Annotated in this window: 49 protein-coding genes (2 of these 49 cut by a window edge); 16 read left to right on the top strand and 33 right to left on the bottom strand. The window is 37.2% G+C overall.

What is annotated here, in order from left to right:
* Nucleotides 1-104 carry the end of an alpha-ketoglutarate-dependent dioxygenase AlkB family protein gene (locus DRF57_RS12320; protein WP_115918787.1) on the top strand. It extends 508 nt beyond the left edge of the window, so the window shows 104 of its 612 coding nt (coding positions 509-612); its start codon lies off the left edge, out of view; it ends in the stop codon at nt 102-104.
* A gap of 92 nt (nt 105-196) precedes the next feature.
* Here the strand turns inward: DRF57_RS12320 and DRF57_RS12315 are convergent, their stop codons facing one another.
* The 7 genes from DRF57_RS12315 to DRF57_RS12285 all read right to left on the bottom strand — a co-directional run bounded on the left by DRF57_RS12315 (nt 197) and on the right by DRF57_RS12285 (nt 8,970).
* On the bottom strand, nt 197-2,056 hold the full coding sequence (locus DRF57_RS12315; protein WP_115918785.1) for a CocE/NonD family hydrolase: 1,860 nt from the start codon (nt 2,054-2,056) through the stop codon (nt 197-199).
* Between the two features lie 269 nt (nt 2,057-2,325).
* The gene (locus tag DRF57_RS12310; RefSeq protein ID WP_115918782.1) at nt 2,326-5,037 is read right to left on the bottom strand and encodes an outer membrane beta-barrel protein; all 2,712 of its coding nucleotides are present in this window, start codon (nt 5,035-5,037) and stop codon (nt 2,326-2,328) included.
* An 89-nt stretch (nt 5,038-5,126) separates the two neighbouring features.
* A complete protein-coding gene (locus DRF57_RS12305; protein ID WP_047492023.1) occupies nt 5,127-5,546 on the bottom strand; it encodes an SH3 domain-containing protein in 420 nt (139 codons plus the stop codon).
* Between the two features lie 6 nt (nt 5,547-5,552).
* Nucleotides 5,553-6,044, bottom strand: a complete 492-nt coding sequence (locus tag DRF57_RS12300) for a BON domain-containing protein (protein ID WP_047492027.1) — start codon at nt 6,042-6,044, stop codon at nt 5,553-5,555.
* A 258-nt stretch (nt 6,045-6,302) separates the two neighbouring features.
* Nucleotides 6,303-7,214: a hypothetical protein gene (locus DRF57_RS12295; RefSeq protein WP_115918780.1), complete on the bottom strand. Its 912-nt coding sequence runs from the start codon at nt 7,212-7,214 to the stop codon at nt 6,303-6,305.
* A gap of 9 nt (nt 7,215-7,223) precedes the next feature.
* The gene (locus DRF57_RS12290; RefSeq protein WP_115918778.1) at nt 7,224-8,063 is read right to left on the bottom strand and encodes a complement C1q domain-containing protein; all 840 of its coding nucleotides are present in this window, start codon (nt 8,061-8,063) and stop codon (nt 7,224-7,226) included.
* A 10-nt stretch (nt 8,064-8,073) separates the two neighbouring features.
* The gene (locus DRF57_RS12285) at nt 8,074-8,970 is read right to left on the bottom strand and encodes a hypothetical protein (RefSeq protein WP_047492038.1); all 897 of its coding nucleotides are present in this window, start codon (nt 8,968-8,970) and stop codon (nt 8,074-8,076) included.
* A 597-nt stretch (nt 8,971-9,567) separates the two neighbouring features.
* Between DRF57_RS12285 and DRF57_RS12280 the strand changes: the two genes are divergently transcribed.
* Both DRF57_RS12280 and DRF57_RS12275 read left to right on the top strand, forming a co-directional pair.
* Nucleotides 9,568-10,818, top strand: a complete 1,251-nt coding sequence (locus DRF57_RS12280; RefSeq protein ID WP_115918776.1) for a dicarboxylate/amino acid:cation symporter — start codon at nt 9,568-9,570, stop codon at nt 10,816-10,818.
* A gap of 10 nt (nt 10,819-10,828) precedes the next feature.
* Nucleotides 10,829-11,551 carry a phytanoyl-CoA dioxygenase family protein gene (locus tag DRF57_RS12275; protein WP_115918774.1) on the top strand — a complete coding sequence of 241 codons (723 nt, stop codon included), beginning with the start codon at nt 10,829-10,831 and terminating at the stop codon, nt 11,549-11,551.
* Between the two features lie 136 nt (nt 11,552-11,687).
* Here the strand turns inward: DRF57_RS12275 and DRF57_RS12270 are convergent, their stop codons facing one another.
* On the bottom strand, nt 11,688-14,489 hold the full coding sequence (locus DRF57_RS12270) for a GH92 family glycosyl hydrolase (protein ID WP_115918772.1): 2,802 nt from the start codon (nt 14,487-14,489) through the stop codon (nt 11,688-11,690).
* Nucleotides 14,490-14,584: 95 nt separating this feature from the next.
* Between DRF57_RS12270 and DRF57_RS12265 the strand changes: the two genes are divergently transcribed.
* Complete coding sequence (locus DRF57_RS12265) at nt 14,585-15,283, top strand: carboxypeptidase-like regulatory domain-containing protein (RefSeq protein WP_115918770.1); 699 nt, start codon at nt 14,585-14,587, stop codon at nt 15,281-15,283.
* Between the two features lie 69 nt (nt 15,284-15,352).
* A complete protein-coding gene (locus tag DRF57_RS12260; RefSeq protein ID WP_115918768.1) occupies nt 15,353-16,927 on the top strand; it encodes an outer membrane beta-barrel family protein in 1,575 nt (524 codons plus the stop codon).
* Nucleotides 16,928-17,060: 133 nt separating this feature from the next.
* On the opposite strand, the gene DRF57_RS12255 is transcribed toward DRF57_RS12260, so the two are convergent.
* The gene (locus DRF57_RS12255) at nt 17,061-17,516 is read right to left on the bottom strand and encodes a hypothetical protein (protein ID WP_115918766.1); all 456 of its coding nucleotides are present in this window, start codon (nt 17,514-17,516) and stop codon (nt 17,061-17,063) included.
* A gap of 149 nt (nt 17,517-17,665) precedes the next feature.
* Between DRF57_RS12255 and DRF57_RS12250 the strand changes: the two genes are divergently transcribed.
* Both DRF57_RS12250 and DRF57_RS12245 read left to right on the top strand, forming a co-directional pair.
* Nucleotides 17,666-18,772 carry an Mrp/NBP35 family ATP-binding protein gene (locus tag DRF57_RS12250; protein WP_047492057.1) on the top strand — a complete coding sequence of 369 codons (1,107 nt, stop codon included), beginning with the start codon at nt 17,666-17,668 and terminating at the stop codon, nt 18,770-18,772.
* 48 nt (nt 18,773-18,820) lie between these two features.
* Nucleotides 18,821-19,069 carry a NifU family protein gene (locus tag DRF57_RS12245; RefSeq protein ID WP_002977212.1) on the top strand — a complete coding sequence of 83 codons (249 nt, stop codon included), beginning with the start codon at nt 18,821-18,823 and terminating at the stop codon, nt 19,067-19,069.
* Between the two features lie 228 nt (nt 19,070-19,297).
* Here the strand turns inward: DRF57_RS12245 and DRF57_RS12240 are convergent, their stop codons facing one another.
* The 11 genes from DRF57_RS12240 to ppk1 form a co-directional block, all read right to left on the bottom strand.
* On the bottom strand, nt 19,298-19,726 hold the full coding sequence (locus tag DRF57_RS12240; protein ID WP_115918764.1) for a hypothetical protein: 429 nt from the start codon (nt 19,724-19,726) through the stop codon (nt 19,298-19,300).
* An 8-nt stretch (nt 19,727-19,734) separates the two neighbouring features.
* Nucleotides 19,735-20,820, bottom strand: coding sequence for an efflux RND transporter periplasmic adaptor subunit (locus DRF57_RS12235; protein ID WP_115918762.1), 1,086 nt, complete (start codon nt 20,818-20,820; stop codon nt 19,735-19,737).
* Nucleotides 20,821-20,832: 12 nt separating this feature from the next.
* Nucleotides 20,833-23,985 (bottom strand): efflux RND transporter permease subunit, encoded by a 3,153-nt coding sequence (locus DRF57_RS12230; protein ID WP_115918760.1) that lies wholly within the window; start codon nt 23,983-23,985, stop codon nt 20,833-20,835.
* A gap of 14 nt (nt 23,986-23,999) precedes the next feature.
* Entirely contained in the window at nt 24,000-25,388 is a 1,389-nt protein-coding gene (locus DRF57_RS12225; protein ID WP_115918758.1) for a TolC family protein, read from the bottom strand.
* 70 nt (nt 25,389-25,458) lie between these two features.
* Entirely contained in the window at nt 25,459-25,866 is a 408-nt protein-coding gene (locus DRF57_RS12220; protein WP_123863317.1) for an HYC_CC_PP family protein, read from the bottom strand.
* Between the two features lie 183 nt (nt 25,867-26,049).
* On the bottom strand, nt 26,050-26,439 hold the full coding sequence (locus DRF57_RS12215) for a DUF3060 domain-containing protein (RefSeq protein WP_115918756.1): 390 nt from the start codon (nt 26,437-26,439) through the stop codon (nt 26,050-26,052).
* 236 nt (nt 26,440-26,675) lie between these two features.
* Nucleotides 26,676-29,714 (bottom strand): choice-of-anchor I family protein, encoded by a 3,039-nt coding sequence (locus DRF57_RS12210; RefSeq protein ID WP_115918754.1) that lies wholly within the window; start codon nt 29,712-29,714, stop codon nt 26,676-26,678.
* A 133-nt stretch (nt 29,715-29,847) separates the two neighbouring features.
* The gene (locus tag DRF57_RS23635) at nt 29,848-30,000 is read right to left on the bottom strand and encodes a hypothetical protein (RefSeq protein WP_157969890.1); all 153 of its coding nucleotides are present in this window, start codon (nt 29,998-30,000) and stop codon (nt 29,848-29,850) included.
* Nucleotides 29,997-30,650 carry an NAD-dependent epimerase/dehydratase family protein gene (locus tag DRF57_RS12205; RefSeq protein ID WP_047492077.1) on the bottom strand — a complete coding sequence of 218 codons (654 nt, stop codon included), beginning with the start codon at nt 30,648-30,650 and terminating at the stop codon, nt 29,997-29,999. Before DRF57_RS12205 ends, DRF57_RS23635 begins: the two co-directional genes overlap by 4 nt.
* A 375-nt stretch (nt 30,651-31,025) precedes the next feature.
* Nucleotides 31,026-31,910 carry a Ppx/GppA phosphatase family protein gene (locus DRF57_RS12200; protein ID WP_047492080.1) on the bottom strand — a complete coding sequence of 295 codons (885 nt, stop codon included), beginning with the start codon at nt 31,908-31,910 and terminating at the stop codon, nt 31,026-31,028.
* A complete protein-coding gene (gene ppk1, locus DRF57_RS12195; protein WP_047492083.1) occupies nt 31,907-33,979 on the bottom strand; it encodes a polyphosphate kinase 1 in 2,073 nt (690 codons plus the stop codon). The genes DRF57_RS12200 and ppk1 overlap by 4 nt, the downstream gene beginning before the upstream one ends.
* A gap of 190 nt (nt 33,980-34,169) precedes the next feature.
* Between ppk1 and DRF57_RS12190 the strand changes: the two genes are divergently transcribed.
* Nucleotides 34,170-34,823, top strand: a complete 654-nt coding sequence (locus DRF57_RS12190; RefSeq protein ID WP_115918752.1) for a porin family protein — start codon at nt 34,170-34,172, stop codon at nt 34,821-34,823.
* Nucleotides 34,824-35,014: 191 nt separating this feature from the next.
* A complete protein-coding gene (gene dnaK / locus DRF57_RS12185) occupies nt 35,015-36,916 on the top strand; it encodes a molecular chaperone DnaK (RefSeq protein WP_047492086.1) in 1,902 nt (633 codons plus the stop codon).
* Between the two features lie 106 nt (nt 36,917-37,022).
* Here dnaK and DRF57_RS12180 read toward each other — a convergent pair whose 3' ends face one another.
* From DRF57_RS12180 to DRF57_RS12165, 4 genes are all read right to left on the bottom strand, one after another.
* Nucleotides 37,023-38,048 (bottom strand): hypothetical protein, encoded by a 1,026-nt coding sequence (locus DRF57_RS12180; protein WP_047492089.1) that lies wholly within the window; start codon nt 38,046-38,048, stop codon nt 37,023-37,025.
* Between the two features lie 389 nt (nt 38,049-38,437).
* On the bottom strand, nt 38,438-38,791 hold the full coding sequence (locus DRF57_RS12175) for a cupin domain-containing protein (RefSeq protein WP_115918750.1): 354 nt from the start codon (nt 38,789-38,791) through the stop codon (nt 38,438-38,440).
* 19 nt (nt 38,792-38,810) lie between these two features.
* Entirely contained in the window at nt 38,811-39,230 is a 420-nt protein-coding gene (locus DRF57_RS12170) for a MauE/DoxX family redox-associated membrane protein (protein WP_115918748.1), read from the bottom strand.
* Nucleotides 39,231-39,318: 88 nt separating this feature from the next.
* Complete coding sequence (locus tag DRF57_RS12165) at nt 39,319-40,107, bottom strand: AraC family transcriptional regulator (RefSeq protein ID WP_115918746.1); 789 nt, start codon at nt 40,105-40,107, stop codon at nt 39,319-39,321.
* A gap of 496 nt (nt 40,108-40,603) precedes the next feature.
* Between DRF57_RS12165 and DRF57_RS12160 the strand changes: the two genes are divergently transcribed.
* A complete protein-coding gene (locus DRF57_RS12160; RefSeq protein ID WP_115918744.1) occupies nt 40,604-41,713 on the top strand; it encodes a heparan-alpha-glucosaminide N-acetyltransferase domain-containing protein in 1,110 nt (369 codons plus the stop codon).
* 135 nt (nt 41,714-41,848) lie between these two features.
* On the top strand, nt 41,849-42,367 hold the full coding sequence (locus DRF57_RS12155; RefSeq protein WP_047492101.1) for a thioredoxin family protein: 519 nt from the start codon (nt 41,849-41,851) through the stop codon (nt 42,365-42,367).
* A gap of 113 nt (nt 42,368-42,480) precedes the next feature.
* Here the strand turns inward: DRF57_RS12155 and DRF57_RS12150 are convergent, their stop codons facing one another.
* From DRF57_RS12150 to DRF57_RS23910, 3 genes are all read right to left on the bottom strand, one after another.
* Complete coding sequence (locus DRF57_RS12150) at nt 42,481-42,876, bottom strand: DUF7674 family protein (RefSeq protein WP_047492103.1); 396 nt, start codon at nt 42,874-42,876, stop codon at nt 42,481-42,483.
* 262 nt (nt 42,877-43,138) lie between these two features.
* Nucleotides 43,139-43,495 carry a DUF7674 family protein gene (locus DRF57_RS12145; RefSeq protein WP_115918742.1) on the bottom strand — a complete coding sequence of 119 codons (357 nt, stop codon included), beginning with the start codon at nt 43,493-43,495 and terminating at the stop codon, nt 43,139-43,141.
* A 12-nt stretch (nt 43,496-43,507) separates the two neighbouring features.
* Nucleotides 43,508-43,669 (bottom strand): hypothetical protein, encoded by a 162-nt coding sequence (locus DRF57_RS23910; protein ID WP_167449368.1) that lies wholly within the window; start codon nt 43,667-43,669, stop codon nt 43,508-43,510.
* Between the two features lie 566 nt (nt 43,670-44,235).
* Between DRF57_RS23910 and DRF57_RS12140 the strand changes: the two genes are divergently transcribed.
* Both DRF57_RS12140 and DRF57_RS12135 read left to right on the top strand, forming a co-directional pair.
* Nucleotides 44,236-45,249 (top strand): nucleoid-associated protein, encoded by a 1,014-nt coding sequence (locus tag DRF57_RS12140; RefSeq protein WP_047492108.1) that lies wholly within the window; start codon nt 44,236-44,238, stop codon nt 45,247-45,249.
* A gap of 58 nt (nt 45,250-45,307) precedes the next feature.
* Nucleotides 45,308-46,267, top strand: coding sequence for a hypothetical protein (locus DRF57_RS12135; protein WP_115918740.1), 960 nt, complete (start codon nt 45,308-45,310; stop codon nt 46,265-46,267).
* Nucleotides 46,268-46,382: 115 nt separating this feature from the next.
* Here the strand turns inward: DRF57_RS12135 and DRF57_RS12130 are convergent, their stop codons facing one another.
* The 6 genes from DRF57_RS12130 to DRF57_RS12105 form a co-directional block, all read right to left on the bottom strand.
* On the bottom strand, nt 46,383-47,132 hold the full coding sequence (locus DRF57_RS12130; RefSeq protein ID WP_047492116.1) for a succinate dehydrogenase/fumarate reductase iron-sulfur subunit: 750 nt from the start codon (nt 47,130-47,132) through the stop codon (nt 46,383-46,385).
* Between the two features lie 13 nt (nt 47,133-47,145).
* Complete coding sequence (locus DRF57_RS12125) at nt 47,146-49,062, bottom strand: fumarate reductase/succinate dehydrogenase flavoprotein subunit (protein ID WP_084085863.1); 1,917 nt, start codon at nt 49,060-49,062, stop codon at nt 47,146-47,148.
* Nucleotides 49,063-49,072: 10 nt separating this feature from the next.
* A complete protein-coding gene (locus DRF57_RS12120) occupies nt 49,073-49,729 on the bottom strand; it encodes a succinate dehydrogenase cytochrome b subunit (RefSeq protein WP_047492118.1) in 657 nt (218 codons plus the stop codon).
* Between the two features lie 16 nt (nt 49,730-49,745).
* Nucleotides 49,746-51,176 carry an anion permease gene (locus DRF57_RS12115; RefSeq protein ID WP_047492120.1) on the bottom strand — a complete coding sequence of 477 codons (1,431 nt, stop codon included), beginning with the start codon at nt 51,174-51,176 and terminating at the stop codon, nt 49,746-49,748.
* Nucleotides 51,177-51,196: 20 nt separating this feature from the next.
* The gene (locus DRF57_RS12110; protein WP_115918738.1) at nt 51,197-52,360 is read right to left on the bottom strand and encodes a porin; all 1,164 of its coding nucleotides are present in this window, start codon (nt 52,358-52,360) and stop codon (nt 51,197-51,199) included.
* A 202-nt stretch (nt 52,361-52,562) separates the two neighbouring features.
* On the bottom strand, nt 52,563-53,612 hold the full coding sequence (locus DRF57_RS12105) for a linear amide C-N hydrolase (protein ID WP_115918736.1): 1,050 nt from the start codon (nt 53,610-53,612) through the stop codon (nt 52,563-52,565).
* Between the two features lie 380 nt (nt 53,613-53,992).
* On the opposite strand from DRF57_RS12105, the gene DRF57_RS12100 reads away from it, so the two are divergent.
* The 3 genes from DRF57_RS12100 to DRF57_RS12090 form a co-directional block, all read left to right on the top strand.
* Complete coding sequence (locus DRF57_RS12100) at nt 53,993-56,185, top strand: ATP-binding protein (RefSeq protein WP_115918734.1); 2,193 nt, start codon at nt 53,993-53,995, stop codon at nt 56,183-56,185.
* A gap of 26 nt (nt 56,186-56,211) precedes the next feature.
* Nucleotides 56,212-56,763, top strand: coding sequence for a biliverdin-producing heme oxygenase (locus DRF57_RS12095; protein ID WP_115918732.1), 552 nt, complete (start codon nt 56,212-56,214; stop codon nt 56,761-56,763).
* A 120-nt stretch (nt 56,764-56,883) separates the two neighbouring features.
* A protein-coding gene (locus DRF57_RS12090) for a malate dehydrogenase (RefSeq protein ID WP_047492134.1) crosses the window boundary here: on the top strand, nt 56,884-57,671 show its 5' portion. Its footprint extends 139 nt past the window's final position; 788 of the gene's 927 nt are visible here — the first part of the coding sequence; its start codon is at nt 56,884-56,886; its stop codon lies beyond the right edge, outside the window.

Genomic DNA, 57,671 nt, shown 5'->3' with positions numbered 1-57,671 from the left:
TTATGAAAGGAACAACTCAGGATCACTGGCTTCACAGGCTTCCCCCAAGTACAAAAGTAAAAACCCCCAGGGTGAATCTTACCTTCAGAACCATTGAAAATTAAATGAAATCACACCTATTGATCAGATGCGTAATATCAGTTCAATCTGCAGGTGATAAAAAATAAAAGCTGTTCATCAGAACAGCTTTTTCTCTTTATTTTAAAATCTCAGCTTCAATAGAGCTGTCATCATAAATTTTGATTAATGCCTTAGTATAATCTTCTTTAGTAGCAAAATTAGGATTATCCAGGAACTTCTGTGGATTAACAGCAAAAAGAGGAAACCAGGTACTGCTGATCTGGATCTGGATTTTATGTCCTTTTTTGAAAGTGTGAACAACATCCTGAAGTCTGAAGTTGACCGCTGTTTTCTGATTCGGAACTAAAGCTTCTCCTTTTTCTCTTGTATTTCTGAATCTTGCCGGCATAATTTCACTTCTTACCATCTGATGATAGTTTCCATAGATTACCCCGTCTTTCTTCTCTGCAGGTTTGAAATCTTCAGGATATACATCAATCAGTTTTACGGCAAAATCAGCATCTGTGGAAGTAGAGGCAATACTAAGCTTAGCCATAATTTCCCCGGCAAAAGTAATATCATCTGTCAGTACATCAGTGGTGAACGTCAATACATCAGGTCTTCCTTCTGCAAATCTCTGATCTTCCGACATATAATTTTTAGGCGTAAAGCCATTAAAATCTTTTAAGTGATCGGAACTTAAAACCGGGTTTTCAGGATCACTGTAATATTCTGAATATCCTGAGCCGGAAGTTTTCTTTAAGGTTTTGTCTGATAAATAGAAATTAACTTTCTGTGCATTTTTAGGCGGATAGGAAGCAAATTCTTTCCATTCCTTGGCTCCGGTATCATACATTAAAGCTTCAGGAAGTCCTGCATCTTGTTTTGTATTTCCTTTCAGGTAGTGATTGAAGAATTTAGTCTCAATATTTTTCTGATAATACGTTGCAATGCTGTCTCCGAAATAAGTTTCACTGTGGAAATGTTTTCCCTGTTCCTGAGACCAACCCCCATGAGAGAAAGGTCCCATTACAATAGTGTTTTTCGCTTTTGGACTTGTTTTTTCAATTGTTTTGTAAATATTCAAAGGACCGGAAAGGTCTTCTGCATCAAACCATCCTCCTACGGTCATCACGGCATGATTGATATTTTTCAGGTGAGGAAGAAGGTTTCTCTTCTGCCAGAATTCATCATAGTTGGTATGGTTCATAATTTCTGTCATGAAGAAATTATTTTTGTAATATTTTTCATAAGCATCTTTTAGGGTACCAAGGTCTCTGTAGAACTTGAGGCCATCTTCAGAAGTTTGCTTAATGAATGAATCCATATACCAGGCTTGTTTTTCAGGTTGTGTTTTCTGAACCCCAAAAACAGGGAATGTTCTGAAATAGCCTAGCATAAATCTTCCGTTATGAAGGAAATCGTCGTTCCAGAAATCCGATATTGGAGCCTGAGGAGAAGAGGCAACCAAAGCAGGATGCTGTGCTAATGTACCTACAGCAGTATAAAACCCCGGATAAGAAGTTCCAAACTGTCCCGCTTTACCATTATTATCTTTAACGTTTTTCAAAAGCCATTCTATTGTATCATACGTATCGGTACTTTCATCCACATCTTTTTTTGTTTTACGTTCTACCTGAGGAGTCATATTGGTAAAAGTACCTTCACTCATATATCTTCCGCGGACATCCTGATAGACGAAGATATATTTATCTTTCATCAGATAAGTATTAGGGCCTACCTTTGTTTTATATTCATTTTCTCCATAAGGAGCAATGCTGTAGCAGGTTCTCTGCATCAGAAAAGGATATTTGTTTTTAGCTGAAATATCTTTCGGAATGTATACTGCTGTGAAAAGCTTCACCCCGTCACGCATAGGAATATAAAATTCTTTCTTGGTGAAATTATCTTTAACGAAATTGTCTTTCTGCTCTGTTTTTTGAGCTTTTCCAAGAAGGAAAAAAAGAATACATAAAACTGAAATATGGAGTTTCATAAAAAAAATTTACGGCTAATTTAAAAATAAAAATACGTTTATTACTAAATCTTATTTAAAAGGTTTTTATCATAAACATTTACGTGAATAAGCATGAGAGGATATTTTTAAACCACCTTGTCAAATTTTCAATTGGGCACCCCTCCAGAGGAAGGGAATCTCAGGTCTTCAATTGTAATATTATTCAAGATTACAATTCTGTATGTTCATAAAAATAGCCGGAAAGAACCGGCCATGATCAAAATGATATATAAAAATATAGTCTTGCTTTATTTCCTTTTTTTACCGGCAAATTTATTAAGTTTCATACTCAGCGAAAACATAATGTACCGTTTCAGGATCAGATCTTCACGATCTTCAAAATAAGAATCTGTGATGGTTCTCCTTACACTTTGATTCTGATTTAAGACATCATAAATTTTCACTTTTGCTGTCAGCTGTTTTTTGAAAAAAGAATAGCCCAAGCTGGTATTCCAGAAATAAAAATCCTTTTTGAATCCGGGAGCGATATTGGAGTTGGTATTGTATTCAAAATCATTTCCGAAAACCAGCCTGCTCTGGAAAAGATAGTTGGTAAGTTCTAGTTTTAATGACTGATTGGTGGTATTGACTCTGTCGATATTGTAATTGGAGTATTTTGATATATTATATCCAATTCTGTATGAGGGTTTAATGCTAAACTTTTCCTTGATCTCAAAGCTGAGGTTAAGTCCAGGATTAAAACTGTATGAGTTGCTTTTGAAAGCCTGTCCGTTGATAAAACCATTATTGTAATTGTAATTCAAACTGAACCTTGGGGTGATGGTAAGTTTCTTGTCCTGCCACTTAAAAATCTTGGTTAAACCTGTACCCACCGTAAGATTTTTATTTCCACTTATATTATCATAAGTGACAATCTGTTTTCCGGCATCATCATATTTAGTATAATTAATAACATCATTATTTCTGTAGATAAAGCCTACGTTGATATAATAGTTGAAATTTTTGATAATATTAAATCTGTTAAAAGAAACATTGCTGTTTGTCATCCAGGTGTTCTTTAAATCGGGATTTCCTGTATAGGTAACCAGCGGGTCTGATTCATCCTTATAAGGAGTCAGCTGTCCTGCCCCGGGAATATTGAAGCTGGAAGAATTGGATACGGTAAGTCTGGTACGCTCAGAAAAAACATACTGAAAACTCATAGTATATCTGGGAAGGACAAAGTTTTTCTGAAGATCATACTGCTGTCCTTTGAAAACAGAACTTACCGTCATTTCCGAAATGTCAAGATTGGCAACGCTCCAGAGATTAAACTTCTTTTTGAAAAGAGAAAAAGAAAGTTCAGGTGATAGCTGGTTGATGGTTTGGTTCATACTGTTGGAAAGAACAGTATTGTATTTGGAATATTGTCCTGTAACAGGATCAAAATCATTGAAATCTCTGGAATTCCGGGATACTTTTGAACTGTATTCCAGCTGAAGGCTTACAATTGCTGAATCTGAGATAGGTTCTGTATATCCCGCACTGAAGCTATAATTATTATTTTGGGTCTTATTCTTCTGTAGCTGGTCACGGTTATCTGTGGTTGTGCCGGTTTGGTTATAAAATGTATTTTGTGACTGGTTGATATTATTATCGTTGGACTCAGAAATACTGGTGTTGATGGTAGCAGAAATTGACCTTCCTTTTTTCTTTAAGTTTTTCGAAAAATAAATATTCGGACTAAAGGTATTGCTTTCTCCATTGGTACTGCTGGAGGATGTACTTTCATTAAGCCGTTTATCATCTCTTAACGTTGAAGACTGTGATCTGTTGAAACTGAAGTTTTCCGATTTTGAAAAAGATGGAGATATATAAATATTGGTTAGAGAATCCAGTTTTATTCGGGCTGAGCTGTCAAAATTATACTGTCTGGTTTCATTGTCACCATTGCTTTCAGAGTCGGTTTTGAGTGTATAGCCGGGAAGAAGGGTAGTTCTTGAAACTTTAGACCGGGTTTCCAGGGTAGAATTGGAGTATTTTACACTGAGGTTATCAAGATCTGCGTCTCTTCCCAATTTGTCATTGTAGTTAAGACCAATAGTGGTAGATCTTTGGATTCCATTGCCTCCGGTTTGGGTTCCGGCACCTCTGATGCGTCCCATATTATCAAAAACATCATCAGCAGAAACACTTTTAGAATTGATATTGTTGGAAGAAGCCAAAATGCTGATTTTAGTGTCTCCTTTAAAATAACTTAGAAGCCCGCTACCTTCATATCGTTTATCAGAACCATAGCCCAGGGTAAGTCTTGAAAGAAATCCTTTATTCTTCTTTTCATCAATATTAAAGTTGATCGTGGTATTCTGAGATTTGGGAGGCTTTCCGCTAAGTTCTTCTTCTTTTGTTTTTGTTGTCGTAAACTGAATATTTTTAATAATATCTGCCGGAAGATTTTGTAAAGCCATTTTACCATCTTTATCAAAAAATGGTTTGCCATTGACCATAACCTGATCTACATCTTTTCCATTCACTGTAATTTTATCATCATTACCGACTTCCACTCCGGGGATCTGTTTTAAAAGCTCCAGAATTTTGCTGTCGGGGCGTACTTTGATTGCTGATGCATTAAATTCTACGGTGTCATTTTTTATTTTTACAGGAGAGACCGTAATTTTGACCTCATCAATATTGATTACGGCTTTTTTCTCAAGCTGAATATCACCCAACGATAAAGACTGGTCAATTTTTTCAAATCGCTTAGAATAAGATAGGTTTTCAGCATCAATTCTCAGAATAGATGGTTCTTTGAGCTCATCCATTTTTAGTGAAAATTTTCCCTCCTTATTGGTAGCAGTATAATTGACAATAGATGAATCTTTTGTCTTCAGCAGATATACTGTTAGATTTTCTACAGGTTTCTTTCTCAGATCCGATACTTTTCCGTCAATATGCAGTTTTTGGGCATGTACAATCACAATATTGCATACAAAGAGCAATAGCAGTAAGACTTTCTTCATTTAGTTTTTCAAAGACGTAAAAATAGAAAAACATCCCAATATAGGGATGTTTCTCAGTATATTTCTGAAATTAATTTTTGTAAAATTAATTAAGCTCTCAAATATCTTGAATAAGCATATCCTTCCTGACCGTCAGCAGTTTTCACTTTCCACCAGTCATCAGAAGTCTGCTCAATTAAAGTTACTGAAGAACCTTTTGCCGCTTTTCCTACAACAGCAGCTTCCGTAGAAGGCTCTTGTCTGATATTCAGGTTAGAATCTTCTGTTGCGATCGTTAAAGAAGCACCTGCAGCAAGACCTGCTACTTGTACATCAATATTGATATCTGAAGAAGAATATGTAGAATCAATAGCACCTAAAGCATTCCATACTGCATCTTTTGCAGCAGTGTTTGAAGCATTTCCGGAAACATAAAGAATTCCGTCCTGCTCCTGAACCTGAAGGTTTGAAATTCCTGCAGACTGAGCTGCTGAAACTACACTTGAATATTTATCTTGTAATTCGCTCATCTTAAATTATTTTACAGTTAGGTTATTGTTATATTTTCCAATTTTCAGAGCATCTACAGATTCTTTGATCTTTCTAGCCTGTAAACCTGAAACATTTCCTGTAAGGGTAAGTTGTCCGTTTACAACTTCTACTTTTACAGTTGGGAAATCTTTTACAGCATCCTGAACTTTTTTCTGAACAGCAGGATCTACAGCAGAAGTTGTTTCAACAGGTGCCGCTGCAGGCGCAGGTGCTGCTATAGTAGACATATCCATTACGTCTTTTACTCCACTGATCGCTTTTAATTGTGTGATCATTGCATCCTTAGACTGCTGATCTGCAAAAGTTCCGCTTAAGTGAGCTACGCCTTCTTTTACTTCAACAGAAGCATTGGGATTAGAAGTTACTACAGTTGTAGCCTGAGTCTGAAGATCGGCATCAGATACTTTCTTTTTACAAGAAACTGCTCCGAAAGATACAGCTACAGCTAATGCAGCCATTGCGATAGTTTTTTTCATATTGTATATTTATTAATGTTGTTATACAATCAAATGTAATAATAAAATTTGTACCAAAAGAATAAAAAATCAATAAATGTTTCTTAAATTTTTTACAATATTTTATAAACCAGGGATTTAATTTTTAAGTGTTATACATCTTTTCTAAGGTCTTTCCGATCTTTTTTGTTTAGGATTATTAAACAAAATGTTCAATAAAGAATTTCCACTTCATTGGAGAAAACATGTAAACAGCCCTCTTGTTTGTTACAGAATGTTTTACTGTTCAACTATTGTAAGTGAATTATAGGCCCCACTTCCTGAAGTATCAAACTGGCTGACTGTTCCATCAAATGCTACTGTAATCCAGATAAAAGGTCTTAATTTGTCTCCTTTATTTAAATACACACTTACTGTACAAGCTGAGCCTACAGGTACTGCATTAGGACTTCCTCCTGTATCAGAAGCATATCCATTATTTGTTTTTACTCTTTGGGTAATAGTACCCGCTGAGTTTCTAACTTCCCAAATTGCCTCTGTTTGATTATTGGCTCCAGTATTCACCTGGCTGGATTGTAATGCGAACGTAAAAGTTGCAAAGTATACACCGTCACGTGGTGCTATGAATTCACCAGTAGCCGGGTTAAAATTTGCAGTCGGAACACCCGAATCAGAGTCTAATTTCTCAGCCCAGTTAGTTAAGTATGAAGATCTTCTTTGAACCACCCCGGATTTAGTTCCTATTTCCGAAGGTACTGCACTTTCAAATACGTATGTATCCTGAGTAATCTTACTTGCCATTACGATGATACGAGGTTTTCCTTTTGGGAAAAAACTAACCCAGGAAGAACCGTCGGAAAATTCTAAATAGCCTTTTACCCCAATAGCAGGACTTGCAACATATCGTAAGGTACCTGCACCTGCTTCGGCAGCTGTTTTCGTAGTATTCCCGATAGCCACAGACCCATTGGTGCCGCCACGCAGATCCATAGCTACCTTCGGATTAGCTACCAGCACACCCATTCTTCCGGAAGGGTCAACCACAATATTACCCGCATTTGTTTTAATTTCTACAGGATTTGTCGGATTGGGTACTCCAATTCCTATTTGAGCATTTATATAGCTTACTTTAAGTGATACAATAAGTAAAGTACTAATACATCTTTTTATTTTATTTTTTGATACCATCATTAAGTGTTTTTATAATTCGCTAATGCTTAAATTATTTAATTTGCTGTCATTTAGTGTGTTTCGCGCGCTGCCAATATTATGCCTTACGCTAAACTTTATAGTATCATCTTTCTTGAGATTGAAAATAGCATTACAATTTCCACTTATATAATTGCTTACTGCACCAGCCTGAAAAGCGGGATAAGAATTTATTGTTTTAAATACCGGAATATTATTAGAGCTTTGGCTGCTTTCTATGGCCGTTTCTATAAATGTATTTTTAGGGATATTTCCATTAGATAATGTGATGCTGAAAGAAACCAAATAAAAACCATCGCGTGGAGCTTTGAAAATTCCGCTGGAAGGATCGAAATCCCCACCGGTGCCAGCACCTAAATCAACTGTTTCTGCCCAACCGGTAATGACCGTTGATGCAGCACTCGGAATGCTTTGGGCAGAGCTTTTATTAGCGTTTACAAGGGCCTTGGTAGGGGGAGTAAGTGGTAATGCTATCCATTGTTCACCATCAGAATACTCTAAAAATCCACTGGAATTGTAACGTATGGCACCTCCACCTGCTGTAGTAGGACTTTGGGTATTACTGCCCAAACCAATAATTCTTTCGTTACTTGAAGATCGAAGATCAACTTTAGTAACCGGATTTAAAAGGCCAACACCTAACTGACCGGTTGATGTAACAACGATGTCGTTAGATATTTTTGTTGCATCGGGTGTGGAACCATCATCTTTTCCTGCGTCAATGTGTAAAGGCTGTGCAGGATTCGGGATGAAAAACCCTACCTGTGCAGTAGTTTTTATGATAGAAAAAACTAAAATACAAGTGAATAATTTAATTATATTGATTTTCATACTCTATATCTTAATGTTCTATTACGGTTAAATTATTAAACCCATCATCAGGATTTGCGGGATTCAGAGGGTCGGTGGTAACCCGAAGTGGAATAGCACTTGAGGCAAGGTTCTGATATAATCTGACACTTACTCTGGTACCTGCATCCAATGTGAGTGTAACAGTACTTGAGCCTCCAGCCTGTGTGGAGCGTGTAGCATTGGCATCATCAGATGAACCCGTCATAGATTGGCCAAAAGTTTTGTAGACACTGGCCAGAACCGTGCTTGTAGCAGGATTATAGAACTGTGATTCCACTCTGGAGCCATCAGTAATAACAGTACCGTTAAAATTAAATGTTAGTAAAAAAGTATAGGTTCCATTACGGGGAGCTGTAAATTCACCCGAACTGGGGTTAAAGCTATTGCTCATGTCACGTACCTCATTCCAATTAATAATAGTTGTTGCCGAAGCTGTAGGTATTGACTGGCTTACAATTTTCCGAACTACGACCACGGCCTTTTGAGGGGCAACATAAGCTTTATGCCATACTGTACCATCAGACACTTCAATTTTGGCTCCTACCGGCGTATTATTTACATCATAGCGTACAGCACCTGCTCCTGCTGCATTGGCCAACATACTCGTAGTACCGATACCCAGAGAATTTTCATTTGCTGTTGATCTCATATCTAATTGGACCTGAGGGGTAAGAACTCCCGCTCCAATAAAGCCTGTTACTTTATCGATCACAATATCATTAGAAAGTTGTGCTGGAGTTGGCGTTCCTGAAGTTGGATTATCCTTGGCACCGTCTACGTGAAACATTCCTTGTGGATTCCCTGTTCCTATACCAATTTGTGCATTAAATATATTGATAAAAAAACATAAGGGAAGTATCAATATTTTGTATTTTTCTTTTTTCATATTCTCATGTAGAATTTCAAGCAATTAATTAAATGTAGTAAGCGTTAATCATTACCTGTTAATCAGCTTATTTTTAAAATTTCATAAACTGGTTTCAAAAATCAAAAAATGTACATTAAATCTCATGGATAGTATTTTGATTTTTAATGATGCAGTACCTTTAAATTGTTGCGTTTGAGGGAATAAGCAAAATTTAAAGTTTAAAAATTAATTGTACTGCATGCTCTTAAAAACAGATATAAGTTTCATCATAATAAATTTAATTTCTTATAAATTAATGTGTTTTTAGAATCTTATTAATGTAAACGTTAGGTTCTAATCGTTTTATAATATATTTTATGCAAAACTGATAATTTTATGCAATCAATCAAAAAATAACGAATCGATATATTTCGAGACGTTTATAGATTTTAGTATTGCAATTAAGGGCGTTTTAATTGGTTGATGATTAGTTGAATAGATTGTAAACCATCTATTGTTTTTTTTATTTTCAAAATACCCGACGGGTTATTAAAATTCTACTCTAAAATTAATCCGTTTTGAAGAAAATCTTATGCCAACTGAAAAACCATTATATTTGCGCAAATTGAACTATATATGAAAGGACAGAATAAACTTTTTATAGCAATTATCATTGCACTTATCCTGGGAGTAGGAATTGGAGGAATAGTACATGTAAAATATCCGGAAAGTGCGGAACCTTTTTCCAAGAATATAAAATTATTGGGAACTGTTTTCATCAGATTGGTACAGATGATCATTGCCCCATTGGTATTTACCACTTTGGTTGTTGGAATAGCCAAAATGAGTGATATCAAAATGATCGGAAGGGTAGGGACAAAAGCCATGCTTTGGTTTATTTCTGCTTCTCTGGTTTCCCTTTTTATAGGCTTGATGCTGGTAAACTGGCTGGAACCGGGACATGTAACAAAGCTACCAATCCAGGATGTTGCTTCTGCTGAAGACCTTCTTAAAAGCAGCAAAAGTTTTTCTTTGGAAGATTTTGTGAAGCATATGATTCCTAAAAGTTTATTTGAGGCTTTTGCAACTAATGAAGTATTACAGATTGTAGTATTCGCTATTATGTTTGGAGTGGCTTTGGCAAATTTGGGAGAAGAATATGCTCAGCCGGTCGTTAAACTTTTCGATATTATTGCCCACGCTATCCTTAAAATGGTAGGATATATTATGTGGTTTGCTCCTCTGGGAGTATTAGGAGCTATTGCAGCAGTAGTGGCTACCAATGGGTTTGAAATATTTAAAGTCTATGCCATTTATTTAAGAGACTTCTTCTTCGCATTAGGAGTTCTGTGGCTTGTTCTTTTACTGGTCGGATATCTGATCTTAGGAAACCGTCTTTTTGATTTATTGAAAAGAATTAAAGAGCCTTTATTGATCGCATTCTCCACAACAAGTTCGGAAGCTGTATTCCCAAAATTGGTGGAAGAGCTTGAGAAATTCGGATGTAACAGCAGAGTAGTATCTTTTATTCTGCCTTTAGGATATTCTTTCAACCTGGATGGAAGTATGATGTATATGACATTTGCCTCTATCTTCATTGCCCAGATCTACGGTATCGAAATGACACTGGGGCAGCAGATCACGATGCTTCTGGTATTAATGCTTACTTCGAAGGGTATTGCCGGAGTTCCAAGAGCTTCACTGGTGATTATTGTGGCTACCTGCTCGATGTTTGGTATTCCTCCGGAAGGAATTGCTTTAATTCTGCCAATTGACCACTTCTGTGATATGGGAAGAAGTATGACAAACGTATTAGGAAATACACTGGCTACTTCTGCAGTTTCTAAGTGGGAAGGACAGTTAACCGAGCCCTTAGATAAAATTTAAAGATTTATCAATGAGTTTAAAAAACTTAGAAATATATAAAAGCCATATTCTTGAATATGGCTTTACTGTTATAAACACTATTTTTTCTCCTGAAGAAATTGATAAAATAAGTCGTGTTCTTGAAAATATAGATACTTCAAAAGAAAATTTCAGGAAATCTGAAGACCTGTTTGCTATTAGACAGTTTTTAAAAGAACTTCCAGAAATAAAAGACCTCATCTTTAATGAAAATATTCAAAGAGTGGTTAAAGAAATTTTTGGAGAAAAATATTTTGTGGTAAAAAGTATTTATTTTGATAAGCCAGAAACCTCTAACTGGTATGTAGCCTATCATCAGGATCTCACTATTTCTGTAGATAAAAAATTGGATGTACCCGATTTCGGCCCCTGGACCACAAAACAAAACCAGTTTGCCGTTCAGCCTCCGCTACCTATACTGGAGAATATTTATACCATCAGAATTCATCTGGATGATACGGATGAAAATAATGGAGCCTTAAAAGTGGTTCCAAAATCCCACTCCAAAGGAATTTACAGACCTGAAACTATCGATTGGAAGGTGGAAACTGAAGAAATATGCAATGTGGAAAAAGGGGGAATCATGATTATGAAACCTCTTACCCTTCATGGTTCCAACAGGACCACCAACGGTAAAAAGAGAAGGGTGATCCATATAGAATTTTCTGACATGGAACTTCCGGGGGGCCTGCAATGGTCTGAAAGAATGTATTGAGATAAAAAACAAACCCCTCTTCAAATTCTGAAGAGGGGTTTGTTTTAGCTTTAATCAGAGTATAGTATTTCGCTGTCAGGATCTTCAATACTTTCCTGATCGTAACAGAAAAACAATAGAAATTCTTTTTCTCGTTTTATTTTGCAGAGATTTCATCAATAAAGATATAAGCATCTCCACCGGCGCCCTGATGCCATTCCGGAAGCTTCCCGAAATAATAAGCTTTTACTTTGAGATATCTGGCTTCGGTAGGAAGTATTTCCGTTGTAAAGTCTTGTATCTGAACCTTTTCGTCTTTAGGATCGATCGTATTATCTATTGTTTTCAAAAGAATAAAGTCTTTACCATTCATAGAAACATAATATTCCACTTTTTTGGGCATCAGGATCCAGGCTTTACTGTCCTGAAGATAGGTGGAAGATAGTTTTGTGATCTGCTGAGGAGATTGGAAATCAATAATTGCTTCGAAATTCTGCCCCTGATATCCATGCCATTCCCCTTTTCGCCAGTTGATATCTCCTCTGATTCCGTCAATTAATGCCAGTTTTCCATTAGCTGTATACTGAGGCGTGGCTTTTGAAAGAATATGGATATCCCAATAATTCGGTCTTCTGTTAAAATTGGCTACTGTCGCAGAGCTTTTCTCACCATTTTTTTCGGCATATGCGAGAACCTGAGTCGTTTTTGTGATAGAGAAAGGTCCTTTGTAAGGAATGAATGTTTTTCTTTTATTGGCATCACTTTCATCCATAGTCATATAATACACTTTATCACCGGGGTGTAATGGAGTAATCTCAACCTTTGTAGAAAAGTCAAAAATCCGGTCAGCTGAAATTATAGGGGAAGCTGTGATCTGATCATACTTAAAATCTTTAAATGATTTTACATTTTCAAATCCCAGTTTTTTAAGTTCTGCCTTACCTGTATTTTTGGTAATGGTTTTCGTAGTTCCGTCTTCAAGATGAATTTTAACCTCATCAAAATAAGGAGTAGTTGTTGCCCATTCAGGTAATCCCGGGGTTACAGAATAAATTCCCATCGAGCTTAGCACATACCAGGCACTCATCTGTCCGTAGTCTTCATTTCCAATAAGTCCGTCCGGTGTATTTTTATAAAAATTATCAAGGATATATTTAATTTTAGCATCTGTTTTTTCAGGTTTATCTACAAAATTGTAGAGATAAGCAATATGATGACTCGGTTCATTTCCCTGCGCATACTGCCCCATTAACCCTGTAATATCTACCTGTTCTCTGCCTGTTGTCTTATCCGGAGCAGCGAAGATGGCATCAATGAATTTTTCAAATTTCTCTTTTCCGCCATGAGCTGCAATAAGACCGGGAATATCCTGTTGTACGGAATACGAATAATGCCATGAATTTCCTTCTGTATAATTATTGTTTACCTCTCTCGGATCGAAAGGTTCATACCATTTTCCATTCTTTCTGGGTTGCATAAATCCGTTCGTAGGATTATAGAGGTTTTTCCAGTTTTGAGAACGTTTCATGAAATACTGATAATCTTCTTTCTTACCTAAAATTTTAGCCATTTGAGCAATACACCAGTCATCATAGGCATATTCTACTGTTTTGGAAACACTCTCAGACTCATCATCTATGCTGATGTAATTATTATGCTTGTAGGCATTTAACCCAAAAATATCCAGCATGGCAGAATTCTTTGACGCCTGAAAAGCTTTTTCATAATCAAATCCCTGAATTCCTTTAGCCATAGCATCGGCAATTACAGAAACAGCATGATAACCGATCATGCATTCTGTTTCATTGGAAGCCAGCTCCCATACAGGAAGTTTTCCTCCCTGCTCATATTGTTTGATAAAGGTGTTGACAAAATCGGCGGTTCTTTTTCTGTCAATTAAAGTCATCAGAGGATGTGCTCCCCTGAAGGTATCCCAAAGCGAAAACACGGTATAATAATCGAAGTCTTTGGCTGTATAAAGCTTATTATCACGGCCTCTGTATTTTCCATCAGTATCCATATTGATATTAGGCTGTGTAAAAACATGGTACAATGCCGTATAAAAAACAGAGAGTTTGTTTTTATCCTCAGATTTTACCTCTATTTTTGAAAGCTCTTTATCCCAATCTGTTTCAGCCTGTTTTCTTACTGTTTCAAAATCCTTCGTCTGTCCTTCTGCCAGCATATTTTTTTCTGCCCCTTCATAGCCTGTAGGGGAAATGGAAACTTTTATATTGATTTTTTCTCCCTTTTTAACCTCTGCAGAAAATGCCAAAGCCAGTTTTGTTCCGGTATAAAGGTTGGCCTCCTGTTTTCCGTTAACTTCCTTCTTAGAGATTTTCATAGGTTTAGAAAATTCAATTCTGGAGTAGATATACTGATTGGTTGCCCAGGCTTCACTTCTTCTGAAAACTTCAATGGTTTTATCATCAATGATTTTTACTTCACCTTCCAGCAATTTGTCTCTATGGTTGAGGTCCAGAATAATATTAGCATTTCCGGCATTATTGAAAGTATACTCGTGATAGCCAACTCTTTTGGTAGTGGTAAGGCGAACGTTGATGTTGTTTTTATCTAATTTTACAGTATAAAATCCGGCAGTAGCTTTTTCGTTTTTATGTGAAAATTTTGAAGAATAGTCTTTACTATTCAGAGTTGGATTGCCCATCGTAGGCATAAGCATAATATCTCCGTAATCAGAAACCCCGGTTCCATTCAGGTGAGTATGGGAAAACCCATAGATCACCGAATCCGAATAATGATATCCGCTGCATCCGTCCCAGCTTCCGTCTATTCTGGTATCCGGAGAAAGCTGTACCATTCCGAAAGGAACTATAGCGCCCGGAAAAGTGTGACCATGACCTCCTGTCCCTATGAACGGATTGACATATTGTGAATAGTTCTGAGCAGAAATAATCTGGGTAACAAATAAAGAAAACGTGATGAGCCCTTTTTTCATATTCTAATTTTATAATAGCGAATATATTGAAAAACAGCAAAACAGATGTAATAAAAGAATGGTATAGCTTGTCCTATAAAAAACGATCATAATTCATGAAGAGAATATTTTTGTCAGGAATACTCCTACTTCCGGCAATTGCTTTTTCACAAAGTATAACGGGAAAAATCACGCAAACCGGACATGAGGTTTCCTACGTTGAAGTAATAGCTGTAAAAGGTGAGAAGAAACAAACTGTTATTTCGGATGAAAAAGGAAATTATTCACTGAAACTTTTGGAGAAAGGAAATTACCATATACAACTTATACAGGAAGGAGTGGAAGTATTCAATAAGGATATTACGGTAAGTGGAGATCTGAAACAGGATTTTTTTATTGAAAAAAAGAAAGAACAGCAGATCGAAGGAGTTAGTCTTACCGCCAGAAAAAAACTGATTGAGAGAAAGGCAGACCGATTGGTTTTCAATGTTGCTAACTCCATTGCCTCACAGGGAATGGATGGGGCAGATGCTCTTGCAACGACACCATTGGTTAAAATAGATGATAATACAGGAGTTTCCATTGTTGGGAAAAATGGGGTAGCGGTAATGGTAAACGACAGGATACTGAACTTTTCACCCACCGAGCTTGTAACCTACCTTAAGAGTCTGCGATCTGAAAATATCGAAAAAATAGAAGTCATTACCTCACCGCCTGCCAAATACGAAGCACAGGGAAATAGCGGACTGATCAATATTGTGTTGAAGAAGAATCAGAATCTGGGATGGAGCGGAAGTTTTACGACAAGTCTTTAGCAGCAAACGTATACAGGAACATCCAATAGTGCAACCGTCAATTATCAGAACGAAAAGCTCCGTTCTTCATTGAAATTAAGACAGAATAAATATGACAAACATTCATATGAAAATTACTGGATAGAAGGTGCAGATGGTCTTAAAAGTAACGACAACAGAAAAGATTTCGGTGACGGGTTGGGCGCTAATATAAGTGTTGACTATCAGTTGAGTAATAAGTCTAATATAGGCTTTATCTATGATTATGGATTCGGCCACTCCAATATGAATATCACAAATACGTCGAACTATTTTCAGAATGACAACTATACAAATACACTACTTACGTATGCAGAACACAGAGCAACAGGGAAGCAGCATACGGCAAGTGCCTATTATGATCTGAAATTCGGAAAACAGGATCATAAGCTGAGCATTACAGGAAATTATTTTTCCAATGTTCCTGAAACGACCATTGATTTTACAACAACGGAGAACCTGGGAGACCGCTTTGTGGTAAAATCTCCTTCAACGGTAGATTATAAAATCTATTCCGGGCAGGCCGATCTTACTTTACCTTATCAATTTGCAAAAACCGAAACAGGCGTGAAATTCACTAATTTTGATAATAATTCCAATATATCCTATCAGAATCTGATCAATGGAAATTATGTGACAGATCCATTAAAAAGCAATCAGTTTGAATATAATGAGAAAAACTATGCCGCCTATATCAGCTTTGAAAAATCTTTCAATGAAAAATGGTCGGCAAAAGCTGGGCTTCGCTATGAATACGCTGTTGTTAACGGAAATTCTTTAACCTCAGGACAGCAGACAGAGAATTCTTATGGGAAATTTTTTCCAACGGCTTATGTTACCTATAAAAGTAATGAAAATCATACCTTCAATCTTAATTATTCCAAAAGGATCAACAGGCCTGGATTCCGGGCGATCAATCCATACCGCTGGTACATCAATATCAATTCTTACTTTACGGGGAATCCGTTTCTGAAACCTTCTATCAATCACAATTTTGAACTGTCCTATGTCTACAAAGGAAAACTGTCAGCTTCTGCTTATTTTCAGAGAACTTTGGATGCATTTGGTCAGCTGGCGAACCTGAAAAATGAAAACAGGATCAGTACTTTTGAAAACTATTACAATCAGAACAGTATGGGAGTTTCCCTTAACTATTCAGATACTTTTTTCAAAATGTGGGAAGCGAATTATTCAGCCAATTATGCTTATATGAATACGGATGTTTTTGCAACCGATGCCGCTTCCAGAAAAGGAAACAGCTATGATTTCGATGTTCAGAATACTCTGGGACTTACTAAGGGCAAAACAATTCAGCTGATTCTCAATTATTGGTTCCGTTTACCTTCAAATTCAGGAAACGTGTATATGGATTTTGCCGGAGTTTTTACGTCAGGGCTTAAGTTGAACTTTATGGAAAGGAACCTTCAGGTGAATGTAATGGTTTCCGATATTTTTAAGCAGGGAAAAAGTATTGGTAAAATTTATTATACGACAGGAACCCATTCTTACAATAATTATTACGATGCCAGAAGATTAACAGTATCGGCCACTTATACTTTTGGAAATAAAAAGGTAAAAGGAGCCAGCCGTCATGTGAATTTTGATGAGAAGAACAGAGCGAATTAGGAAAGGAAGTTAGAAAAAGGCCATTATTATTGGACTTTTAAATTGCTGAAAACTATAAGTTATTAGGATACTCCTTTTCATTCAAATCTATAGGGTTTCGCAAAAATAGCTTTCAAAAAATCCGGAGTAATATCTATACTTCTCCCTCAAAGAAATCTTGAAGATACAGCTCCTGATCATTCTCTCTTCTTTCTGTTCCCAGGTATTTTTTCCATGCCCGGGATTCATAATATACAATTCCCATTTCCCAGACACAATAAGTGGGGAGATGGGTTTTATTTCTGTCCCATATTTCAAATGTTCCCGAACCATCATAGTATACACTTTCCCATAATTCATTTTCACTTCGCCATGTGCAGACCAAAAGAAGATAGTTTTCTCCACACCGGTGCATGATAACAAAGCCAAGATCATCGATCTCCTGAAAATTTTCACCGGCGTTTTCTATTGCAAGTTGGGCATTTTTGATGTCTTGGGAAGAAATTTCGGAAAGATTTCCGGCAAGGTCATACCATTTGAACCTGGTCTTTCCAACGTTGAAAATTCCTTTGGGAGAAGCGTATTTGGATGGGTAAGCAGTATTTTCCATACATTATTTTGTGTGACGGATAAAAAGTCAGAATGAAAAAATAGAATAAACAACATTTTTAATCATCTGATTTATCACCTGATATTATAGATTTTATTGATTCTAAATTACCGAAAAAATCCGTAAATTTGTAAACAATTTATATTTATATGTTGACGAAAGAAAAGGTTCAAAATTTCCTTAAAGAAATAGAAGTAGACGATTTAGTGAATAATTTTCAGATTATGGGTGAAGATGTTTATATTGACATGACCGCTCATTCGCCTGCAATGCATGAAAAGAAAAAGCTGGAGGCTGCAATGAAGCAGGCTTTTGCCAGTGAGTTTGGAGAAAATGTTCATTTAAAACTTAAAATCGTTTCTCCGGAGCCTAGTGAAATTCAGCAAAGTCAGATCAAAGGAAAACAGATTCCCGGGATTCAAAATATTATCGCTATTGCTTCCGGAAAAGGAGGAGTAGGAAAGTCTACTGTTTCTGCAAATATGGCAGTAACATTGGCTAAAATGGGCTTTAAAGTTGGGTTATTGGATGCCGATATTTACGGACCATCAGTACCTACCATGTTCGATACAGAAGGAGCAAAACCCATTTCTGTAGATGTTGGTGGTAAAAGCATGATGAAACCTATTGAAAATTATGGGGTGAAAATGCTTTCTATAGGATATTTCTCAGGAGCTAATCAGGCTGTGGTATGGAGAGGTCCAATGGCTTCAAAAGCATTGAATCAAATGATCAGAGATGCAGCGTGGGGAGAATTGGATTTCTTATTAATAGATCTTCCTCCGGGAACAGGTGATATTCACTTATCAATTATCCAGGAAGTTCCTGTTACAGGTGCTGTAATTGTAAGTACACCTCAGCATGTGGCATTGGCAGATGTAAGAAAAGGTATTGCAATGTTCCAGATGGAAAGTATTAATATTCCTGTTCTTGGATTAATCGAAAATATGGCGTATTTTACACCGGATGAACTTCCTGAGAATAAATATTATATCTTTGGAAACCAGGGAGCACAGTATCTTGCTGAAGATCTTGGAATTCCGGTGCTTGGAGAAATCCCTTTGATCCAAAGTATCAGAGAAGCTGGAGATGTAGGAAGACCTGCAGCTCTTCAGGAAGGTTCTAAAATTGAAGAAATCTATACAGAAACAGCAAGAAAGATGGTTGAAAGCTTAGTAGAAAGAAATAAGAATATTCCTCCTACTGAAGCTGTAAAGATCTCAACAATGGCAGGGTGCTCACCAAAAGCAAAATAATAATAACTTTCAATCAAATTTGAAAAAACCGAATTGAACTGAAAAAATATGGAAACAAATATAACGCACGAAGATACAGTAACAAGAGTAATGGAAGCTCTGGAAAGCATCAGACCGTTTCTGAATAAGGACGGAGGTGATATTGAGCTTATTGATGTGAAAGATAACCAGGTTTTTGTGAAACTTTTAGGTAACTGTTCCGGATGTTCATTGAACTTTTCAACCCTTAAATTAGGTGTTGAAAATACCATTAAACAACATGCCCCGGAAATTGAAAAAGTAATCAACGTAGAGTAAAAACTACATCGGAGATATTTTTAAGACAGATCTTTTTTTAAGGTCTGTCTTTTTTATTTTCTTTTTTATTTATCATTAGCTACCAATAAACCTCACCGGTTTCTAAAATCTGTGAGGTTTGGGTCTGGTAAAGATATTATACCGGGATGTAGGTATGCCCTACAGGAATAAAAAAACCTGGCAATTATCCATTGCCAGGCCATTAAAACAATAGTAGAAAAATATAAACTATGAATGCTGAGTTAAAAACTTTTTATAGTTTTCCTCATTTTCAAAATAAGCCACCTCACCGTCATCACTTATCATCACAATATAGGCATTGGCCTTATTTACTGTTTTGCCGGTATACGGATCTACAGCTTCTCTTACGGTTTTGTCCTTGGGAATACGTTCTACACACATCTCACAACAGCCGTAATATATTTTTCCGTTGTGGGGAACTTCTATTTGCTTTTTACCCATATAGGCATTGTTTACCATACAGACGGTTTCATTAGGAACTTTGTCCCCTTTTGCATATTTTCCTGAGGCTACAGGCTGCATTTTTTGTATTGTGGAAGCTTCCTGACTGTTCTTTTTAGGTTTTTCGTTGCTGCATGCAGACCAGGTAACAGCACAGAAAATAATGATGAGTGGGTTTCTGATAATTGTTGTCATTATTGATATTATTTAATTATACTTCCTTCTAAAATTTCTTCATTTCCTTTCTTAATAATTTGATCACCTTCAGACAGATCACCGAACACTTCGATGGTGTCATTTAGAATTCTTCCTTTTTTTACAGGGATAAACTGAGCTTTCCCAGCCTCTTTTCTGATGATATAAATTCCCATATTGCTTTCTACCAGAGCTGACCTTGGGATGAAGAATGTAGCTTCATTATTTTGTAAAGGGATCCTTGATTCTGCAATCATAAAAGGTTTCAGCTCTCTGGAATGATTAATGAAATCAGCTTCTATTTTCTCAGAACGAAGCTTCATATCTAAAGAGCCTGATTTTCTTGATATCCTGGCTTTAAAACTTTTTTCCGGAAGAGCATTGATTCTGAATGAAATGGTATCTCCCAGATTCAAGTAAGGAACATTAGCTTCGGGAACGGATAAACTGAGACGTAATTTCGAGGTATTCTGTATCACCATCAGTGGAGCTCCTCCCATAGGGCCAACATAGGCTCCCACGTCTACATTTCTTTCTGTAATGACTCCGCTGAAAGGAGCACGGATAACCAGATATTGGTTGATATCCTGAATTTCACGGTATGCCGACCTCGCTGCATTAAGCTGAGCTTCATCAGAAAGTTTGCGCGCAGTGATCTGATCCAGGGCATCTTTGGCAATTGCTCCTTTGGTTTCATTGGCCCTGTACGTTCTGTCATAATTGGATTTTGTGGCAGTATATATGGCCTCCTGGGCCTGCCATTTAGCTTTTGCATTGGCTGCCTGAGACTGTATTTCCGGTGCTTCCAGAATCATAAGGATTTGTCCTGCATTTACATAAGAACCGATGTCCACATTAATTTTCTTGACATAGCTCTGTATTTTGGCAAATAAAGCAGTTTCCTGATCCGGAACAAGCTCACCGGGAAGTGTAAGATCAACTTTTGGATTGCTTTTTTTTATCTCCACAGTTTCCATGGCAGGCATCATCATAGATTTTGTTTCCTGCTTTGGCTCAGTTTCCGTTTTATCTTTGCAGGAAGCCGGAATAACGATAAGACTTAAAGTAATGGCGGTATATAAAATGTTTTTCATTGGATATAAAAATTATGGATTGGGATTAGAATAATGGATACTTTCTTTGTCTTCAGGATCTAGCGAAGGAGAAATAATGCTGGTATTTTTTTGCATCCATCCGAAAACAAGAGGAAGGATAACCAGAACAGAGAACGTAGAAAAAATAAGTCCTCCGATGACAGCCCGACCTAGTGGTGATACCTGATCACCACCTTCTCCAAAGCCGATAGCCATAGGAAGCATTCCGGCAACCATAGCTAGTGTGGTCATAATGATAGGACGGATACGCAATCTGGCAGCTTCAATACCTGCTTCTAAAGCATTTCCTGTTGATTTCCTGATTGTTTCAGCATTACTGATTAATAAAACAGCATTGGCAATGGATACTCCTACAGACATAATGAGTCCCATATATGACTGCAGATTTAAAGTAGAGCCTGTAAGTTTCAGTAATGCCAATGAACCGACAATTACAAATGGAACGGTTGTCAGAATTACCAGAGAGACTCGGAAAGACTGGAAGGTAGCAGCAAGCATCAGAAAAATAACTGCAGCAGCAATAAGCAATCCCGAAGAAAGGCTATCCAATGTTTCATGCAATACCGGAGACATTCCCGCCACTTCAATATTAACTCCTTTTGGAAGCTCACCAAGAGATTCAATTGCTTTTTTCACATCTTTGGAAGCCTGCTCCAGATCTGTTTTGTGGATATTGGCTGTCACGGTAGTGTAGCCCATCGTTCCCAAATTGTAGCTTTCACCTAATTCTTTTGTGGGGGTAATGGTGGCTACATCTCCGAGAACAGGTCTGTCAGAATTTTTTGACAGTGGAAGGCTGGCCAGCTCTTCTTTGCTGTTCAGAATATTCTGGGGAGTCTGAACCTGTACATCATAGGCAATCCCCATCATTCCTCCTACCCAGAAGTTTTTATTGGTATAGCGCGTGGAAGCTGTAGCTGTTACCAGTGATTTTGCAATATCCTGGGCATCCAGTCCTAATTGAGCAGCTCTCGTTCTGTCTATATTAATCTGTAAAGCAGGGTAATTCATCGATTGAGGAATTTGCTGATCACGCATGTAGTCTATATCTTTCAGTTTTGCTAAAAGTTTTTCGGCATACATACGGTTCATTTTTTTCATCATTCCGGAAATCCGTATCTCTACAGGATTATTGGTTCCCTGGCTCAGAATTTTTTCTGTCAGTTCTATAGGCTCAAAAGAGAGCTGAAGATCCGGCATTTTTTCCTTGTAATATTTTCGTAGCTCATCTTTGAACTCGTCTGAATTTCCGTTGAATTCTTTTAGGGCAACCTGCATCAATGCTTCATGTGGGCCGGCATTATACAGATAGATAGGGCTCACTGCAAATGTAGAAGGATGCTGCCCGATAAATACGGAAGAAATAGCAATATTGTCTTTTCCTACTTTATTTTTCAGATGTTCCAGAAATTTTTTCACTTTGATTTCAGTCACTTCAATACGGGTTCCTTCAGCCGCTTTTATACGAACCTGAAACTGGCGTGAGTTGGCTGTCGGAAGCACATCTTTTCCTGTACCCTGATAAAGTCCGATTCCGATACACAAAATAACCGCAAGACTTAGACTTACTATGATCCTTCTTCGTTTCATCAGTGAAGATAAAAATCCGGCAAAACGGTCCCGGAAACGGGTAAACCAATTGGGTTTATGATTCTCACAGACTTGTGGATCGTGTTTCATCATCCAATTGGCCATTACCGGAACAAAAGTTTGGGATAAGATGAAAGAAACAATCATTGAAAAACCAATAGCCATCGCCAGTGGCATAAATAATGATCCCGGAATACCACTCATCATAAAGGCCGGAGCAAAAACGGCAAGAATACAAAGCATGATTAAAAGCTTCGGAAAGGCAATCTCCTGACAAGCATCCCATATTGCCCGTGCCCGGGTTTTACCCATTGCAAAATGCTCATGGATATTTTCAATGGTCACTGTACTTTCATCAACCAGGATTCCGATGGCTAAAGCAAGGCCTGATAAAGACATGATATTAATAGACTGTCCGAATAATTTCAGAAATAATACTCCCGAAATAATGGATATCGGAATAGTCAGAACAACAATTAGCGCAGCACGGCGGTCATTTAAAAATAACATCACCATAAGCCCGGTTAGTAAAGCTCCTAAAATACCTTCTATAACTAAACTTTTTAAAGCATTTGAAATATAAACGGACTGATCAAATTCATAGGAAATATTGACATCATCGGGCATATTCCGTTGTATTTTAGGCAGGGATTTTTTCAGCGTATTGACCACTTCCAGGGTAGAAGCATTACTGGCTTTGGCGATATTAATATAAACCGATCTTTTCCCATCTATCAAAGCATATCCTGTTGCGATATCCGCCCCGTCTTTTACGGTAGCTACATCCCGGATATACACATTATCTGCTGTCCCCTTGAAAAGAGGAATACCTCCAAGTTCTTCAACCTTTTTTACAGTATTGTTGGTGGGGGTAAGATAATTGGTTTCTCCAATATACACATTTCCCGAAGGTGAAGTGATATTATTTCGGCTTATGGCTTCCACTACCTGTTCCGGAGACATATGGTGCGCCCGGAGTTTAACGGGATCTACATTAACCTCTATGGTACGCGGACTTCCTCCGAATGGCGGAGCAGTAGTAAGCCCGGGAATAGCAATTAAAAAAGGACGTGCATTGAAATTGGCAATATCCTGAAGTTCATTATTGGTTTTTGTACTGCTTCGGAAAACCAGCTGTCCTACAGGTTGTGAAGAGGAGTCGAACCGGATAATAAACGGTGGTGGAGCTCCGGGAGGTAAAAATACCTGAGAACGGGTGGAAAGAGCATTAATCTGTGCAATGGCTTCCCCCATATTTGTTCCTTCATAAAAATTGACTTTCATTAAGGTGAGCCCCTGGGTGTTTTTAGATTCAATACTCTTGATTCCGTTGGTAAATAAGAGCATATTCACATACATTTTTGTGAAGTATCCTTCCATCTGCTGTGGGGTATATCCATTAAAAGAATGGGCTACATATACAACAGGAAGATTCATTTCCGGGAGGATATCCACTTTAACGTCTTTAGCGGCTTTTATTCCAAAAAACAGCAGACCCAATACCAATACCATTACAGATATCGGTCTGCGTAATGCAAACTTTATAAGATTCATGTTTAAATTTTTGGTTAGTGGGTAATTGCTTTTGTAATGATCGAGATGTCACCTTTTGAAGCCGCAATAAGGATTACTGCCTGCCAGGAATTATTTTGTGCAATTTCATAATTGATCTCAGCACGGTTCAAAAGATAGAGAGCCTGGGTGAAGTCTACAATGGTTGTCAAGCCATTTTCGTATAAAGCTTTTTGTTGTTGAAAAGCGTCTGTGGCAGCCTGCATCTGTATTCGGGACTCTTTTACTTTTATAAGCGCATTTTTATACTTTGATTCAGAAAGGCTCTGCTGGTTAGATAACTCCTGTTGTAGTTGTTGATAATCAAAATCCAATGCTTTTGTGATCAGTTTCTGTTCATGGACTTTGAAGCTGGTTCTGTAGAAGTCCGTAAGGTTCCAGCTGAGGTTTAAGCCAACAATGTAATTCATTCTGTCTACTCCGATTCCTTTTAGGTAAGATGATGAAAAAGCAGCATTATCCTGAACATAATTCCATCCAAAACCTGATCCACGACCCTGAAATACTCCAAAAAGTGAGAGTGATGGAAGTTTCAATGTGTGTAAATGGTCTTCCTGTTTCCTGCTTTTATTCATTTTCTGAGCAAGAAAAAGAATGCTTGGATGTATTTCAGAAGATGATGCGGTTTCCTGAGTCAGAGATGGGGTATTGCTACTGAAATAATGATCCAGCTGATAATCTGTAAAGTCTTCCACCAGCAAATCAGCTAGTTTTTTGTTGTAGTCCAGTACATGATCATTAGCATTGATCGTTGCTGTCTGGGCACTGGACATTTCCGCTTTGGCAAGTGAGGCATCTACTTCTGGAATTAATCCGCTTTCTGCTCTTGCTTTCGCAATGGTATAAATGACTTCTGAACGGGTATGATTTTCGTGCTGAACCTTTTCAAGACGTTGGCTGACAAGAAGATTGAAATAAGCGGCGGCTGTTTTGATCTGGTGTTGGAAAATTTCCTGGTGCAAATCTGCTTGATGAACTTCTGTATCGGCGATTTCTATATTTTCTTTGGAGGTAAGCTTTCCAAACGTGTAGATATTCCAGTTGACATTAGCAAGATATAAGCTTCCAAATGCAGCATTCCAGTTCTGTTCTGCCAGCGGTATTGAGGTAGCGGCTGTGCCAAGTCCACCCTGGTTGTACATAGGTCCGTTTTGTGCGTTAATAGTCCCAAAACTCTGTTGAGCCATTAACGTAACTTCCGGAAGGTAGTAGGTTTTTTGAAGCTGAAGCCTTTCCTGAGAGGCCTGTATATTGATTTCCTTTTTTTTGATGGACTGGTAATTTTTTTCGGCCCTAAGTAATACGTCTTCTAAGCTCGTTAATTGAGCAAAGGACATGGCAGGGCAGCCCAGCCATAAGATGAGTGCTCTGAATGATAAATTCATATGGTATATTTAGAATTAAAATTGAAAAATAGTTGTCCCTATTGGGATCATAGTATGATTCAACAGTATTCTAAATTCTGTAAACGCAATGAAGGATGAAAAGGGAAGGGTAGTTGAGATGGTATTTTGAAGGATCAAAATAAGAAGTATGATTCTCAGGGTCAGCAGCAGGTGCACTGTCAAATACTGTCCCTAAGTTATAATAAGGAATGGATGCTGATAAAAATTTAACCGGAGAGTTTTTGTAAGAATGTGGCAGGTTGTCTTCTTTACAGATTTTTTTAACTTCCAGCTTACAGCATCCACTATGATTTTTTTGTTTATTGGCACTGCATTTCGGGCAATCCAGATCAGAAAGCTTTTTCAGTCCTACATGGATTTCACTTGAATTTCCTTTGCATACATGTTTGCTGGTAGTAAACCCTGAAGATACCACCATATAAAGAAAGAGAAATAATATGTGAAAGACGCTTTTCATTTCGCGTGATAAAATTAGCCTGATTAGCGTTGATGATATTATAGAATTATGGAAGAAGTTTATACTTTACGGGAAATAGGTCTCATTTCTATGGATAATCATTGTTTTCAACCATTAAAAAAGACCCAAAGATATCTCTGAGCCTTAATTAATTGTTTAGTTATGGTGATACCGTTCGATTATTTATTGTTTCACAACCTTATTTCCCACTCCTGTAAGAGAGGCATTAGGCTTTCCTGATTTTGTTCCGGAAGTTCTGTAGTATACTGTATTGTTGCCACCTTCTATGGCAACGTTATCCACTTTATCAATGTATATTTTGTTACCGGTTCCTGAAACAGAAACCTTTCTTGCGCTTCCTTTAACTGTTACTGTATTATCACCACCAGAAACCTCTACATTTCCACCATTAAGGGTATAATTAAGGGTATGTCCAACGCCATCTACCTGTATTGTTTTACCATTAGACTGTTCCACCCCTTTCGTGGATTCTGTTTTTCTGGATTGAGAAAATGCAGTACCTGTTCCTAGTAACAGGATAGCTAAAATACCTGCTGTTTTAATACTTTTCATATTGAATTTGGTTTTTGTTAGAGGTAAATATAAGTACAAAATAATTTTCTGATTGTTAATCAAAAGTTAAATGATTGCTTTTTTTGGATGTAAAGAGAATCTGTCTCAAAAGTCAAGGGAAGATTCCTAGGCGACATCCTTTGATATCCTTGTTAAGATTTTAAACCTCTCTTCTTTAAGTTAAAATTATAAACAAAAAAGCCTCTAAAAATAGAGGCTTCGATCAAATCTGTAGATTACTTAATAATAATTCTTTTAAGATGTCCTTCTGAAGTTTTCATAAGGTAGACTCCTGTAGAAAGACCGGAAGTATTGATGGTTAAAGCGTTCTTTTCTTTTCCAATCAGTTTTCCTGACATATCATACAGCTCATAATCCTGTTTTCTGTTAAAATAAAGGGTATTTCCTTTGTTTACAGGATTAGGGAATACATTGAATGTTGCAGTTTCAGGTTGTATTTCGCCCGTTCCCAGGGTTGGAGCCTGGGCTACCTCATAGATCGATAAGGTACCACTGATCTCATTGGCTACAATGACGTACCCTTTGTGGGATGTCGTATTTTCAGGAGCGATATAAATAATACCTTCAGGTCCGTTATCACCACCATAGGCAGAAGTAGAACGGGAATGTTTATAATCTGTAAAAGTAGGATTGTTAGGATCTGTAATATTGTAAACCATTACTCCTCCTGTTCTTTCCAAGGTAATGAAAGCGAAGGTTTGTCCGTTGATTGTCCCTAAGGCAACTCCTTCCGGCTCCGGACCTTTTGCACGGCTTCTGTTTTTAATGGCATTGGATTCATTATCCACATTGAAAAGCATTGGATAATAGGTTGCAATGTATCTTTCAAACTGGTCTCCACTGTCATAGACTCTTTGTTTTGTATCTGCATTGAAAATGGAGAATGAGCGTGCTCCTAATGCTGCTATTTCCTCAAAATCTGTATCTCCATCTGCATTCCCTGTAGCCGATGAAACTCTGAATCTCCCTAAATTATGAGAAGCTTTTAGTATGGCTGACTGAGGAAAAGCAGTTGGATCTAAAGTGTAATTATTAGCACCTACAGTGGTTCTTTCGCTGTATCCGGAAAGGTCTTTCTCATCCCCTTCATTGGCTGTTACAATATAATGGGTATTTCCTACTTTATAGTTTTGTACAGCATCAGGAGTGTAATAAGCTTTTACAGGCCAGTTGGCAATTAATACCTCTCCATTGTTATCAGAGGCATCAAAGCCATTCCCCGGTAGGCTCATGTCCTTTTTACCTAATCCCCAAATCCCTGTAATGGATTTGGTGGTAAGGTCAACTTCTGCAATAGCATTGTTTTCCTGAAGTGTTACCCAGGCCTTTTGGCTGTCTGCACTTACGGTGACATATTCAGGTTCTAAATCCTGAGAAAGGGTATTATTGGTTCTTACTTTTCTTAATCCGGTTGCTGTTAAGGCTGAAACCTGAGAATCAAAACTGTTAAAATTAAGAGTAGCTACATGAGTTTGGGTAAGGTTACCGATTCCTCCTGATATATCAATGATGCTGACAGTACCTTCAGGGTCTATCGTATAAGCATCGTTTGGCTCTCCTTCATTGGCTGTAATCACTTTTGTACCGTCAGGAGTGAAGGTAATCATATCCGGTAAAGCTCCTACGGTAACCTGTTTCAGAAAGTTTCCGTTAATATCAAAAAATACTACAGAACCGTTCTGTTGAGGATTGGTGTTTGGAGATGCTGCCGCTATGATTCCGTTTTTCACAGCGATACTTGTAATTCCGCCGTAAGGAGCCATATTGACTGTTTTGATAACCGATGGAATGTTAGGATTACTGAAATCAATAATATCAAATACATCGGTAATGGAGCTGATTGTAAATAAACGCTGTGTGGAAGGATCGTGAACTACAATTTCTGTGGAACTGTTATTATTTCCTGAAGGATCAAAACTTCCGATATAATTCAGCTGGATCTGATTGGATGGAACAGGGGCCGGTTTATCATTGTCTATAATATAAACTGTTGCAGAATTATCTCCCGAAATGGTTGCTCCGGTTGGGTTTTCGAGACTTACCACAAAATATTCTGCCTGCTGCTCTTCCGTTGCATCATCAATAATAGGAATATTGACAGTATAACTTGTTGTGGAAGGCGTAATAGTAATGGTCTGGTTAGCTAAACTAAAATCATTACTGTCTGCTGTACTGAATGGAGCAGGTTTAACCACTACATTAACTGTTGCCGTTGAGGGATTGGCTACGTTAATTTTGAAGGCCAGGGTTCCTATATTTTCATTGACTTTAATGAAATTCTTATCTAATGAAATTGTAGTTCCTGCTGTTGTAAATGTACTGGATGTCACTGCTGTGACTCCATTATCGCTGAAATCTTCAATTGTATTGGGTTTAAGAGCTACATAATAAGTCTGCCCCGGCACTAAGCCGGAAGTTGGGATGACGGTAATGATGTTGTTGCTGAAAGCTGTAGTAAAGGGAACTTGTGTACCAGTAGAGTTTCCCAGACGAAACTCTACCAGATTTTGTGCATTAGAATCGTTAATCGCGGAATTGTCTGCCCATCTTACATTTTCATTAAAAGAAATAGTAGGGTTGACAGTTGTTGAAGCATTATTTGTGTTGTTTATAGGAAAATAAGTGACGGTGGGGGGAGTAGTGTCAGCACTTCCTGCTGAAGTCGCATCTACCGTAAAATTATCAAAGCGATTGTTTCCACCTGTTCCTCCTCCTGTTGCAGAAAATTCAACTTTTAATTTAAAATTCGGGTTATTGGAAGCTCCTGCTACAGCCGAAAAGTCAAAGGTAATGAGTTGTGGGTTGATATCCTGAGGATTTACAGTCTGGTAGGGGATAAAGGTGGTTCCATCAGTAGAATAAGACCATGCCTGTGTTCCTGCTCCCTGACCTGATCTTCTTGTCGTGAATTTTATATTCACATTATTATAGCCTGTTGTAGGAAGGTTGAATTGTAATGCACCCCCAATAGGATTATTAAATCTTAAATGGGTTCCGGATGGATCTCCATTTCGGGCATTCAGATTAGCCGGATCGAAGTTTTGTCCTGTACCATTCGCAAAATCTATTATACTGCTGCCACCTGCTAAAACATTCAGTGAGCCATTAGTAAGTGTAGAAGTAGGTGTCGTGATGGAAGCTGTGGAAGCATTATTGTTAAAATTCCAGTAATGAATAAGGGTTTGCCCGAAAAGTCCGCTCTGAAAAAAGAATGCGGCAATGACAGATCCTTTTAATAGGTAGTTGTTGATCATTTTTTACTTTTATTAGATAAATGCAAAAATGAACTTTATGTTTGTTAACTATTTTAATGGAATTTTAAGAAATGTTTAAAAAACAGGTTTATACCATACCCAATATGCAATAGAGGATAGCCGATTATAGAATTTACTTACTGACAGACTTACCGGAAAAATTGAGAATAGATCCGGATTTGTTTCCTTCCAGAGGGTGTTGCTGCATGTAAAAAAATCCTGAAACTGCAGTCAGGAGCAAGAGTACAAAAATAACCAGAACAATTCTTTTTAACATGTCTCTCATATCGCTAAATTTTTAATATCTCTAATCTCTAAAGTGGAAGTTGGGTATCCTTTTTGTACAGCATTGATCATAGCTTTCCCCACTTCGTGTAAAGATAATGATTTTGACGGTAAAAAAATAGGAAAAAACCAAATAAAAGGTTTGAAAAACCATTTTACATTCAATTGACCTTCAACGGGTTTCATAAATCCGGGACGAAAATTATAAGCGCTTTTGAAATTCATCTTTTTTAAAGCGTTTTCTGTTTTCCCCTTCACTCTTGCCCACATTAGCTTTCCACTTTCCGTGCTATCAGTCTGAGCTCCTGAAACATAGGTGAAGACCATTTCTGGATTCTGATTCAGAACAGCTTTTGCCAAATGCAGAGTGGTATCGTAAGTAATTTTAGTATAGTCTTCCTCATTCATCCCGACACTGCTGATCCCGGCACAGAAAAAACAGGCATCATAGCCTTTCAGGTTTTCATCATCGATATGTATTGACAAAAAGTCAGAAACAAGATATTCCTTTAGTTTTGAATGCTTTTTTCCGGAAGGTTTTCTGCTTATGCTTAGTATTTCAGAAACATTCGGGTTTTCCAGGCATTCCAGTAAAACACCTTCACCTACCATTCCGGTAGCTCCTGTAAGAATTATTTTGATTGGGTTCATTGTTTTGCTATTGATAGTTGTATGACGGATGAGGGATCGGGTTTACTTTAAAGTTAGGGATTTTTTTTTGTTTAAAGAATAAAGAATAAAGAATAAAGAATAAAGAATAAAGAATAAAGAATAAAGATATTAAAATTCAATAGGAGCGGACTTTAGTCCGCTTTCATAGATAAATACAATTCATTGGGCTTTAGCCCAAACTTAAATTTTAGATGATGAATGAGAATTTCATAGCCCTGATTGCAGCGACATCCTTTTTCCGGAATGGCTTTTAAAAGTGGCTGTAGAAAAAGATACAGCGGAAAGCAGGAATAGCTTCAAAAAAAGAAAAACCGGACCAATACGGCCCGGTTTTCAAATATAATATTGTAAAAATTATTCTTTATGGTGTAGCTGACTGTAAATATTCTGGATCAATCCATCTGCCACAGAGATCTTAGGAACGAAAATCCTGTTGATATCCGACCATGACATTACATTGTTGAAAATGCGTAAGGCAGGAACTAAAACATCTGCTCGGTCTTCTCTCAGGCTATAGTTTGTCATCCTTTCTTCTACTGAAAGTTCATTAAATTCCTTATATACCTTTTTAAGATGAGATAAAGACATTGGTTTGCCTTCTTTTGTTTTGCTCATGGAGAAAATCTTGTTGATATTTCCTCCAGAACCTATAGCAACAATAGGTTTTTTACTGACAATATTTTTTTTGATCTCTTCTTTCATCTCTTTCCAGTTGTCTGCCGTGACAAGGTCATTAAGCAGACGGATGGTTCCGATATTAAAGGATCTTTCGTAGAGCATTTTACCGTTTTCGTAGAAGGTAAGTTCTGTAGAACCTCCACCTACATCGATGTATAAATAAGCAAAATCTTTGTCGAGACCTTCAGCTACGTGGTTTTCATAGATCAGGGTAGCCTCTTCATCTCCGGAGATAATTTCTATATTGATTCCGGATGTCTCCTGCACCTGTCTGATGATTTCATCACCGTTTGCCGCATCACGCATGGCACTTGTAGCACAAGCCCTGTAATGGTCTACTTTATAGATCTTCATGAGGTCGCTAAAGATCTTCATGGAATCGATGACCATTTTTTCTCTTTCGCTGCCTATTTTTCCAATGGTGAACACATCCATTCCCAGCCTCAGAGGGATTCTTAAGAGGTTGAGTTTAATGAATTCAGGTTTTCTATTATTTATTTTTACTTCATTAATAAGAAGTCTGGCTGCGTTACTTCCTATGTCTATCGCTGCGATCTTCATTTTTTGTTGGTTTTAGCTTTTAAATATTTATAGGTTTCTATTTGAGAGCGACATTCTTTCTTGTCATTTCTTACATATTCGTTGCTCAGTTTCTTATCTAAAATCCGGGCTTTTACATTGTCTCTGAGCTGAATGTCGAGAATATCTTTAATTTCTTTTTTTAGATTTTTATCTGTAATTCTTGCTGCTGCCTCAATTCTGTAATCGAGGTTTCGGGTCATCCAGTCTGCAGAAGAGATGTAGATGTCCTCAGAGCCTTTATTGTAAAAATACATTACCCTGGCATGTTCCAGATATTCATCAACGATACTTATCGCTTTTATTTTTTCTTTAAAGTCTTTTTGATTGACGGCGCAGTAGATTCCTCTTACAATAAGCTTTGTCATTACTCCTGCTTTTGCGGCCTCATAAAGTTTTTCAATTAAAGATCTGTCACTTAGAGAATTGGCTTTAACAATAATTTCGGTTTTTCTTCCGGCTTTAGCCTCTTCAATTTCTTTATCAATATGGTGAATGATTTTTTCACGCATAAATTGTGGACAAACCAATAGGTTTTTGCAGGTTTTCAATACCGGAAGATAATCATCTTTTGGTTTTTTCAGGACATTGAAGACTTTATTGATGTCTGCCATAATGCCACGGTCAGCTGTCAGTAACAGATGATCTCCATAGATTCTGGCTGTTTTTTCGTTGAAATTTCCGGTGCTTACAAATCCATACTGAATGGTTTTGTTATGGGCTCTTTTTTTGATCACACAAAGTTTGGCATGCACTTTTTTGTTGGGAAGTCCCACCAGTACTGTAATTCCTTCGGGTTCCAGCATGTCTTTCCATTTCAGATTGGATTCTTCATCAAATCTTGCCTGAAGCTCCAGCATGACGGTTACTTCTTTGCCATTTCTTGCGGCATAGATCAACGCATTGATGATCTTTGAGCTGCTTGCCATACGGTAGGCTGTGATCTGTATAGATTTTACATCCGGGTCCATAGCTGCTTCACGAAGAAGATCGATGACCGGATTATATTTATGGTAAGGAAAAGTAAGCAGTATATCTTCTTTTAAAATGACGTCTGTTACCCTTTCACCGTGTTCAAAAGCCTGATGGGTGAAAGAAGTTCTTTCCTCGGGTCTTGCATAGGTCTCAAAAACATCGGGAAAGTCCATGAAATGTTTGAAGTTATGGATTTTTCCTCCCGGAATAATACTGTCTTTTTTAGTAAGGTTAAGCTTTCTGATCAGGAGCTCCAGGAGTGCCTTATCCATATCTTTATCAAATACAAAACGGGTAGGTTTTCCTTTTCTCCTGTTTTTGAGTCCTTTTTCTATTTTTTCTGCGAAGTTGGTACGGATGTCATTATCAAGATCCAGTTCAGCATCTTTTGTTACTTTAAAAGCATTGGCTGCAAATTCGTCATACCCGAAATAAGAGAAAATATGGGGTAAGTTGAAGGTGATGACATCTTCCAGCAGCATTACATTTTTCTCTTCCGGATCTTCAGTAGGAAGCAGTACAAATCTTCCGACAAATCGTGAAGGAATCTCAATAATGGCATAGTTGCTGGAATACTGCCAGTCTTTTTTTCTCATCGCAACACCCAGATAAAGACTTTTATCTCTTAGATAGGGCATGGGAGTATTCTCATGAAGCAGGATAGGGATCACATTAGATTCCACCACTTCATCAAAATAATTTCTGACAAATTCCTTTTGTTTGGCAGTCAGATTTTTAGAATTCTTAATGAAAACTTTATGGTCAGCCATTTCTGCCTGGATTTTTTTCCAGGTTTTATCAAAATTCAGCTGGTGTCTCATCACAATGTCGTTAATGTGCTGAAGAATTTTGGAAGGAGGCTGATAGAAAGATTCAGCAATCACTTTTTCCTTAAAATCCATGGCACGCTTTAATCCGGCAACACGTACTCTGAAAAATTCATCCAGATTATTGGAAAAAATGCCGAGGAAACGTATTCTTAAATGAAGAGGGACTTTCTCGTCCATAGCCTCCTGTAAAACTCTTTCATTGAAGGCAAGCCATGTAATATCTCGCGGATTAAAGTGTAATGACATTCTTAAATGTATATAATTTATCAAAAATAATAATTCGTAAAGTTTCTGACTCTATTTATAAGGTTAAACTTTGATTAATTTTTAAGGAAGAGTGAATTATTGCTCCTGGGTTGATAGTAATTATCCGGAGATCATTGTGAATCAGTGTGTTTTTTATATTTTTATTTTTATTTTCTAATAACTAAATACCATGAAAAAAACAATTGTACTGAGTGTATTACTTTCTGTGGGGGTAATGAAGGCCCAGCATAAACAGAGATACGGTCTTTTTGCAGGAGTCAATATCAGCAGTCTTTCAGGCTCTGATGCGGACGGTTTCTCTTCCAGAACAGGATTTCATGCCGGTGGTTTTATCTGGAATTATCTGTCTGATAAAATTTCTATCGATGTAGAACTGGCCTATTCACAGATGGGATCAGATTTTAATGCCAATATTCCTTATAAGTTCAATGATATGAACCCTTCCTCATTTTCATTAAGTGGGAAATTAAAAGCAGATTATCTGAGACTGCCCGTATTGTTCAGCTATCATCCTATAAATGACCTTTCTGTTTCTTTAGGACCGGAAATTGGGATTTTAATCAACAAGGAACTTGAATATAACCAGAGCATCAATGGGACAACGAAACAAAAACCGGATAATATGCAGCAATTTGATGCCGGAATAAAAGTAAAAGCACAGTATATTTTTGCAAAACATTATCTGGCCTCAGTGGGATATTACTTTGGAATGACAAAAATTTATAAAAGCACTGCAGTATATGCTTCCAATTCTTTGAATTTTCAGGATGCCCCTAAAATATATAATTCCAATCTTGGAATATCTGTAGGCTATGTTTTTTAAATTTTCCCGCACGAATGCTGGCTATTGTCTGCTGATTATCTGAAAAAATTTCCATATTAATCTATAGAAAACCTCGATGTAACGGGGTTTTTATTTTTATTGTGTCATTTTGTCACAAATCTTTGAATGGTACAGATATTGAGAAATTGAGAGTGTAAATTAAACTTAAAAATTAGAAAAAATAAAATATTATGAGTAAAATAATTGGAATTGACTTAGGAACAACCAACTCTTGTGTTGCTGTTATGGAGGGTAAAGACCCTGTTGTTATCCCAAATGCAGAAGGTAAAAGAACAACACCTTCTATTGTAGCATTTACAGAAGATGGTGAAAGAAAAGTAGGTGATCCTGCAAAAAGACAGGCTGTAACGAATCCAAAGAAAACTGTATACTCTATCAAAAGATTTATCGGAACTCACTTTAAAGAAGATGCTAAAGAAATCTCAAGAGTACCATATGAAGTAGTAAGCGGACCAAACGATACGGTAAAAGTAAAAATTGACGATAGAGAATATACTCCACAGGAAATTTCTGCAATGACTCTTCAGAAAATGAAGAAAACTGCTGAGGACTACCTTGGACAAGAAGTAACAAGAGCGGTAATTACTGTTCCTGCATACTTCAATGACGCGCAAAGACAGGCTACTAAAGAAGCTGGTGAAATTGCAGGTCTTAAAGTAGAAAGAATTATCAACGAACCTACAGCTGCAGCGTTAGCGTACGGTCTTGATAAAAACCATAAAGATCAAAAAATCGCAGTATATGACCTTGGTGGTGGTACTTTCGATATCTCTATCCTTGATTTGGGAGATGGTGTATTTGAAGTATTATCTACAAACGGAGATACTCACTTAGGAGGTGATGACTTTGATGATGTGATCATCAACTGGATGGCTGATGAGTTCAAAGCTGAAGAAGGTGTAGATTTAAAAACAGATGCTATTGCTCTTCAAAGATTGAAAGAAGCTGCTGAAAAAGCAAAAGTTGAATTATCTTCTTCTGCTCAGACTGAAATCAACTTACCATATATTACAGCTACAGCTACAGGTCCTAAACACTTAGTGAAATCTTTAACTAAAGCTAAATTTGAGCAATTATCTGCTGATTTGGTAAGAAGATCTATGGAACCGGTTGCTAAAGCATTAAAAGATGCAGGTTTATCAACTTCTGATATTGACGAAGTAATCTTGGTAGGAGGTTCTACAAGAATCCCGATTATCCAGGAAGAAGTAGAAAAATTCTTCGGTAAAAAACCTTCTAAAGGTGTTAACCCGGATGAGGTTGTAGCAATTGGTGCAGCTATCCAGGGAGGTGTATTGACAGGAGACGTAAAAGACGTATTACTTCTTGACGTTACTCCACTTTCTTTAGGTATCGAAACTATGGGTTCTGTATTCACTAAATTAATTGAAGCGAATACGACAATCCCAACTAAAAAATCTGAGGTATTCTCTACAGCTTCTGACAATCAGCCAGCTGTAAGCATCAGAGTAGGACAGGGAGAAAGATCTATGTTCAACGACAACAAAGAAATCGGTAGATTTGATCTTACAGATATTCCACCAGCACCAAGAGGAGTTCCTCAAATTGAAGTAACTTTCGATATTGATGCAAACGGTATCTTAAGTGTATCTGCTAAAGATAAAGGTACAGGTAAAGAGCAAACAATCAAAATTCAGGCTTCTTCAGGTCTTTCTGATGAGGAAATTGAAAGAATGAAAAAAGAAGCTCAGGAGAACTCTGCAGCGGATGCTAAGAAAAAAGAAGAAGTTGAAATTTTCAACAAAGCTGACGGATTGATCTTCCAGACTGAAAAGCAGTTGAAAGAATTCGGTGAAAAGCTTTCTGCTGACAAAAAAGCAGCTATTGAAGCAGCTCACACAGAATTGAAAACAGCTTTCGAAGCTAAAAATGTTGATGATGTAAAAGCTAAAACTGAAGCTTTAGATGCAGCATGGATGGCCGCTTCTGAAGAATTGTATGCAGCAGGTCAACAACCGGGTGCTGATGCAGGAGCAGGAGCTCAAAACCCTGGAGGTAGCAATGCAGGAGGTGAAGATGTACAGGATGCAGACTTCGAAGAAGTAAAATAATCGATGTAGTAAGAAATACGAACATCTATTTATAAATTAAACCCGCCGTAAACAACGTTTACGGCGGGTTTTGTATTTAGCAGAGAGTAGTTCCTGCTAATAATTCTTATAGCTTTATAGCAGGAGATTCAAGTATTTTAACGCTTGTATTGGCTATTACTGTTGCAGTTCCTAGCTCATCTATAGGTTTTGATTGATCTCTTCTTAAAATCTGAGTAATATCTCCTTGTAATACATCATATTTCCAGTCTTTTGCACATAGAAGGGTAGGACCTTTTATACTTATTGGAGCCTTGTAATTCACTTTTGAACCTTGTATTTTTGTAAGGACTGTGATCATTTTTTTGCTATTAGCGGGTATTTTCGTTTTATAAGTACTGGTTAAGGTTGTTTCTTGGTTATCCTCTTTTCCGTAGCCACCTTCTCCAGCAACGGTTATTTCAGTATTGACCTTTCCTTCAAAAATAGTTGGTATGCCTACCACAAAAGTAGCTCCCACTTTAATGGAGGCTGAAGCTTTTAAGTACCAATTTGTTTTATATCCTGATTTATAAGAATAGGCTACGGTAATTTCACTGTCTTCATTACTGGAATTAACGACTTCTGTTGTATATGATGTGTCAGGTATGGTTATTTCTGTTGGCGCCACATCAACTTGTGGAGTTTCTAAAACTACAACAGTATTGGCTTTATACCATTGTTTTTCTTTTTTCGGAGTAGTATTTATTGCTACTGTTGGGGTGAAAACAACACCATATAGGTTCATATCTCCAATAGGACCTCTGGATAGTTTGAGTGCTTTTGCTAGTTCATTTCCATCATCACTACTTTCAGAATCCCATCCTAATTGAAATAGATGCTCGGCTGTAAAAGGAACTTTAGTTTCTAATTGTCCTTCATATTTTGCCAATGCATTTTTATTAAAGCTTTCTTTAAGATTGGGTTTCAGATCAATTTCTTTCACGATGGTCCAACCTTTTGCTAATAATTCCTTCTCTGTTTTATTTCCAATATTGTTAGAGGTGGCAGATTTTTCATTCTCTAACAGACCTGTACTGTCTGCTCGTGAACAGGAAACAATAGATAATACTGTGATCCCTAGATAAAGAGATCTTAAATAATTTTTTTTCATACTATTTTAGCTCTAAGGTAGCAACCCATTTAAATTGTGTTTTTAACTGGAATAATGATTGTGTTTACATTCGTATCATTATGCATAGGGGATGCACAAATGTACATAATAATTCTCTATAAAGAGATAAATAATAATATATAATTTACGTATTTTCAATGTGTTACGAGTGTTTTTGAATTTGTTTTAAAATAAACTTAATTAAGTTGTGTTAAGTGTAAAAATTATTGTTTTTCTTGCTTTCTTACTTAAAATAAAAAATAGAGGAAAATATTACTTCCCATTTTTCAGTGTTATTATAGTTGAAATGAGGAGAAAAAGATAATAAGCCCACTGTAAAAATGATATTTCGCAGCGGGCTATTAAAGAAAAATAAATTAATAATTGTGTTATAAAATTTCAACTTCTTCAGGAACAATAAAGAGAATCGTGCAGCCATTTTCAGAGGTCACAGAATGCTTAAAAGTAGGCGGAGTATATAGATAATCTCCTTTTTCCAAATGGGCATCTGCTATATGGGCACTTCCTTCTAAGATGAAAAGCTCTTCTCCGGCAGGGTGATTGTGATAAGGGTAACTTGCTCCGGGTTCAAATTTTAAAAGAATAGTGGTAGAGCGGTTTTCCTCCGGATCAAATTTTAGCGATTTTACGAAAATACCTTCGTAATGAATTCCTTTTTCAATGAGAGGTTGCCATTCTTTCTGTTCTGTTTTTACGATATAATCGTGAATGTTTGTGTTCATAATATTACATTTTAAATTGTTATTGAGGTAGAAATTGTTCTAAGGTCCATTTGTAATGAGAGAAAGTGCTCAGCAGGAATGCCCCGGCACTGAAAACAAAAACCGAATAATCCAGAGGTTCTTTAAGTCCAAAGGAAATACTCATGGCAACAGCAAATAATAGGGTGAGTATAGATGCACAAAAGGCAACTTTCTTGATACGGTATCCTACAAGAAGTAAGATCCCGATCAATACTTCGGCAACCGTGGATAATATTGCAATGCCCGGCGCAAGAGACTGAGGTAAAAAAGAATTGGTTTCTGCGGTATAGTGTACAAAGTTTTTCCAGCCGGAAGATTGAGATCCCCAAAGGTTTAATCTGCTTGCTGTCGCCGATAAAAATCCTGCAGCTAGTGCTATTCTTAATGAGAAGACGGCTATGTTCTGTTGAGTTTTCATACTTATTTTAAGTCTTAATTATAAGTACAAAGTTCAGGGAAAGAGACCTTCTAAAGAATAGAGAATTCCGGGAAAAGCATATAATATTTTAGTTTTTCACTGCTTTCTGATAGTCTTTTGGAGAGTGAGAAGTATGCTTTTTAAAGAAATTGGAAAAATAAAAAGGATCATTAAACCCAAGCTGGTAAGCAATTTCCTTTACACTCAACTTTTCATAAAGTAAAAGTCTTTTCGCTTCGGAAATAACAAGGCTGTAGATGACATTCTGTGCCGTTTTATGGGTATGCAGTTTTGAAACCTCATTCAGTTTAGCTTCAGTAGTCCCCAATAGATCGGCAAAACGAGATACCGGATAATTGTCAGCAAAATGATTCCGTACACTTTCAAGGAATTTTAAAAACAAAGCGTCGGGTTTCCAGATTTCATCTCCGTTGGCAATTTTACTGCGGTTGATTTCCACCAACAATAATTCAATTAAAGAGTGGGTGGAGATCAGATATTGATAGGGTTTTTCTTCAATTTCTTTTTCAATCCGGCTGAGAGTTTCTGTAAAAAAAGATGGATGCTGAATGCTGATCATTTCATTCATTCCAAAATGACAAAAAAGACCGTTGTGGAAAATAAGTTCAATATCACGGTCACTCTTACTGAAAAAATCCAGAGTAAATTCCAGGGCAGTCAGCTCTCCTTCTGCTATCATGAGCTGGTGGAACTGTCCGGAAGTAATCGTGATGGTATGTCCGGCTTTCAGGATGAAGATGTTTTCATCAATCAGAATTTCTGCACTTCCGCTTTGGCACCAGAAGAGTGTATATTTTATAACCCGTCTTGGCTCAGGATGTCCCGCCTGATGTGAATATTTTTTTATTTCAATCATAATAGGAATATATCGATAACTTCTGATTTTCAGTTTTTGGTTTAGCTCAGACTAAATTACAAAATTGCTCATGTAAAGATCATATACATCCATTATTTTTTAAACTTTTTCATGAAATAGCTAAGTTGCTTTTATGGCTGTTGAAACTTCAGTTGGAGCTGTAAAAGATGTTGTAGCACTTCTTTTTTACGTATTTAATTATTTGATATTCAGTATGTTTTGTGTTTTTGATGAAAATCGCAATAATGAAATCAATTATTTGTGTTTAATTTATATATTTGTTTTTATTTAGAATAAATAAAAAATATTAATATAAAAAAAAGAAATGTCATACAATCCCTGTGAAATAAGGAATTCATGAACAAGTGGATTATTTGTTATCAAAAAAATAAACTAACGATATTTTAAAATTACTACAAAAATGGCTGCCGGGCACACTTAAAAAGTGTAATTCCCTATGTGAAATGCAGCTTACGCTTTAAAAACTAAAAAAATTATGGAACAACAAAGCAAAAGGATCCTGGCACTGGATTTAATAAAAGGAATGAGTGTTATAGGAATGGTGATTATACATACCTTACTCATATTTGCGAATGTAAAATCACAATCAGAGTCGGTTATTGGAAGTTTTATTGTGTTTTTGGGAAGAGGAACTTCCATCTTTCTGATCTGTATGGGAATAACGTTTATGACGTCGAGCCATCAAAGCCTTAAGAGTGCATTAAAGCGCGGAGTTTTACTCGTATTTGCAGGCCTTTTTATGAATTTCATGAAGTTTATGATCCCTGTGATTTTTAATTTTGCTCCGGATAATTTTATCCAAAAATATGGCTGGAACGCTCCCATAGAACAACAATATGTGTATCTGGTGCTGTTGGGTGATATTTTGCAGTTAGCGGGGATGTCCTTATTATTCGTAGGCTTTATCAGAGAATATGTCAAAAATAAATATGTAATTCTTGCGATAGGATTATTGGTAGCGCTTGTATCCCGGGAAGTAAGTGGAATCAATATGGATTATCCTGTTATTAATTATGTTTTAGATCTTCTTTTTAATAATGATTACCCTGCCTATGTTTATTTTCCTGTTTTCCCATGGATGTCTTTTATTATTATCGGGATGTTTTTCGGTAAATGGTTTCTGGAAATTAATCATAACAGCAGGCAGCTGTTTAGAAATATGCTATATGTAGGACTGTTGTTTATAGCCATTGGGGCTCCTTTGGTTTTCTTATACGGTAAATACCACTACAATGGTTTTTATCACATGGGACCCGGAGGTGTTATTTATTTTGCAGGATGGACATTAGTTTTTCTGTGGCTTATTTTTAGGATCACCTTACATACGAAAGAAAATAATGCGATCAGAATTTTAAAATACTGCAGTAAAAATCTAACATCAATGTATATGATACAATGGATATTAATTTCCTGGGGTAAAGGTATCTTTGGGTATAGACAACATGGAATTGGGTATGTGCTTGTACTGATCCTGTTTTATATTGTCCTCACATTTGCCGTTCAGATTTCATTAGATATACTAAGAAAGAAGAAAACATTAGTTCTCTTTAGAAGAGCATCAATGGATGAAACCGCTCTGAAATAATACTGAAGGCTTATTGGGTTTCAGAAAAAAGGGATACCACACCGGATATTAATATTTTACAAGAAATACAATAATGTGATTACCATATTTCTTGTAAAATACTTACATTCGTGTAGATAAAAAACAAAAGTATTAATGAAATATTCTAAAATTATTGTGGTGGCAGCCTTACTGTTCTTTCAGTTAGGTCTGGCACAGGAGAAGGCAGGTATCGTATTAGACAAAGCGCTTAAAGAAGCTAAAGTAAGCCATAAAAATGTATTGCTGGTGTTTCATGCTTCATGGTGCAAGTGGTGTAAAGTTATGGAGAAAAATATGAACCTTCCGGAAACCAAACCTATTTTTGAAAAGAATTTTGTTACTGCGTATGTAGATGTTCAGGAAAGAGGAGAAAAGAAAGCACTGGAAAATCCGGGCGGACAGGAGCTGATGAATAAATACAAAGGAGAGAATGCCGGACTTCCTTTCTGGCTGATCTTAAATCCTAAAGGAGAAGTGCTTGCTGATTCTTTTGATGACAAGAAACAAAATCTGGGGTCACCCTCTACCCCTGAGGAAGTTGCCATTTTTAGTGCAAAACTGAAGAAAAGCTCAAAACTGAGTAAAGAAGAACTTCAGATCATTGAGAATGTTTTTACTAAAAAAGATAATTAGAAAAATCCCAGGTTAGACGCCTGGGATTTTTTATGTTCCTTCCCTAATTTCCATAAAATATAACTCCCCGAACAACAAAAGTTGTCCGGGGAGTCTTTTCAAATTAAACTATTTTATTTACCAAAGTAGATCTGATCCTGTTTTTGCTGTTCAGTATAGATGATCTGGAAACTTACGGGCATATAACGGTAAAGAAGCTTCCAATGCTGGATTTTAGCATGCTTTTTAAAGCTCTCAAAAGACCTGATGAAGATATTTTCGATCATCGTTCTTACATAAGAATTTCCATTCCTGTAAAGCCCGTCCATGAGTTTGATGTGATGAGCTATAATGCTGATCTTCGATTCCTGCAAAAGACCCTTCAGGTAATTAACGGTAGCCTGCATGATTCCTGCAAAATTATCCTGAACAGATAACTGTGTGATTTCCCTGCGAAGGGGCGGATAGAAAAATTTTAAGTATTCAACAGCTATTTTTTGATTAATAGTTTGCATTTGTACTTTCATCATAATTTAGAATTTTTCAAACACTTAGTATTGCAGCGAAATGTATACCAAAATTTATAAACATGCTGCAAAAATGAAAACACTTACAATCACAGCAATGTGAGTGAGTAATATCTCGGAATTGTGTCTGTTAGTCGTAGTTTTCCAGGTTTTCCAATCTGAAATTTTTCTTATTTTATTTTTCATAATCTATTGATTGTGAGTTATTTTTATTTTTGTTTAATTTAAACACTTTGTAATGAAACGGGTCAAAAATGTAATAAACTTATATCCCGTGACTGTAAATTTGTCTTGAATAGATCTTTTGTAGGTCTATGGAAATATGACTAAAGATCATTTTTTTATATTCTTCACTGCAGAATGCTGTAAAATTGTCCAGAGAATAGATAAAAGTATGCTCAATAGCATTTTTTAGGACTGTATCTCCATCGCTGTACATTTTGTCCATCTTCTGTAAACTCCTCAGCAACAGATTTCTGTCATTCTGGCGGATCATATTTTTAATACGTTCGGTGAAAGCCCGGACTATAGCATAAGGATTTTGATTTTTCTCCTCTTTCAGCTCACGTTCAAAGTCGGGAACGAGTTCTGTGATTTCCTGTGCAGCCTGTAAATAGTTCATATTATTATGATTTTAATGATTTTGTTCCAATATTTTGATGATAGCACCAAAAATAAAAACGGTTAAAAAAGCAAAGAAAAGCAGGTGATAGGGTTTCAGCCATTTGGGAGTTTTTGGTCCTCTGCTTTTTAATCTTCTCAACTTGTCTATTCTGTTTAATGTTTTTAAGTCCATTTTTGTATGTTTTGAAACTAATGATGCCAAGACTGTTCCTTTGGAGTTTGATTGTGTTTATTTAATTGTAATACAGTTTGTTATATTATTTTTATTGAGCTTTTAGAATTGAAAAAGCATGTCAAAATGATAAGGATTTTATCAAAATGAAATAAATTTTCTAAAGTGAAATTTTATTTTTGATGAATTCAAAAATTAGAATTGTTTCTTCCATCAATGTTTGTTCAATTCCCAAGTACTGAATCACAGAAACCTTGATAAATTCTATAATTACTTGTTTCAGAAGGATTTTGCAATTTGTCATAAAAAGTTTTCTGGAAAAGTATTTTTTGACTAAAATTTTAGAAAGGACACAAATTCAATAATTCAATTTATTGATAATCAGTGTTTTAATTTTTATTTTGTAAATTTGAATGAAATGGTTAAATGAGTATTTATTTGGTTTTCAGTCTGTTATTGTTTTGGTTAACCATTTTTTTGACCCATTTTTGTGACAATTTTACACAGGTGTATCTATATGATGGAAAGAATAGAATGAATATCTTTGCAGTCCAAATATTCAGAAGATGTTTTCAAAAATTATAGTACACAGAGTCGGAAATAAAATCAATGGAGATTCCTTAACGCTTTCCCAGGAGGAATTGAAGCTGGAGGAAGGAATGGCAGAATTGCTTGAAGATTACTTTTTAGGATCATTCAAATCAGAAGAAACTTTTCATTTTTACAGTGATACCTATCTGGTAAACAATCCGGTTTACAGTGCGGTTTCTGAAATTTTTGAAGATAAGGCCAAATTTATATGGGAATCTGAAAATATTGCAAAACACCTTTTCGAAGCAGCGGAAAACCCTAGAGTTCAAAGTGGAGAGCTGTTTATTGTACTTTTTGAAGATGAAAGTGACCGTCCGGACAGAGTGGATAAGATAGGGATCTTTAAAACCGAAAAAAGAGAATCTTTCCTGAAAATTAATCCTACAGAAGAAACATTTGATATTGAAAAAGATCAGGGAATCGGCTTATCCAAAATTGATAAGGCAGCTTTAATCTATAATAATGATAAAAATACAGGCTATGTACTTTCGGTAGTTGACAACAACAAAAACGGAGATATGTATTACTGGTTTGAAGATTTCCTGAAAGTAAAGCAGCGCGATGATGAATATTTCCATACTCAGGAAGCGTTGATGGTTTATAAAGATTATATCACCAAGCAACTTCCACAGGAATTTGAAGTTTCTAAAGCCGATCAGGCAGATTTCCTTAATAAATCTATTAATTTCTTCAAGGAGAAAGAAGAGTTTAAGCTGGATGAGTTTGCCAGTGAAGTATTGGGAGACGAACACGTCATTGAAAGTTTTGTGAATTTTAAAACAGATTATGAGCAGGATATGCAGGTGAATATTGCTGAGGAATTCCCCATCAGTGAAGCCGCTGTAAAGAAAACTCAGAGACATTTCAAAAGCATCATTAAACTTGATAAAAATTTCCATATCTATATCCACGGGGACAGACAGAAAATTGAAACAGGAGAGGACGATAAAGGAAAATACTACAGACTTTATTTTGAAAAAGAAGTATAATAGAAATCAATTCATTAAATAATATCATAACTTTATTGCTGATTACAAAATAGCAGTTATGAAATTTATGATCGTTTTCTTGGGTGCTTTCCTCTTTTTCTTCTGCGTACCTTTTCCGATTTTCATTTATATGGTGACGGAGGAAGTCGCAACAGGACCGAGAAATTCATTAGCGTTGAGCTATGGATATCTCGGTCTTTCTTTATTACTATGGGGATATATTCTCGTATTCTTCATTAATACTCTTTTCATTAAAACTTTTAAGCAGAGGAACACCATTCATTCCATTCTGAGAAATGGTATTCCCAGAGAGGCTAAGGTAATGCGTTACCAGCTTTTAAAATACTTTCCGAAAACCAATATGAATGCTATTCAGATTGTTCTTTCATTTCCCAACCTTAGGAATACCATGATTGAACATGAGATGATGTTTCATGATTCCAAGCCACAGGAAAAAAGGTTTGATGTAGGAAATCATGTGAAGGTATTTTTGAATCCTAATGTTTCACAGGAACCTTACTTCATTTTAAGTGATCAAAAGGTTAGTTTCAATGCATCGGGAATGGTTTTAAGAATAGTATTTATCATATTGTTAATCGCTTATATTATCGGTCTGTACTCTTATTTCTATAGGCGGGAATCCTTTGATTTTGGGTGGCAGTTTCTCACTTTTATGCATCCTATTATTTTCAGTGGAGTGATGACCCTTATTTATGTATTGGTTTTTCAGCTGATTATAGGGAAGTTTTTTAAGAACAAAAAAGAAGAACGTATCCTCTTTGTGGGAAGAAGTGCCGAAGCACAGATTATCAGTGTGAATCAGACGGGGCTGACAGTTAATGACCAGCCGCAGATTATGTTTCAGGTCAGTTTTAAGGATTTTAGGGGAAAAGAACATATTGCGGTCTATAAAAAGGTGATCAGACTTCTGGACCTTTCCTCAATTCCCAAACAAGGTGCTGTTGAGATTTTATATGATGAGAATGATCCGGGTACAATTACGATTCCCAGAGTTTAAATAAAGGAATACTACAGCATATTGAACCTGGAAAACCCATGTTCAATCTAAAGATAAAAAAGAGCGGATTTGTAATGGACAAATCCGCTCTTTTTATGATGATTTTTTTGTTCACTTATTTTTTCTGAAAAAACAGCGACCTGTTGTATTCAAAATTCATTCTGGCGATATTGAGTACAGAAATTCCCTGTGGACATTCTACTTCACAGGCTTCCGTATTGGAGCAATGTCCGAATAATTCGCTGTCCATCTGGGCTACCATATCCAATACCCGTTTGCTTCTTTCCTCTTTTCCCTGAGGAAGCAGAGCCATATGGGTAATTTTTGCTGAGGTAAATAAAGCGGCACTTCCATTTTTACAGGTTGCCACACAAGCGCCACACCCGATACAGGCTGCAGAGTCAAAAGATTCTTCAGCAGTCTGATGGGTAACCGGAATGGCCGTGGCATCAGGAGCCTGACCGGTATTCACAGATACGAAACCTCCTGAAGAAATAATTCTGTCGAAAGCGGAACGGTCTACTTTTAAATCCTTCTTCACTGGAAAAGCGCCTGCCCGGAAAGGCTCTATCAAGATTGTTTCCCCATCTTTAAAAGATCGCAGGTGAAGCTGGCAAGTAGTCGTATTTTTTAAAGGACCATGAGCGATACCATTAATCATCATTCCGCACTGTCCGCAGATCCCTTCACGGCAGTCGTGGTCGAATTCTACGGGTTCATCTCCTTCGGTGATCAGTTTTTCATTTAACGTATCAAGCATTTCTAAGAAAGACATGTGAGAATTTAATCCTTTCAGGTCATAATTAACCAGTTTTCCTTCACTTTGTCTGTCTTTCTGTCTCCATATCTTAAGGTGTAAATCCATAATTTTTTGTTTTTTATTTGTAGCTTCTTACCGTTGGCTGTATTTCTTCGAATATCAGGGGCTCTTTGATCAGTTCAGGTTCTTTGTTTTCGCCTGCCCAAGCCCATGCAGAGATAAACTGATATTCTGAATCGTTTCTCAATGCTTCACCATCCGGTGTTTGAAATTCTTCCCGGAAATGAGCACCACAGGATTCATTACGGGTTAATGCATCATAACACATAAGCTCGCCAATCTCAAAATAATCAGCAACACGGCCTGCTTTTTCAAGTTCGGAATTCATTTGATCTCCCTGTCCGGAAACTTTTACTTCTTTATAGAATTCCTGTTTCAGTTTTCTGATCTCCTCGATGGCATATTTCAGACCTTCCTCATTTCTTGCCAGTCCGCAATAGTCATATAATAATTTTCCTAATGTTTTATGGAAATGATCTACGGTTTTGGTTCCTTTGATATTGATCAGGTCCCGGATCTGGTTCTTAACTGCATTTTCGGCCTGTTCAAACTCGGGTGTATCCGGGGATATTTTTCCGGTATGAATCTCATCTGCCAGGTAATTGGCAATGGTATAAGGAGCAATAAAGTATCCATCTACAGAAGCCTGTAAAAGGGAGTTTGCTCCTAAACGATTGGCGCCATGATCTGCAAAATTGGCTTCTCCCAATGCAAAAAGTCCCGGAACGGTAGTCATCAGCTCATAGTCTACCCAAAGACCTCCCATTGAAAAGTGAGCAGACGGAGAAATCATCATCGGTTCTTTATATGCGTCGTATCCTGTTATTTTAAGATACATATCGAATAAATTTCCGTATTTCTCTTTAATCTTATCTTTTCCCTGTTCCTTAATAGCCTTTGAAAAATCAAGATAAACAGCATTCTTTAACGGTCCTATCCCATATCCTGCATCGATTCTTTCTTTTGCAGCACGGGAGGAAATATCTCTTGGCGCCAAATTTCCAAATGCGGGGTATCTTCTTTCCAGATAATAATCCCTTTCGTTTTCAGGAATATCGTTAGGCTGTCTGTTTTCATCCAGTTTAGCAGGGACCCAGATTCTCCCGTCGTTACGCAGAGACTCGGACATCAGGGTTAATTTAGACTGGTAATCTCCGGATTGTGGAAGGGAAGTAGGGTGCACCTGAATCCAGCTTGGAGAAGCCATTAATGCTCCTTTTTTATGAGCTCTCCAGATGGCAGAGCCATTGCATCCCATAGCCAATGTAGAAAGGTAGTAGATCTTTCCGTAACCTCCTGTTGCCAGTACTACAGCATGGGCCGCATGTCTTTCAATTGCTCCGGTATCTAAATTCCTTACGATGATTCCTCTTGCTTTGCCGTCAATAGTCACCAAATCTAGCATTTCATGTCTTGAAAAAAGTTCTACAGAACCTTTTCCAACCTGTCTCATTAAAGCCTGGTAGGCTCCTAAAAGCAACTGCTGTCCGGTTTGCCCTCTGGCGTAGAATGTCCGGCTCACCTGAACACCACCAAATGAACGGTTGTTGAGATAGCCTCCATACTCACGTCCAAAAGGAACGCCTTGTGCCACGGCCTGATCGATGAGGTTTAAAGAACATTCAGCCATACGGTAAACATTGGCTTCACGGGCCCTGAAGTCTCCTCCTTTCAGGGTGTCTACAAACATTCTGTAAACACTGTCACCGTCATTTTTATAATTTTTGGCGGCATTTACCCCTCCCTGTGCAGCTACGGAGTGAGCTCTTCTCGGACTGTCCTGAAAACAGAATGACTTGACATTATATCCCATTTCACCCAAAGATGCAGCAATAGAACTTCCTGCCAATCCTGTTCCCACCACAATCACGTCCAGTTTTTTACGGTTGGCAGGGTTTACAAGTCTGGCTTTCTTTTTATAGTAATCCCATTTTTGTTCTAATGGGCCTTGTGGTATTTTTGAATCTAAAATCATAACGGTTTTTTTAATGATAAGTAAAGAATACATAAACCGGCATCAGGGCAAAACCTAAGCTGATAATGATCGAATAAGCAATTCCAATGGTCTTGAACCACTTTACAAATTTAGGGTGATACAATCCCAGAGTTCTTACCGCACTGTGTATTCCATGAATCAGGTGATAGCAGAGTGCAATCATAGATGCTACATAAATGAGCACATACCACCACTCTTTAAAAACTGTAACCACCAGAATATACAGGTCTTTATTTCCATTCTCGTCCAAAGGTGGATTTCCGAATTTGTAGACATACCAGAAGTTTTGAAAATGAATCACCAGGAAGATTAAAATCAATGTTCCCAGGATTCCCATATTCCGGGAAGCCCATTGGCTGGCTCTTCCACGTCTGTCATTCCGGTAGTCTCCTCCTGATTTTCTATTCTTTAGAGTGATCACCAATCCGTCTACGGCATGCAGAATAATACTGGCATATAAAACGTAAGACACTATTTTGATAATGATATTTCCGGATAAAAAATGGGAATAGGCATTAAACTGAAGATGCGCCTGCTCCTGAGGAAGGAACAGCTGGAGATTTCCAAGAAAATGAATCAGCAGAAAGAACCCCAGAAACAGTCCCGTAAGACACATCAGCATTTTTCTTAGCAATGTTGATAACATAAATTTGATTTTATAATTAATAATATCCTAAAACTTTCATCCATAATCCTCCTACAACCATGTAGATAATTAATAATACAATCCCTATTTCGAGACCTCTGAGCCACCAGACTTTCAGGTCTACATATCCGCTTCCGAAGAATACCGGAGCAGGGCCGTGTCCGTAATGGGTAAGTACACCATAGATTGAACCTAAGAAACCAAGCATCATGGCAAGTAACATGGGTGGAATTCCCAAAGAAACACCTACTCCCAGTAATGCAGCATACATCGCTGCAACGTGAGCTGTAGCACTGGCAAAAATATAGTGACTGAAAAAATATACAACGATAATGACAGGAAAGGCTACCTGCCAGCTGAGACCTCCGATTTTCATTTTGATAAGGTCACTGAACCATCCGATAAAGCCTAATTCATTCAAAGAACTTGCCATCATTACCAGCACAGCAAACCAGACAATAGTATCCCAGGCTCCTTTTTCCCCTTTTACATCTTCCCATGTCAGAACTGAGGTCAATAACAAGAGAGTTAATCCAATAAATGCTGTTGTAGTAGCATCAATAGATAAGGTTCCCCCAAATATCCAAAGCGCTAAAAGGATGAAGAACGCCAGCAGCATCAGCCATTCGTTTCGGGAGATAGGTCCCATTTCTTTTAGTTTCTGAGCAGCCATTTTCGGGGCATCTCCTGTTTTTTTCAATTCCGGCGGATATAATTTGTATAAAACCAAAGGAACGACAAAGAATGCTACGGCACCAGGCAAGAAACCGGCTGCTGCCCAGGACATCCAGGTAATATCAATGCCCAGGTTGGCTGCAAATTTCTGACACATCGGATTACTGGCCGTACCTGTCAGAAACATGGAAGAAGCGATGAGGTTCATATAGTAGCTGTTCAGCGTTAAAAAAGAACCTAATTTTCTATGGGTTTCGGGTTTTTCAGGAACGGAATCGAAGCTTATGGCCATAGATTTCATAATAGGGTAGATAATTCCGCCACCTCTTGCCGTATTACTCGGAATAGCCGGTGCCAGACAAACATCTGCAAGGCCCAGCCCATATGCTAATCCCAATGAGCTTTTTCCGAAAACCCTGATGAATAAAAAGGCAATACGGTTTCCAAGGCCTGTTTTGATAAATCCTCTGGCTATAAAGAATGAAATCCCAATCAGCCAGATCACTTTATCTCCAAAACCTGAAAGGGCTTTGGTGATTGATTTTCCGGCATCTCCCGGAGCCACCACCTGTGTAAGGGCCGTAAATGCGATAGCCATCATACACATTGTGCCCATGGGAGCGGCTTTAAGGATAATTCCTAAAATGGTTGCAGCAAAGATGGCGAACAGGTGCCATGCATCCTGAGTAACACCTTCGGGTACAGGAATGAACCATATAATCAATGCCACGATAAATGTAATCGCTACATTTTTGATATTAATTTCTTTCATGATAATAACTATTTAAAGATTTAGAATCTACTCTGTACCTGAACAATGAATAGATTGTTGTTGTATTGTGAGGTGTTTGCCACCTGATATTTGTAACGGTCAAACTGTACTCCCAGCTGGATTCTTGCTCCATAATTTTTCAGAAACTCCAGTCCAACCATTGGGGTGATCGTCTGTCTTGGGTTGGAAGCCAATCTGAAGTTGGTATCCAGATATTCATAGCGGCATGAGAGTTCAAAAGCGCTGAGGTTTTTATGGTTAATCTCATATCTTAGATTAGGAAGAAAGTAAACCCCGCGAACCAGGTACTGATCCGGGTTTTCAGGTCTTACTTCAGGGGCTATAGAATTGTATAAAACGTGATTGGTAGCTTGCTTGGCTTCCAGTTGCATATCAAGGCTCCATCTTGGATCAAATTGTACCAAAGAGCTCAGGTCAACTCCTAAAGCATATACTTTTTTACTGAATACTTCACCAATACCTCCATTAATGCCTACGTTGAAATTGTATTTTTTAGACAGTCCAAAGACCAGGCGGGTAGAATACTGCTTTCCGTTGTCATTGTCATTGACCTGGTTTTTTCCGTTTCCATTCACTACGGACACGGCATACTGGAAGGGGACTTCTCCAAGCTGAAGCTGCCCGGTTGCAGACATTCCGATCTGGAAACTCGTCCAGCCCAGCTTTCCAAATTCAGAATACTGATTAGACCAGTCCAAAGATTTAATAATATCGATAGGGTAGGTTTCCTCGATCCCGAACCAAGGTCTGAACTGTCCGACTGTAATCGCTAATTTAGGATTAAAAGTATACTTCAGATAAGCGTTTTCAAGGACCCTGCTTTTAGGATCATTTTTAAAATCTGCAAGGTTGGCCAAAACAACAACTTCAGTACGTTTACTGATCTGCGCCCGGACCTGAACTCTCATGTATTTGAGCATGAAATTATTGCTGGTTCCGGAACCATCTGCATGATGAAGTCCGTTTACATCCACATCTTTGCTCATGCCTACCAGATAACGCGCCTGGAAAAGGCCTTTGATCTGAAGCTGCGGGTATTTTACATTATCTTCTTCCGGTTGTGGTTTGGTCTGTAAAGAATCCTGTATCTGCGCATGAGCTGAAAACCAGCAGGCAAGCATGCAGAGCAACAGGCTTCTCTTTTTGAGTGAAAAAAAGGCCATATCTTTTTGTTTGTTTTTTGTTTAAACCCACCTGTTAACTCTTCGAATTGCCACATCTCCCAAGGAAGAGAATGGTCACCTATCAAGTAATTGTCTTATGGACAAACCTCTGATATAAAGAAAGGGGGTGTATTTCTTATGTGTTGAGGTGAGCACTTAAATGACTTAAGTGTTTTATTATTTTATGGTTTTTGGGTAGTTTTTATTCTAATCCCAGAAATTTGAATGGTATTGATTCCTTGAAATCCGTATTGGATTTCCCATTATAGGTATGAAAGCTGCCCAGGTCCAGTTTCATTACTTTTCCTTTTGGGCTGAGGTCAAAATCTTTAAGATCTACCCAAAAAGTATTAGGGGTGAAAACGGTTTCAAAATAGTAAACCAGATTCTTTTGATCCGAAACAGAGCGCCATCTTGTGGAAGAGATATTAGGTTCCGTTGCTGAGGTAATTCCATAAGGTACAGAACAGTTTCTGATAACACTGAAAACGCTGGCCACTGCTGTACGTGTATCAGCACTTCTTGGGATCGCATTGATATAATAAGCGGCTCTTACAAATCTGTCTGCAGCGCGGTTGGTACCCGGAAGCATAACGTTACCGGGAATCCCTTTCCAGTAATTATTAAGGGCCAGCTGCTCCTCAAAGATCGGAGAGTTGGTCATCACCGTATAGGAAAGGTCATGGTGAATCACCAGTTTTCCATTGATATACTCAAATACCGCGTTGTCTCCTGAAGCATCAGAAATGGAAAGGTGTATGGTGGTGAATTTTTCGGTTCCGGGAATATAATCGCTTACAATAACGAAAGGCTCCTTTTTTGAAAATTCTACCGCTTCTTTTACAGTGGCAAAATTATCGAGATAATATTGTGCCCATAAAGAAATGGCAAGTCCCTTTTTACTTCCTTTAGGATCGAATTTTGGGTACTGGGATTCGCCAAGCCATAGCATATTGGCAACCAGTCCTTTTTCATTCATTCCGTCTGCTGAGGCAATATCCCAGCTGGAGCTGATGATACTTCCGTATTTTGAAGTCCATTTTACAGATTTAGGCCCTGTTTGTCCGGTATGTTCTATTCCTTTTGGAAAAACCCACAGATTGGCTGGGATTTCATCACGCCAGTCCATAGAACGGGCTGTCAGAATAGTGTTTTGTGGACCTTTGTAGACTACACGGGTACATGCTTCAGACGGATTCCATAATCCTATTGAAAGGACAAGAGAAAATAAAATTAATGGGAACTTTTTCATAATAGTATTATTTGAATTTAAATTTTATATTGAATTTATTGTGAATAATTCAATGAATTTTTCATCATATTCAATATTTGGTGATATGAATTTAGTTAAAATTGTTTAAATGTCACAATTATTTTAACTGATAATGTGTAATTCATGTTATGAATCATGAAGTATGGATGGTTAACATTATTATTAGATTTTTTTTTGTATATTTTAGAGATATCTTATTAAAACAGGGGTAAAATAAAGAATGTTTCAAAGTGATTTGTAGTGAGTTGAGAAGCATGACAGATGGAGATTATAGCCTGAAACAAAGGAAAATAGATACCACACAGCTCCCGCTGTAGAAAAAAAGACCTATCTTTGATAGATTGACTGACAGACATATTATGAATTTTGTAGAGTGCCATGAGGAACCCATCCATATTCCAGGCTATATACAGAGTTTTGGCTATTTGATTGGCATTGATGCGGAATCCCATTCCATTACTTTTTTCAGCAGGAATATTTTGGATATATTGAATATTGAGAGTTCAGATGAACTTTTCAACAGAAAACTCACGGACTTTCCTGAAAGTTTTCAAAGCATTATTGATTCAGATATTTATACTTCGCTGGATAAATTTACCAGAAGGGAGAATGAAACATATTTCGATAAGATTTTTATTGATGATAAAGAATATCACTTTTCTGTTTTTAAAAGCGGAGGGTATATCTTTTTAGAATTTGAAGAAGTCCTGATCAATCCCAATAAGCGGATATCCAACAAATATGACAATTTTTATACTATAGATAACCAGCAGGAGCTTTGGAATCATCTGTTGGAAACACTTTCCAAGGTTGTGAATTATGACCGGATGATGGTGTATAAATTTATGATGGATGGTTCGGGAAAAGTGATCGCAGAAAAAAAAGGGGATACTATGGAAAGCTTTCTGGGACTTCATTACCCGGAATCTGATATACCCAAGCAGGCAAGGGAGCTTTATCTTAAAAAACGAAAAAGAATATTCAGCAATGTTGATGCTGAAACGGTTCCTCTTTTAAGTAAAGCAGAGAAATATATTGATCTCAGTTTTGCGGCTTCAAGGGGAATGTCTCCTATTCATGGGCAGTATCTTAAAAATTCGGGAGTATCTTCCAGTTTCAGTATTTCCATTATCATTGATGATCACCTTTGGGGGCTGGTTACCTGTCAGAATATTGAGGCCAAGCATATTGACCTTGAAGACAGGGTACAGGCCGGTATTTTTACGGCTCTGGCCGCGAATGCCTATTCATCTTTTAAATCTAAAAATGAACTGAATTACCGCCTGGAACTGAATGAGAAATTATCCCATCTTAAAACGGATTTTTTAAAACATAATAATCTACTGGATTCGCTGTCCGAAAATAAAACGGAAATAAAGGATTTGCCGGAAGCTGACGGTCTTGTGGTTATTTCGGATGAAAATATAGTGACAGACGGAGTTACTCCGGATTATGAGACGATCAATACCATTGTAGAATGGGCTTTTGAAAACTGCGAAAACACGATTTATATAAGCCGAAGTTTTCTGAAAGATTATGGTGAGAAATTAGGTTTGTCTGAAAATGAGGCAGGCGTGATTATCTATTTTATTGACAGGGACAAAAAAGAAATGCTGATCTGGTTCCGGAAAGAATTTGATGAGCACATTAACTGGGCAGGAAACCCTGCAAAGAACATCGGGGTATTTTCTCAAAATGGGGAAGAAAAACAGATTGTTTCTCCGAGAACTTCTTTTCAGATTTTTACAGAAAACATAAAAGGTCATTCTAAAAGATGGAATTCCCGAAATATAAGTTCTGTTCATGCAATCCGCGACCTGATCCTGGAAAGTTCCCACAAAAATTATATTGCGATCAAAAGACTGAATGATGAGCTTAAAAAAGTAAACGAAGAACTGGACAGTTTTTCTTATACTATCTCCCATGATTTAGGAACTCCTCTGACCGTGATGAAGCTTAATGCACAGATGCTTTTGGGAAATTTAGCTGACGATTCTGAAAAAAGTAAAGGGAAGATCCATACGATCATTGAGGAAATTGATACTATGGCGGAGATGATGCATGATGTATTGCAGCTCAGCCGTGCCAAACACAGTGAGATCCAGCTTGAAACCCTGAAAACCGGACATACCATTCATAAGATTTCTGAAAATGCTAAGATGACGTATGGAAGTTCGAAAAGTGAAATCATCATTAAAGACTGCCCTGATGTAATGGGGGATAAAACCATGCTTCATCAGGTATTTTTAAATATTATCAACAATGCTGTAAAATACTCTTCCCATAAAGATCAGCCAAAAGTGGAGATTGAAGGGGTAGAGGATGGTTCTGCTATTGTGTACCGAATTTCAGATAACGGCATCGGAATTCCTGAGGAGGAGAAGCATAAAATGTTTAAAATTTTCAACAGGATGGAAAATGCGAAGAAATTCAAAGGAAATGGAATAGGGTTGTCTATTGTTCATCGGATTATGAAAAGAATTGGTGGGAATGTAGATTTTGAGAGCAATAAAGAAGGGACTTCTTTCATTTTAACGTTTAAAAAGCCTTAAATTTGAGAAACTTTTAAAACGTTATTATGGTATCAGAATATTTAAAACAGAATACAGCCAATTATCACGATGCAGCAGAAAAGCTTTTTAATTCTGAAAAAATTTTTAATAAAACTTTCACTTTAGAAGATTATAAAAAAATCATTCATACCAATTATCTGATGCTTCTTCACAGCGAGGATAAAATATTCACCAGTCTTTCTGAGAAATATTCGGAAAAACTTCAACTCAACGAGAGAAAGAAACTCTCTCTTATTGAAAAAGACCTGAAAAGCCTTTCCCTGAACAGTCAGGAAGTTTCCCATGATCTGGAATTTAATAATGAACATGAAGCGTTGGGAGCAATGTATGTAATTGAAGGTTCTACATTGGGAGGAAACGTAATCGCCAAGCAGCTTTCTAAAACAGAAGGTTTTGATGAGGTTACCTTCAATTTTTTCGGGTGTTATCAGGAAAATACAGGACCTATGTGGAAGAATTTTAAGGAGGTGCTGGATACTGAAGTTCGTGAAGAAAACTACAATGAAGTCCTATCCGGCGCGAAAAAATTATACTCGTTTTTACTGAACGTCAATTAATTTCTTTTAATACCTAATAAAATTCCTGAAAAATTGCCCACTTTTTCAGGAATTGTTAAATTTGGGGAGTTTCAATTTTAAACTTAACTTAAAAAATAAATAATTTAAAAAGTATACAATATGAAAGTAACTGTAGTAGGTGCAGGCGCTGTAGGAGCAAGCTGTGCAGAATACATCGCAATGAAGAACTTCTGTTCAGAAGTAGTTTTAGTAGATATTAAAGAAGGATTTGCTGAAGGTAAAGCAATGGATTTGATGCAGACAGCGTCGCTGAACGGATTCGATACAAAAATTACCGGAACAACAGGAGATTACAGCAAAACTGCAGGTTCTCATGTAGCAGTGATTACTTCAGGTATTCCTAGAAAACCTGGAATGACAAGAGAAGAGTTGATTGGTATCAACGCAGGAATCGTAAAAGATGTTACTGAAAATTTAGTAAAACATTCTCCGGAAGTAATCATCATCGTAGTTTCTAACCCAATGGATACGATGGCTTATTTAGTGCATAAAACTTCAGGTCTTCCTAAGCACAAAATCATCGGAATGGGTGGTGCTTTGGATTCTGCAAGATTCAAATACAGATTGGCTGAAGCATTAGAAAGCCCTATTTCTGATGTGGACGGAATGGTAATCGCTGCTCACAGTGATACAGGTATGCTTCCATTATTGAGCAAAGCGACAAGAAACGGGGTTCCTGTAACTGAATTCTTAGACGAAGAAAAACAAAAATATGTAATTGAAGAAACTAAAGTAGGAGGAGCTACGCTTACTAAACTATTAGGAACTTCAGCTTGGTATGCACCAGGTGCAGCGGTTTCTGTAATGGTTCAGGCTATTGCATGTGACCAAAAGAAAATGATCCCTTGTTCTTTAATGCTTGAAGGTGAGTACGGTCAAAACGATAT

Source organism: Chryseobacterium rhizosphaerae (assembly GCF_003385455.1).
In the GTDB taxonomy this organism is placed as follows: domain Bacteria; phylum Bacteroidota; class Bacteroidia; order Flavobacteriales; family Weeksellaceae; genus Chryseobacterium; species Chryseobacterium rhizosphaerae.
This window is presented reverse-complemented; position numbering and strand designations above follow the sequence as displayed.

Bases quoted from the DNA above. Each gene is read 5' to 3' on its own strand.
- DRF57_RS12225 (WP_115918758.1), bottom strand. From the start codon at position 25,388: ATGAATTTATCATTCAGAGCACTCATCTTATGGCTGGGCTGCCCTGCC.
- DRF57_RS12305 (WP_047492023.1), bottom strand. From the start codon at position 5,546: ATGAGCGAATTACAAGATAAATATTCAAGTGTAGTTTCAGCAGCTCAG.
- ppk1 (WP_047492083.1), bottom strand. From the start codon at position 33,979: ATGTCATTACACTTTAATCCGCGAGATATTACATGGCTTGCCTTCAAT.
- DRF57_RS12180 (WP_047492089.1), bottom strand. From the start codon at position 38,048: ATGAAAAAAAATTATTTAAGATCTCTTTATCTAGGGATCACAGTATTA.
- DRF57_RS12295 (WP_115918780.1), bottom strand. From the start codon at position 7,214: ATGATGGTATCAAAAAATAAAATAAAAAGATGTATTAGTACTTTACTT.
- DRF57_RS12105 (WP_115918736.1), bottom strand. From the start codon at position 53,612: ATGAAAAAGTTCCCATTAATTTTATTTTCTCTTGTCCTTTCAATAGGA.
- DRF57_RS12160 (WP_115918744.1), top strand. From the start codon at position 40,604: ATGGAACAACAAAGCAAAAGGATCCTGGCACTGGATTTAATAAAAGGA.
- DRF57_RS12200 (WP_047492080.1), bottom strand. From the start codon at position 31,910: ATGAAGATCGCAGCGATAGACATAGGAAGTAACGCAGCCAGACTTCTT.
- DRF57_RS12270 (WP_115918772.1), bottom strand. From the start codon at position 14,489: ATGAAAAAAGGGCTCATCACGTTTTCTTTATTTGTTACCCAGATTATT.
- DRF57_RS23910 (WP_167449368.1), bottom strand. From the start codon at position 43,669: ATGGACTTAAAAACATTAAACAGAATAGACAAGTTGAGAAGATTAAAA.
- DRF57_RS12275 (WP_115918774.1), top strand. From the start codon at position 10,829: ATGAGTTTAAAAAACTTAGAAATATATAAAAGCCATATTCTTGAATAT.
- DRF57_RS12230 (WP_115918760.1), bottom strand. From the start codon at position 23,985: ATGAATCTTATAAAGTTTGCATTACGCAGACCGATATCTGTAATGGTA.
- DRF57_RS12255 (WP_115918766.1), bottom strand. From the start codon at position 17,516: ATGGAAAATACTGCTTACCCATCCAAATACGCTTCTCCCAAAGGAATT.
- DRF57_RS12250 (WP_047492057.1), top strand. From the start codon at position 17,666: ATGTTGACGAAAGAAAAGGTTCAAAATTTCCTTAAAGAAATAGAAGTA.
- DRF57_RS12175 (WP_115918750.1), bottom strand. From the start codon at position 38,791: ATGAACACAAACATTCACGATTATATCGTAAAAACAGAACAGAAAGAA.
- dnaK (WP_047492086.1), top strand. From the start codon at position 35,015: ATGAGTAAAATAATTGGAATTGACTTAGGAACAACCAACTCTTGTGTT.
- DRF57_RS12220 (WP_123863317.1), bottom strand. From the start codon at position 25,866: ATGAAAAGCGTCTTTCACATATTATTTCTCTTTCTTTATATGGTGGTA.
- DRF57_RS12290 (WP_115918778.1), bottom strand. From the start codon at position 8,063: ATGAAAATCAATATAATTAAATTATTCACTTGTATTTTAGTTTTTTCT.
- DRF57_RS12125 (WP_084085863.1), bottom strand. From the start codon at position 49,062: ATGATTTTAGATTCAAAAATACCACAAGGCCCATTAGAACAAAAATGG.
- DRF57_RS23635 (WP_157969890.1), bottom strand. From the start codon at position 30,000: ATGAGAGACATGTTAAAAAGAATTGTTCTGGTTATTTTTGTACTCTTG.
- DRF57_RS12205 (WP_047492077.1), bottom strand. From the start codon at position 30,650: ATGAACCCAATCAAAATAATTCTTACAGGAGCTACCGGAATGGTAGGT.
- DRF57_RS12155 (WP_047492101.1), top strand. From the start codon at position 41,849: ATGAAATATTCTAAAATTATTGTGGTGGCAGCCTTACTGTTCTTTCAG.
- DRF57_RS12165 (WP_115918746.1), bottom strand. From the start codon at position 40,107: ATGATTGAAATAAAAAAATATTCACATCAGGCGGGACATCCTGAGCCA.
- DRF57_RS12150 (WP_047492103.1), bottom strand. From the start codon at position 42,876: ATGATGAAAGTACAAATGCAAACTATTAATCAAAAAATAGCTGTTGAA.
- DRF57_RS12210 (WP_115918754.1), bottom strand. From the start codon at position 29,714: ATGATCAACAACTACCTATTAAAAGGATCTGTCATTGCCGCATTCTTT.
- DRF57_RS12140 (WP_047492108.1), top strand. From the start codon at position 44,236: ATGTTTTCAAAAATTATAGTACACAGAGTCGGAAATAAAATCAATGGA.
- DRF57_RS12110 (WP_115918738.1), bottom strand. From the start codon at position 52,360: ATGGCCTTTTTTTCACTCAAAAAGAGAAGCCTGTTGCTCTGCATGCTT.
- DRF57_RS12115 (WP_047492120.1), bottom strand. From the start codon at position 51,176: ATGAAAGAAATTAATATCAAAAATGTAGCGATTACATTTATCGTGGCA.
- DRF57_RS12280 (WP_115918776.1), top strand. From the start codon at position 9,568: ATGAAAGGACAGAATAAACTTTTTATAGCAATTATCATTGCACTTATC.
- DRF57_RS12300 (WP_047492027.1), bottom strand. From the start codon at position 6,044: ATGAAAAAAACTATCGCAATGGCTGCATTAGCTGTAGCTGTATCTTTC.
- DRF57_RS12135 (WP_115918740.1), top strand. From the start codon at position 45,308: ATGAAATTTATGATCGTTTTCTTGGGTGCTTTCCTCTTTTTCTTCTGC.
- DRF57_RS12095 (WP_115918732.1), top strand. From the start codon at position 56,212: ATGGTATCAGAATATTTAAAACAGAATACAGCCAATTATCACGATGCA.
- DRF57_RS12215 (WP_115918756.1), bottom strand. From the start codon at position 26,439: ATGAAAAGTATTAAAACAGCAGGTATTTTAGCTATCCTGTTACTAGGA.
- DRF57_RS12120 (WP_047492118.1), bottom strand. From the start codon at position 49,729: ATGTTATCAACATTGCTAAGAAAAATGCTGATGTGTCTTACGGGACTG.
- DRF57_RS12310 (WP_115918782.1), bottom strand. From the start codon at position 5,037: ATGAAGAAAGTCTTACTGCTATTGCTCTTTGTATGCAATATTGTGATT.
- DRF57_RS12265 (WP_115918770.1), top strand. From the start codon at position 14,585: ATGAAGAGAATATTTTTGTCAGGAATACTCCTACTTCCGGCAATTGCT.
- DRF57_RS12315 (WP_115918785.1), bottom strand. From the start codon at position 2,056: ATGAAACTCCATATTTCAGTTTTATGTATTCTTTTTTTCCTTCTTGGA.
- DRF57_RS12240 (WP_115918764.1), bottom strand. From the start codon at position 19,726: ATGACAACAATTATCAGAAACCCACTCATCATTATTTTCTGTGCTGTT.
- DRF57_RS12285 (WP_047492038.1), bottom strand. From the start codon at position 8,970: ATGAAAAAAGAAAAATACAAAATATTGATACTTCCCTTATGTTTTTTT.
- DRF57_RS12190 (WP_115918752.1), top strand. From the start codon at position 34,170: ATGAAAAAAACAATTGTACTGAGTGTATTACTTTCTGTGGGGGTAATG.
- DRF57_RS12130 (WP_047492116.1), bottom strand. From the start codon at position 47,132: ATGGATTTACACCTTAAGATATGGAGACAGAAAGACAGACAAAGTGAA.
- DRF57_RS12170 (WP_115918748.1), bottom strand. From the start codon at position 39,230: ATGAAAACTCAACAGAACATAGCCGTCTTCTCATTAAGAATAGCACTA.
- DRF57_RS12245 (WP_002977212.1), top strand. From the start codon at position 18,821: ATGGAAACAAATATAACGCACGAAGATACAGTAACAAGAGTAATGGAA.
- DRF57_RS12145 (WP_115918742.1), bottom strand. From the start codon at position 43,495: ATGAACTATTTACAGGCTGCACAGGAAATCACAGAACTCGTTCCCGAC.
- DRF57_RS12100 (WP_115918734.1), top strand. From the start codon at position 53,993: ATGAATTTTGTAGAGTGCCATGAGGAACCCATCCATATTCCAGGCTAT.
- DRF57_RS12235 (WP_115918762.1), bottom strand. From the start codon at position 20,820: ATGAAAAACATTTTATATACCGCCATTACTTTAAGTCTTATCGTTATT.